This is a genomic window from Desulfosarcina sp. (assembly GCF_055467485.1).
Genome location: NZ_JBUOIV010000020.1, coordinates 1 through 57,259, shown reverse-complemented (window position 1 = coordinate 57,259; position 57,259 = coordinate 1). Strand labels below are relative to the sequence as shown.

51 protein-coding genes and 1 pseudogene (1 of these 52 cut by a window edge) are annotated in these 57,259 nt (G+C 58.4%); 25 read left to right on the top strand and 27 right to left on the bottom strand.

Annotated features, from left to right (window positions below):
• The 3 genes from recD2 to ACZCED_RS11635 form a co-directional block, all read left to right on the top strand.
• Positions 1–2,179: the 3' portion of an SF1B family DNA helicase RecD2 gene (gene recD2 / locus ACZCED_RS11645; protein WP_462969151.1), read on the top strand. Its footprint begins 41 nt before the window's first position; 2,179 of the gene's 2,220 nt are visible here — the last part of the coding sequence; its start codon lies off the left edge, out of view; its stop codon occupies positions 2,177–2,179.
• Between the two features lie 119 nt (positions 2,180–2,298).
• Positions 2,299–3,651: an adenylosuccinate lyase gene (purB, locus tag ACZCED_RS11640; protein ID WP_464860844.1), complete on the top strand. Its 1,353-nt coding sequence runs from the start codon at positions 2,299–2,301 to the stop codon at positions 3,649–3,651.
• Positions 3,652–3,885: 234 nt separating this feature from the next.
• Positions 3,886–4,896, top strand: a complete 1,011-nt coding sequence (locus ACZCED_RS11635; RefSeq protein ID WP_464860843.1) for a GNAT family N-acetyltransferase — start codon at positions 3,886–3,888, stop codon at positions 4,894–4,896.
• 69 nt (positions 4,897–4,965) lie between these two features.
• Here ACZCED_RS11635 and ACZCED_RS11630 read toward each other — a convergent pair whose 3' ends face one another.
• From ACZCED_RS11630 to ACZCED_RS11620, 3 genes are all read right to left on the bottom strand, one after another.
• A complete protein-coding gene (locus tag ACZCED_RS11630) occupies positions 4,966–5,262 on the bottom strand; it encodes a hypothetical protein (RefSeq protein WP_464860842.1) in 297 nt (98 codons plus the stop codon).
• A 421-nt stretch (positions 5,263–5,683) separates the two neighbouring features.
• Positions 5,684–6,394, bottom strand: coding sequence for a GntR family transcriptional regulator (locus ACZCED_RS11625; RefSeq protein ID WP_464860841.1), 711 nt, complete (start codon positions 6,392–6,394; stop codon positions 5,684–5,686).
• Between the two features lie 81 nt (positions 6,395–6,475).
• Positions 6,476–6,850, bottom strand: coding sequence for a hypothetical protein (locus ACZCED_RS11620; protein WP_462969146.1), 375 nt, complete (start codon positions 6,848–6,850; stop codon positions 6,476–6,478).
• 344 nt (positions 6,851–7,194) lie between these two features.
• Between ACZCED_RS11620 and efpL the strand changes: the two genes are divergently transcribed.
• Positions 7,195–7,767, top strand: coding sequence for an elongation factor P-like protein EfpL (gene efpL, locus ACZCED_RS11615; RefSeq protein WP_462969145.1), 573 nt, complete (start codon positions 7,195–7,197; stop codon positions 7,765–7,767).
• 18 nt (positions 7,768–7,785) lie between these two features.
• Positions 7,786–8,691: an HD-GYP domain-containing protein gene (locus ACZCED_RS11610; RefSeq protein WP_462969144.1), complete on the top strand. Its 906-nt coding sequence runs from the start codon at positions 7,786–7,788 to the stop codon at positions 8,689–8,691.
• A 29-nt stretch (positions 8,692–8,720) separates the two neighbouring features.
• Here the strand turns inward: ACZCED_RS11610 and ACZCED_RS11605 are convergent, their stop codons facing one another.
• The 3 genes from ACZCED_RS11605 to ACZCED_RS11595 all read right to left on the bottom strand — a co-directional run bounded on the left by ACZCED_RS11605 (position 8,721) and on the right by ACZCED_RS11595 (position 12,522).
• On the bottom strand, positions 8,721–9,905 hold the full coding sequence (locus ACZCED_RS11605) for a BaiN/RdsA family NAD(P)/FAD-dependent oxidoreductase (RefSeq protein ID WP_464860840.1): 1,185 nt from the start codon (positions 9,903–9,905) through the stop codon (positions 8,721–8,723).
• Between the two features lie 155 nt (positions 9,906–10,060).
• On the bottom strand, positions 10,061–11,281 hold the full coding sequence (locus tag ACZCED_RS11600) for a beta-ketoacyl-[acyl-carrier-protein] synthase family protein (protein WP_464860839.1): 1,221 nt from the start codon (positions 11,279–11,281) through the stop codon (positions 10,061–10,063).
• Positions 11,278–12,522 (bottom strand): beta-ketoacyl-[acyl-carrier-protein] synthase family protein, encoded by a 1,245-nt coding sequence (locus ACZCED_RS11595; RefSeq protein ID WP_464860838.1) that lies wholly within the window; start codon positions 12,520–12,522, stop codon positions 11,278–11,280. Before ACZCED_RS11595 ends, ACZCED_RS11600 begins: the two co-directional genes overlap by 4 nt.
• Before the next feature lie 246 nt (positions 12,523–12,768).
• On the opposite strand from ACZCED_RS11595, the gene ACZCED_RS11590 reads away from it, so the two are divergent.
• Positions 12,769–12,909 carry a hypothetical protein gene (locus tag ACZCED_RS11590; RefSeq protein WP_464860837.1) on the top strand — a complete coding sequence of 47 codons (141 nt, stop codon included), beginning with the start codon at positions 12,769–12,771 and terminating at the stop codon, positions 12,907–12,909.
• 78 nt (positions 12,910–12,987) lie between these two features.
• Here ACZCED_RS11590 and ACZCED_RS11585 read toward each other — a convergent pair whose 3' ends face one another.
• On the bottom strand, positions 12,988–14,010 hold the full coding sequence (locus ACZCED_RS11585; RefSeq protein ID WP_462969140.1) for a tRNA dihydrouridine synthase: 1,023 nt from the start codon (positions 14,008–14,010) through the stop codon (positions 12,988–12,990).
• A 182-nt stretch (positions 14,011–14,192) separates the two neighbouring features.
• The gene (gene fdhD / locus ACZCED_RS11580) at positions 14,193–14,999 is read right to left on the bottom strand and encodes a formate dehydrogenase accessory sulfurtransferase FdhD (protein ID WP_462969139.1); all 807 of its coding nucleotides are present in this window, start codon (positions 14,997–14,999) and stop codon (positions 14,193–14,195) included.
• Between the two features lie 143 nt (positions 15,000–15,142).
• Between fdhD and rplU the strand changes: the two genes are divergently transcribed.
• From rplU to gpmI, 8 genes are all read left to right on the top strand, one after another.
• Positions 15,143–15,556 carry a 50S ribosomal protein L21 gene (gene rplU, locus ACZCED_RS11575; protein WP_464860836.1) on the top strand — a complete coding sequence of 138 codons (414 nt, stop codon included), beginning with the start codon at positions 15,143–15,145 and terminating at the stop codon, positions 15,554–15,556.
• Positions 15,557–15,636: 80 nt separating this feature from the next.
• Positions 15,637–15,891, top strand: a complete 255-nt coding sequence (gene rpmA, locus ACZCED_RS11570; RefSeq protein WP_372678699.1) for a 50S ribosomal protein L27 — start codon at positions 15,637–15,639, stop codon at positions 15,889–15,891.
• Positions 15,888–16,904, top strand: coding sequence for a GTPase ObgE (gene obgE, locus ACZCED_RS11565; RefSeq protein ID WP_464860835.1), 1,017 nt, complete (start codon positions 15,888–15,890; stop codon positions 16,902–16,904). The genes rpmA and obgE overlap by 4 nt, the downstream gene beginning before the upstream one ends.
• Positions 16,882–18,027: a glutamate 5-kinase gene (gene proB / locus ACZCED_RS11560; protein ID WP_462969136.1), complete on the top strand. Its 1,146-nt coding sequence runs from the start codon at positions 16,882–16,884 to the stop codon at positions 18,025–18,027. Before obgE ends, proB begins: the two co-directional genes overlap by 23 nt.
• A gap of 100 nt (positions 18,028–18,127) precedes the next feature.
• Complete coding sequence (locus tag ACZCED_RS11555) at positions 18,128–19,384, top strand: glutamate-5-semialdehyde dehydrogenase (protein ID WP_462969135.1); 1,257 nt, start codon at positions 18,128–18,130, stop codon at positions 19,382–19,384.
• Between the two features lie 56 nt (positions 19,385–19,440).
• A complete protein-coding gene (gene nadD, locus ACZCED_RS11550; RefSeq protein WP_462969134.1) occupies positions 19,441–20,109 on the top strand; it encodes a nicotinate-nucleotide adenylyltransferase in 669 nt (222 codons plus the stop codon).
• Positions 20,106–20,519: a ribosome silencing factor gene (rsfS, locus tag ACZCED_RS11545; RefSeq protein ID WP_462969133.1), complete on the top strand. Its 414-nt coding sequence runs from the start codon at positions 20,106–20,108 to the stop codon at positions 20,517–20,519. Before nadD ends, rsfS begins: the two co-directional genes overlap by 4 nt.
• Before the next feature lie 10 nt (positions 20,520–20,529).
• Entirely contained in the window at positions 20,530–22,071 is a 1,542-nt protein-coding gene (gene gpmI, locus ACZCED_RS11540; RefSeq protein ID WP_462969132.1) for a 2,3-bisphosphoglycerate-independent phosphoglycerate mutase, read from the top strand.
• Between the two features lie 38 nt (positions 22,072–22,109).
• On the opposite strand, the gene ACZCED_RS11535 is transcribed toward gpmI, so the two are convergent.
• Positions 22,110–22,646 (bottom strand): glycine cleavage system transcriptional repressor, encoded by a 537-nt coding sequence (locus ACZCED_RS11535; protein ID WP_462969131.1) that lies wholly within the window; start codon positions 22,644–22,646, stop codon positions 22,110–22,112.
• 258 nt (positions 22,647–22,904) lie between these two features.
• Here ACZCED_RS11535 and ACZCED_RS11530 point away from each other — a divergent pair, with 258 nt between their 5' ends.
• On the top strand, positions 22,905–23,399 hold the full coding sequence (locus tag ACZCED_RS11530) for a regulatory protein RecX (protein ID WP_462969130.1): 495 nt from the start codon (positions 22,905–22,907) through the stop codon (positions 23,397–23,399).
• An 11-nt stretch (positions 23,400–23,410) separates the two neighbouring features.
• Here ACZCED_RS11530 and ACZCED_RS11525 read toward each other — a convergent pair whose 3' ends face one another.
• The 5 genes and pseudogenes from ACZCED_RS11525 to ACZCED_RS11505 form a co-directional block, all read right to left on the bottom strand.
• Entirely contained in the window at positions 23,411–24,265 is an 855-nt protein-coding gene (locus ACZCED_RS11525) for a hypothetical protein (RefSeq protein ID WP_464860834.1), read from the bottom strand.
• A gap of 102 nt (positions 24,266–24,367) precedes the next feature.
• Positions 24,368–24,928 (bottom strand): annotated as a pseudogene (locus ACZCED_RS11520) (DsbA family oxidoreductase); the annotation flags it as partial.
• Positions 24,929–25,156: 228 nt separating this feature from the next.
• Positions 25,157–25,591: a methylglyoxal synthase gene (locus ACZCED_RS11515; protein WP_462969127.1), complete on the bottom strand. Its 435-nt coding sequence runs from the start codon at positions 25,589–25,591 to the stop codon at positions 25,157–25,159.
• A 104-nt stretch (positions 25,592–25,695) separates the two neighbouring features.
• Entirely contained in the window at positions 25,696–26,607 is a 912-nt protein-coding gene (locus tag ACZCED_RS11510; RefSeq protein WP_462969126.1) for a proline dehydrogenase family protein, read from the bottom strand.
• Positions 26,604–27,881, bottom strand: a complete 1,278-nt coding sequence (locus ACZCED_RS11505) for an HD domain-containing phosphohydrolase (RefSeq protein WP_462969125.1) — start codon at positions 27,879–27,881, stop codon at positions 26,604–26,606. Before ACZCED_RS11505 ends, ACZCED_RS11510 begins: the two co-directional genes overlap by 4 nt.
• 291 nt (positions 27,882–28,172) lie before the next feature.
• Here ACZCED_RS11505 and ACZCED_RS11500 point away from each other — a divergent pair, with 291 nt between their 5' ends.
• From ACZCED_RS11500 to ACZCED_RS11480, 5 genes are all read left to right on the top strand, one after another.
• Positions 28,173–29,111: a substrate-binding domain-containing protein gene (locus ACZCED_RS11500; protein WP_464860833.1), complete on the top strand. Its 939-nt coding sequence runs from the start codon at positions 28,173–28,175 to the stop codon at positions 29,109–29,111.
• A gap of 61 nt (positions 29,112–29,172) precedes the next feature.
• A complete protein-coding gene (locus ACZCED_RS11495) occupies positions 29,173–30,009 on the top strand; it encodes an ABC transporter substrate-binding protein (protein ID WP_464860832.1) in 837 nt (278 codons plus the stop codon).
• Between the two features lie 80 nt (positions 30,010–30,089).
• Positions 30,090–30,776, top strand: coding sequence for an ABC transporter permease (locus ACZCED_RS11490; RefSeq protein WP_462967865.1), 687 nt, complete (start codon positions 30,090–30,092; stop codon positions 30,774–30,776).
• Positions 30,773–31,804 carry an energy-coupling factor ABC transporter ATP-binding protein gene (locus ACZCED_RS11485; protein WP_462967864.1) on the top strand — a complete coding sequence of 344 codons (1,032 nt, stop codon included), beginning with the start codon at positions 30,773–30,775 and terminating at the stop codon, positions 31,802–31,804. The genes ACZCED_RS11490 and ACZCED_RS11485 overlap by 4 nt, the downstream gene beginning before the upstream one ends.
• A 1-nt stretch (position 31,805) precedes the next feature.
• The gene (locus ACZCED_RS11480) at positions 31,806–32,723 is read left to right on the top strand and encodes a DMT family transporter (RefSeq protein WP_462967863.1); all 918 of its coding nucleotides are present in this window, start codon (positions 31,806–31,808) and stop codon (positions 32,721–32,723) included.
• An 85-nt stretch (positions 32,724–32,808) separates the two neighbouring features.
• Here ACZCED_RS11480 and ACZCED_RS11475 read toward each other — a convergent pair whose 3' ends face one another.
• Positions 32,809–33,369: an NADPH-dependent FMN reductase gene (locus ACZCED_RS11475; RefSeq protein WP_464860831.1), complete on the bottom strand. Its 561-nt coding sequence runs from the start codon at positions 33,367–33,369 to the stop codon at positions 32,809–32,811.
• A gap of 432 nt (positions 33,370–33,801) precedes the next feature.
• Here ACZCED_RS11475 and ACZCED_RS11470 point away from each other — a divergent pair, with 432 nt between their 5' ends.
• Complete coding sequence (locus ACZCED_RS11470; RefSeq protein WP_462967862.1) at positions 33,802–34,275, top strand: SH3 domain-containing protein; 474 nt, start codon at positions 33,802–33,804, stop codon at positions 34,273–34,275.
• Here ACZCED_RS11470 and ACZCED_RS11465 read toward each other — a convergent pair.
• Entirely contained in the window at positions 34,262–34,777 is a 516-nt protein-coding gene (locus tag ACZCED_RS11465) for a diguanylate cyclase (protein ID WP_462967861.1), read from the bottom strand. The genes ACZCED_RS11470 and ACZCED_RS11465 overlap by 14 nt on opposite strands.
• 344 nt (positions 34,778–35,121) lie before the next feature.
• Between ACZCED_RS11465 and ACZCED_RS11460 the strand changes: the two genes are divergently transcribed.
• Positions 35,122–35,565, top strand: a complete 444-nt coding sequence (locus ACZCED_RS11460; protein ID WP_462967860.1) for a MerR family transcriptional regulator — start codon at positions 35,122–35,124, stop codon at positions 35,563–35,565.
• A 159-nt stretch (positions 35,566–35,724) separates the two neighbouring features.
• On the opposite strand, the gene bamA is transcribed toward ACZCED_RS11460, so the two are convergent.
• The 4 genes from bamA to gdhA all read right to left on the bottom strand — a co-directional run bounded on the left by bamA (position 35,725) and on the right by gdhA (position 45,045).
• Entirely contained in the window at positions 35,725–38,544 is a 2,820-nt protein-coding gene (bamA, locus tag ACZCED_RS11455) for an outer membrane protein assembly factor BamA (RefSeq protein WP_464860830.1), read from the bottom strand.
• An 8-nt stretch (positions 38,545–38,552) separates the two neighbouring features.
• Positions 38,553–42,770, bottom strand: coding sequence for a translocation/assembly module TamB domain-containing protein (locus ACZCED_RS11450; protein WP_464860829.1), 4,218 nt, complete (start codon positions 42,768–42,770; stop codon positions 38,553–38,555).
• Between the two features lie 151 nt (positions 42,771–42,921).
• Positions 42,922–43,470 carry a ferritin gene (locus ACZCED_RS11445; RefSeq protein WP_462967857.1) on the bottom strand — a complete coding sequence of 183 codons (549 nt, stop codon included), beginning with the start codon at positions 43,468–43,470 and terminating at the stop codon, positions 42,922–42,924.
• 225 nt (positions 43,471–43,695) lie between these two features.
• Entirely contained in the window at positions 43,696–45,045 is a 1,350-nt protein-coding gene (gdhA, locus tag ACZCED_RS11440; RefSeq protein WP_464860828.1) for an NADP-specific glutamate dehydrogenase, read from the bottom strand.
• 256 nt (positions 45,046–45,301) lie between these two features.
• Between gdhA and flgM the strand changes: the two genes are divergently transcribed.
• The gene (gene flgM, locus ACZCED_RS11435) at positions 45,302–45,619 is read left to right on the top strand and encodes a flagellar biosynthesis anti-sigma factor FlgM (protein ID WP_462967855.1); all 318 of its coding nucleotides are present in this window, start codon (positions 45,302–45,304) and stop codon (positions 45,617–45,619) included.
• A gap of 127 nt (positions 45,620–45,746) precedes the next feature.
• Here the strand turns inward: flgM and ACZCED_RS11430 are convergent, their stop codons facing one another.
• The 7 genes from ACZCED_RS11430 to ACZCED_RS11400 form a co-directional block, all read right to left on the bottom strand.
• Positions 45,747–46,397, bottom strand: a complete 651-nt coding sequence (locus tag ACZCED_RS11430; protein ID WP_462967854.1) for a DUF4124 domain-containing protein — start codon at positions 46,395–46,397, stop codon at positions 45,747–45,749.
• Positions 46,394–46,864: a DUF1499 domain-containing protein gene (locus ACZCED_RS11425; RefSeq protein ID WP_464860827.1), complete on the bottom strand. Its 471-nt coding sequence runs from the start codon at positions 46,862–46,864 to the stop codon at positions 46,394–46,396. Before ACZCED_RS11425 ends, ACZCED_RS11430 begins: the two co-directional genes overlap by 4 nt.
• Positions 46,854–47,210, bottom strand: coding sequence for a hypothetical protein (locus tag ACZCED_RS11420; RefSeq protein ID WP_462967852.1), 357 nt, complete (start codon positions 47,208–47,210; stop codon positions 46,854–46,856). The genes ACZCED_RS11425 and ACZCED_RS11420 overlap by 11 nt, the downstream gene beginning before the upstream one ends.
• Positions 47,211–47,221: 11 nt before the next feature.
• On the bottom strand, positions 47,222–48,103 hold the full coding sequence (locus ACZCED_RS11415; RefSeq protein ID WP_462967851.1) for a mechanosensitive ion channel family protein: 882 nt from the start codon (positions 48,101–48,103) through the stop codon (positions 47,222–47,224).
• Positions 48,104–48,483: 380 nt separating this feature from the next.
• Positions 48,484–51,426 carry a response regulator gene (locus tag ACZCED_RS11410; protein ID WP_464860826.1) on the bottom strand — a complete coding sequence of 981 codons (2,943 nt, stop codon included), beginning with the start codon at positions 51,424–51,426 and terminating at the stop codon, positions 48,484–48,486.
• A 169-nt stretch (positions 51,427–51,595) separates the two neighbouring features.
• Positions 51,596–54,571, bottom strand: coding sequence for an insulinase family protein (locus tag ACZCED_RS11405; protein ID WP_462967849.1), 2,976 nt, complete (start codon positions 54,569–54,571; stop codon positions 51,596–51,598).
• A 51-nt stretch (positions 54,572–54,622) separates the two neighbouring features.
• Entirely contained in the window at positions 54,623–54,991 is a 369-nt protein-coding gene (locus tag ACZCED_RS11400) for a hypothetical protein (protein ID WP_462967848.1), read from the bottom strand.
• A gap of 407 nt (positions 54,992–55,398) precedes the next feature.
• Here ACZCED_RS11400 and ACZCED_RS11395 point away from each other — a divergent pair, with 407 nt between their 5' ends.
• The gene (locus ACZCED_RS11395) at positions 55,399–56,241 is read left to right on the top strand and encodes a glycyl-radical enzyme activating protein (RefSeq protein WP_462967847.1); all 843 of its coding nucleotides are present in this window, start codon (positions 55,399–55,401) and stop codon (positions 56,239–56,241) included.
• A gap of 2 nt (positions 56,242–56,243) precedes the next feature.
• Positions 56,244–57,259: pyruvate formate lyase family protein (locus tag ACZCED_RS11390; RefSeq protein ID WP_464860825.1), on the top strand; the 1,016-nt coding region annotated here is incomplete at its 3' end.

Genomic DNA, 57,259 nt, shown 5'->3' with positions numbered 1-57,259 from the left:
CAATCTAAATTTTCTTACCGGTCAGATTGAACGGATCACATACAGTGATGACGAGAGCGGCTTTACCATTGCCCAGGTGAAGGTCTCCGACCGGCCCGGCCTAGTCACCGTCGTGGGCAGCCTCATGGCGCCCACCCTCGGGGAGGTGCTGACGATGCAGGGGGTGTGGGCGCAACATCCCCGATACGGTGAGCAGTTCAAGGTCGTGCACTACCAGACCCGTGTGCCGGCCACTGTCAGCGGCATCAAGAAATACCTGGGTTCGGGCATGGTCCGCGGACTCGGGCCCACGATCGCCGAGCGCATTGTCGACCATTTCGGAAAAGAGACCCTGGCGGTAATCGACAGCGATGCACAGCGACTGACCGAAGTCGAAGGCATCGGCAAAAAGCGCGTAGCCATGATCCGTGCCGCCTGGGATGAACAGAAGGACATCCGTGAGGTGATGCTTTTTCTGCAGAGCCATAACGTCAGCACCGCCTATGCGATAAAAATCTTCAAACACTACGGCGACCGTTCGATTGCCATGGTGCGGGAAAATCCCTTTCGGTTGGCCACGGATATTTTCGGTATCGGTTTTGTCACCGCCGACCGCATTGCCGAAAAAATGGGTATCGCCAAGGATGCTCCGGTTAGAATCGAGGCCGGCATCCTCTACGTGCTTCATCAACTGGCGGACGAGGGCCATGTGTACTACCCTGACACCCTGTTGATGAAAAAAGCCGCCGATACCCTCCAGACGGAATCTAAAATGGTGGATGGTGTCCTGGAATCCCTATGCAAACGGGAGCAGGTTGTCATGGAAAAGCTGCCCGACGGCAGCCGAGCGGTCTACCTGGCCAAATTTCACCTGTGTGAAACCCGGATCGCCCAACGGCTGGGGGCCCTGATCCATGCACCCCGCCAGGTCTCACTGATGAACGTGGCGGATGAATTGGCATGGGTGCAGACACGCCTTTCCATCCGTTTGGCCGACCGGCAGGTGGAAGCGGTAAAAAGGGCCCTGGAAAGCAAGGTCATGGTGATTACCGGGGGACCGGGCACCGGGAAGACCACCATCATCAACGCCATCTTGAAGATTTTCTCCAGAAGAGACACATCGATTCTGCTGGCCGCACCTACCGGACGGGCGGCCAAACGCATGAGCGAGGCCACCGGTCACGAGGCCAAAACCATTCACCGGTTGCTGGCGTTTTCCCTGGCCCATGGCGGATTCCAGAAATCCGAGGACAACCCATTAGCCTGCGAACTCCTCATCATCGATGAAGCCTCCATGATCGACACGCTGCTCATGCATCACCTGCTCAAAGCGGTTCCACCGCATGCCACCCTGATTCTGGTGGGTGACGTGAACCAGCTGCCGTCGGTGGGCCCGGGCAGTGTGCTCAAGGACATTATCGCGTCACAGGCCGTGATCACGGTGCCGCTCAACGAAATTTTCCGGCAGGCCCAAAAGAGCCGGATCGTCGTCAACGCTCACCGCATCAACAGCGGTAAGATGCCCGTGGTCGACAATGCGAGCGACGGCGATTTCTTTTTCATCCAGCGCGAATCCCCGGAAGATGCGTTGTCGACGATCATTACCGTCGTCAATGAACGGCTGCCTAAACTGGGCTACGATCCGTCGAGTGACATCCAGGTGCTCACTCCCATGCACCGGGGGTTGCTGGGTGCGGGCAATCTGAACCGGCAGCTTCAGGACGCCCTGAATGCCGGAGAAGACCGCATTGTGCGGGGGGATCGACGGTTTCGACTGAATGACAAGGTGATGCAGATCCGCAACAATTACGACAAGGATGTGTTCAACGGAGACATCGGCACAATTACTGCCATTGCGGGCGATCTGCAGCAACTGATTGTCGACTTCGACGGCCGTGCCGTGGCTTACGAATTTTCGGACCTGGACGAGATGGTTCTCGCCTATGCCGTCTCGGTGCATAAATCCCAGGGTTCTGAATACCCGGCGGTGGTCATGCCGGTGATGACGCAGCATTATGTTCTGCTCCAGCGCAACCTCCTCTATACCGCCGTCACCCGGGGGCGGCGGATGGTGGTGCTGGTGGGTACCCGGCGGGCGCTGGCCATCGCCGTGAACACCAGCAAAACGGAAAAGCGCTTTACCCGGCTGGAAGACCGCCTGCGGGAAGGCGATCGCGCGTTGATACACCCAATCGGGTGAGTTTGACATTGCCGGGTCATTTTTCTATAAGCGTCCTGGATCAGAATACGTTCAACCATCGATGCGTTAAAAGCGATTTTTATGCTGCCTGTATATCCGGACATTATTGAGGAGGTGCTATGACCCTTTCCCCCCTTACTGCCGTTTCCCCTGTGGACGGACGCTATCGGAGGGCCACCGCCCCCCTGTCCGACTATTTCAGCGAAGGCGCCTTGATCCGCTACCGGGTCCGTGTGGAAATCGAATACTTTATCGCCCTGTGCCGGCTGCCCCTGCCCCAGTTGGCGGATATCGAGCCGGCAGTGTTCGACCGACTGCGCGAAACTTGCCAAACGTTCACCATGGACCATGCAGCCGAGATCAAGGAGATCGAAAAGACCACCAACCACGATGTCAAGGCGGTGGAGTATTTCGTCAAGGCCACCTTCGACCGGCTGGGCCTGTCCGCTTACAAGGAGTTCATCCACTTCGGCCTGACTTCCCAGGACATCAACAACACGGCCGTGCCCCTCTCCCTGAAGGAGGCCTGGCAGGCCGTGATGCTGCCGGCGCTGGAAGCGACCGTGGCCGACCTGACAGCCAAGGCCCGGGCATGGAAGCCGGTGCCCATGCTGGCCCGGACCCACGGCCAGCCCGCTTCGCCCACCCGGCTGGGCAAGGAGATATACGTGTTCGTGGATCGGCTGAGCCAGCAGATGAAGCTGCTGGCAGCCGTGCCCTTTGCCGCCAAGTTCGGCGGCGCCACGGGAAATTTCAATGCCCACCACGCGGCCTATCCCGACATCGACTGGATCGCCTTCGGCAACCGGCTGGTCAACGAAGGGCTGGGACTGCACCGCTCACGGGTAACCACCCAGATCGAACACTACGACCACCTGGCCGCCTTTTTCGACGGCGTGAAGCGGATCAACACCATTTTGCTGGACTTGTGCCGGGACCTGTGGACTTACATTTCCATGGACTACTTCAAACAGACCATCAAGAAGGGAGAGATCGGTTCATCGGCCATGCCCCACAAGGTCAACCCGATCGATTTCGAGAATGCCGAAGGCAACCTGGGGATAGCCAACGCCCTGCTGGAACACCTCTCGGCCAAGCTGCCCATCTCCCGCCTTCAGCGGGACCTGACCGACTCCACGGTGACCCGCAACATCGGCGTGCCGTTAGGCCACACCCTCATCGCCCTCAAGTCGCTCAAGCGCGGGCTGGACAAGCTGATCCTCAACGAGGACGCGCTCAAAAAAGACCTCGACAGCAACTGGGCCGTGGTGGCCGAAGGGATCCAGACCGTGCTGAGGCGCGAAGGCTACCCCAATCCCTATGAGACCCTGCTGGCGCTGACCCGCACCCACGCCGCGATCGACCAGGCCGCCATCGTCGCGTTCATCCACACCCTGGATGTGGCCGAACGGATCAAGAAGGAACTGCTGGCGATCACGCCGCAGAGCTATACAGGCATTCACGACTTCTAAGGCGAGTCCATCCGGAAATGGCCTTTTTCGGCCCAGGCCGGCGTTCTCAATCTGGTGACACCCTCGACGTAGCGCTGCTACGCCTGCGGTTTCACCATCGCTGCGGACTTGGCCTGAACCAAAAACGACCATTTCTGAACGGACACGGATCTGACCTGTTCGTCAGCGACGTCGGGAAAGATTCATAAAACCATGCGCATTTAATAAGAACTGAAATCACCGGTTGTATCCGCCATGCCCAGACTTTACCTGAAAGAATACGCGCGCGCCCTTGCCGGCCGGCAGGTCTTTATTGCCTGTCGGGAGGGCATCCTGCGCGATCACTTCCAGGAGATTATCACCGACATCAAATTCCTGGCGCGCCACGGCGCCGGGACCACCTTGCTGCACAACATGCCTAATCGCTTCGCCAACCAGAAGCTGACCACCCGGTTGGAAAACCGACTGCCGGCGACCGCCATTGTCCGGGTTCCTCCGGAAAACGATTTTTACGATGCGGTGCTCAATCATCAAGAATCCATGTTCAAGGTCATTTTTCTGGAACGCCGGTATCTGATTGACCGCCAGGCGAACAAGATCAACGCCATCACCACCGGCCGGGTCCGTGAATCACTGGAGGATTTCGGCGACCTGATCGCCAACGTCAACTTCAAGGGCGCCCTGGCCTGCATCTGCCACAAGATCGAGGCGGGTCAGTGTGACCGCGTGCACATCCTGGCGGCGGGCAAAAACGTCATCAAGCACGAGCTCTTCACCGTGGAAGGGGCGGGCACCCTCATCGCCAACAACTTCCAGGAGGCGTTCCGTCAGGTGCAAACCGACGAGGAGGTGGCGATCGTTCACCGCATCCTTGAGATGTACCGGCGTTCGGGTTTTTTGAAGCCGCGAACCAAAGCCTACCTGAACAAAAACCGGCACCGGTTTTACGTCACTGCCATCGACGGCATCGTGGTGGGTTGTGTCGAGCAGATCGTCATCGACGCCAAGACCGTGGAGCTGGGCGCACTGGCCATATCCACGCGTTTTCGCAACCAGCGGGTGGGCGTGCATACGGTGAAATCCTTCATGTCGTTGATGAAGATGCAGGGGTATACGCGCTTTATTTCCCTGACCAACAACCCCCGCCTGGAAGCGTTGTACAGCCAGTTGGGATTCGTCCAGGAGAGCCGCCCGGAATACCGGTTCAGGCAGGCACAGAGCCCGAATGTGAAGATGTTCTGTCGGATCGATGAACCGGTGGCGTGAACCGGGCGGGCGATCCGGCAGCCTGCGGAATGGATCTCCCGAACGCTGCCGGACCCGAATGCAGCGGGCTTAGGCCAGGCCAACCATCTTCAATGCTTCCTGGGCGCTGTAGTGAATCTCGGCGGTAAAGTTAAAATCCGGAATGCCATAGAAGGATATGTACCGGTTGGACACATATTCCATGCCCAAAGCCAACTTAGATTCATCCACTTCATAAATTTCCAGTCCATGGGTCCCGTCCATTTTTGCTTTTACAAATGGACCGATCAGCTTCATGTACTCTGGCACCGGCGCCAATTCCATAAAGCGCTTGCCGATGTCCTTGGCCGTTTCCGGCTTGAATCGGATAGTTCCTACAATTACCATCCCACACCTCCTTTTCCATTGGAGGGCAAAAGCCATTCTTTTGCCGTCATCCAGACAAGCGGCGGTCATGCAAAGGGCCTTCAGACGGGCCGTTCCGCCTGAAGGCCGGACATCGGTAATTTCATCGGGCTGTTATTCATCACTCTTGATTTTCAACGATACCACCCTCAATTGTCCACCGATGGCGATCTATCGCAGGGGACATTAACAACGGTCTGTTAATCTATTATCGTGGTCAACGGAAACGCATGTCATCAAACGTGCAATCGAAGCGGCGGGTTACGGCCTGCCTTGAGGAGAGGCGCAAACGGATCGAGATAGGATAAGCGGTTTTTCCAAACATCGGGTCAACACCCTTTATAATAAGTCGGGTCCGGACATCCTGTAAACCCTAAAAAACCATTTAACCATCCATGATGGGTTATGCGGGGAGACGACCGGTTTGACATTCATTTGGGGGTGCGGCCAGTGGCGGCTGCGGCGACCCGGTGGTCAGGTGGCGGATGGATCGACGAAAGTGACGCCGCATCATTTTTTCGGCCGTGTTGCCATCGCCGCTGCAGATGGCTTCGATGATGGCGCGGTGTTCGGCCAGGGTTTCATCCGGCCGGCGCACTAACCCTTCCGATGATACCAGTTGGTAGGAAAAGCTGATGATGTTGAAGGATTCCAGAATGCTTTTTAGAAATTCACGCGACCCGATTTCCGAGATGTAAAGATGAAAACGGCGATCCTCCTCGGCATATGCCCGGCTGTCTGCCACCGGCTCGGTGTCAGGAAACTGGCTGAAGAAGCCGCGTAAGGTTTTTTTCTTTTTTTCCGTCAGGGTTGCGGCTGCCCGTCTGGCGGCCAGGCCTTCCAGAACCTCCCGGAGTTCGAAGATGCCGACAGCCTCATCGCGGGTGAAGGCGCGCACGAAGAAGCCTCGCCGCGGCTTGGCCTCGACCAGTTTTTCCTTTTCTAAAAATTTTAATGCGTTGATCAACGGCGTCCGGCTGATGCCAAGCTCTGAGGCCAGTTTTTCCTGGGGAATCTTTTCCCCGGGCACCAGCTTCCGGTCTGTGATCATCTGTTTGACGATCAGGTAAACCTGGTGGTCCAGGTTTTCGTGGGAGGCGCCGATGTTTTTCATGGTGGCGGATACTTTCGAAGGTGGCCATTCAGCATTCAGCAAGATTCATAGCACAGGTCGATTGCAATACTCAACCGGATGTCATTCAACGGTTTGCGTCGGATCCGCAATCTCATTCAATGCGGTCTCGATCCCTTCCAGGATTTCCCAGCGAAGTTCGGGGATATCTGTCAGTTGTCGCACGATGTCGATCATGGGCGCCCAATCGCAGGTAGGGGCATCGGGGTTCGTAAGTTGATGGGGGGCGACCGCTTCGCGAAAACTTTCCTCCAGGTACAGCAGGCGGTAGTAGCCTTTTTCGGCCCTGAGTCCCGCTTTTCCCGGTGGACGATTTTTCGGTGATCGCGATTCGATGGCGGATTGAAACGTGGCGGCGATCATTCCATAAAGGCGGGCGTGTTGCTCGGGGCTCAGCGCAGTCTGCATCAGTTTTTCTAAAATGGGGTGCTTGTTCACTCTTATCCTCTACCAGCCTGGTGATTGGCCTTCGAATACACCCACGATTGCGGGTGAACCCATGTGCGTAAGTGCTAAGATGGTGGCTGGCCATTTAAACGTCAACCGTATTGCCCTGAACCCGGATAAGCGATATATAGGCGTTGTGCCGACGCTTTCGGACAGCGCGGTCGGCCGTCGGGGTTTTTTGCACGCCTCCACCCCGGGGCCAACCCCGTTGGCACCCAATTTTACTGACAACGTCTTGCGTTATGGATCTTGTGCCAGCCGGCTGCCAGCCGATGACCTGGATCCGGCCATTTGACCCAACTACCCGCAGCGGTGAACATCACAGGAGAACATCCGTGCCAAAAGCCAGCAACCTTCAGAAAGGTCACATTATCAATATCGACAACCATCCTTACCAGGCCAAACAGATCGATGTCCACACCCCGTCGGCCCGGGGGGCCAACACCCTTTACAAGGTCCGATACGCCTCGCTGATCACCGGGCAGAAACTGGACCAGACCTACAAGGGAAACGATATGCTGGAAGAGATGGCGGTGGACAAACGCCGGGTGAGCTTTCTATACCGCGACCAGAACCTGTACACCTTCATGGACAGTGAAAATTACGAGCAGTACACCCTGTCCGAGGAGACATTGGAAGGGCAGATCCAATGGCTCATCGACGGCCTGGAAAACATCACGGTGCTGCTCAGGGACGGTCACCCCCTGTGCATCGAGCTGCCCCAGACCGTCGATCTGGAAATCGTGGATACCGCTCCGGTGATGAAGGGGGCCACGGCCACCAACCGAAACAAGCCCGCCACCCTGTCCAACGGGGTGTCCGTGCTGGTGCCCGAATACATGACCGCCGGAGAGGTGGTGCGGGTGAACACCGAGACCGGCCAGTACATGACACGGGTAAAAAGCTGAAAAGGGGGGGAGCACCCCATGCCGGACTATCGACTCACCCATGGGGTAACCGATCGCAGGGGTAACACATTGTTGGCTGCGGGAACCCGCCTGACCCGCCGGGTCATGGAATCGCTGTCCAGCGGACAGACCACCGCCATTAAAACCTGCCGCTTGCTGGAATACCGGCAGATCAGGTCCGACCTGCTGGGCTTTTTCGCCGCTGCACCCTACGACCTGATTTTTCAAGAGACCCGGCGACAGGAAGAACTGCTCACCATTGCCGGGGATGTCGACCTGCCTGAGCCGGTGCTGGAATCCCTCTATCATTTTCGCGAGCTGGATTTTTATACCTATCGCCACACCCTGCTTGTCTTTGCCCTTTCCATCCTTATCGCCCGTGAACTGATCGACGACAGGGCAGCTTTACTCCAGGAGGTCATGGCCGGCCCCACCCACGATATCGGCAAACTTTGCGTTCCCCATGAAATTCTGGCCAAAGGGAAGCCGCTGAACCAGGCAGAGCATGCACACATTCGCCACCACGCGCTGGCCGGCTACGTGTTGTTGAGCTACTACTTTCAGGATCCCGGGATCCTGGCCGCCGAGGTGGCCAGGGACCACCATGAACGCAGGGACGGCAGCGGATACCCGCTGGGCATTTCGATCGACAACCTGATGATCGACATCGTCATGGTCAGCGACGTCTATGACGCCCTGATTTCGCCGCGGCCTTACCGCCCGGTCTCCTACGACAACCGCACCGCTCTGGAAGAGATCACCCGGCAGGCCGACGCCGGCACCATCAGCGAGACCGTGGCCCGGGTTCTGGTGGCCCTGAACCGGCAAACCCAACCCCATTTCAGCCGGTGTGTGGTTTCCACGGAATGTCGGGGCGTCCCGCCGTCGAAGAATGTTTACGGGCTCATCGAGACGAATGATTGAACCCGGCCGGTGAAGTGCAATTGCCGGGGCTACGCCACCTGGCCGGCGCACCATCCCGATGACCAGGCCCACTGCAGGTTGTACCCTCCCAGCCAGCCCGTGACATCCACCACTTCACCGGTAAAGTAGAGCCCCGGTTCCCGGCGTGCCTGCATGGTTTTCGAAGAGAGGGCGTCACAGTCCACCCCACCCACGGTGACCTCAGCGGTGCGGTACCCCTCGGTGCCGCCCGGCTTCAGGGTCCACTGCTGCAAGTGGGCGGCGATTTCTCTGCATTGTGTATGGGAAAGCTGCTGAAGTGGACGATCCGCAATGGCAGGAGGGATCCGTGCCGCCACCAGCCGCTTGGGCAGGAGCGCCGAAAGGGCCGTGCTGACCCGGCGGCGGGGGTGCTGCTGTTGCTGTCTTTTCAGCCATGCCACAACGTCCATGTCCGGCAGCAGGTCAATGGCAATGGTCTCGCCCGGCTGCCAGTAGGAGGAGATCTGCAGGATGGCCGGGCCGCTGAGCCCCCGATGGGTGATCAGCATATTTTCGCGGAAGCACTGCCGCCGGCAGCTGACGACGGCATTCGCGGCGATGCCGGATAGACCGGCCAGAGCCTTCTTGTCCGCCGGCTGGAGGGTAAGCGGAACCAGGCCGGCACGCGGCGGACGGACCGGTATGCCAAACTGCCGGGCAATCTCGTATCCCAGCGGGCTGGCGCCAGCCTCTGGTATGGACAACCCGCCGGTGGAAACCACCAGGGACGGGCAGGTAAAAATTCCCCGGCTGGTTTGGATTTCAAATGATTGGTCCGGGAGCCTTTCAATTTTCACTATTTTCGTGTCCAGGCTGAAGCGGGCGCCGGCCTTGTGGCATTCGGACAACAGCATGTCCAGGATCTGGCGGGCGCTGCCCACGCAGAACAACTGGCCATGGGATCGCTCTTCATAGGCGATGCGGTGGTCGTTGACCCATTCGACAAAATCCCACTGGGTGTAACGTGACAGCGCCGACTTGCAGAAGTGGGGATTGTGGGAGAGGTAGTGGGCGGGGTCGATTTCGCGGTTGGTAAAATTGCAGCGGCCGCCGCCGGACATCAAAATCTTGCGGCCCGGTGTCCGGGCATGGTCGACAACCACCACCCGGCGGCCGCGTTTGCCGGCTTCCATGGCGCACATCAGTCCCGACGCGCCGGCACCGATAACAACGACATCCGTAAGCGGGTTCAACCGGGTTTTCCTTTCGCCGGCAGCCGATGCGTTTTGCGATCCCTTTTCAAAAGGCTGCACCCATCGACCAGCCGGCTGCGGGCGTACATTGTGTGATCGTCAAGAAGGCGATTTCGCGCTGCTGAACCGGCAAACCGGTGGTGACAGGGGGCGCATCAGATGTACCTGCTGAACAACAAGCTGGCAAAGGTGCCTCCGGATGCGCAGGCGTTGACCAGTCCATGGTTGACCGTCATCTTTCGGGCGTCTGCCGTCACCACATCCAATTCCGTGATGGGGGATTCAAGGCCCAGGGTCGGCGGCACGATGCCCGCATGGATGGAGAGCACCATGGCCGCGGCACGAATGCCGCCGGAAGCGAAGTTTTCTCCGATGGCGCCCTTGACGGCCGTTACCGCCGGCGTTTCGGCGTCCTTAAAGACCTGCTCCAGGGCACGCGCCTCCAGCCGGTCGGACTTGACGCCGCCGCTGGCAGCTGCAGAGACCGTGTCGATATCGACTGGCCGCACGCCGGCAAGGGCCATGGCCTTTTGCATGGCGACCACCAGTCCGGCCGGATCATCGGGCCAGTCGTTGGCCGGTGCCGGTGTGCCGCTCATGCCCCAGCCAACGATTTCGCAATAGATCGCCGCCCCGCGCGAGCGGGCCGAATCCAGCGATTCGAGGCACAGCAGCCCGGTTCCCTCCCCGACCACCGGCCCGTTGCGATGGCGGTCGAAGGGCCGTGCCCCTTCGGTATGACGGTCCTGGGGAGACAAGCCCTTGAAGCGTTCCAGCATGGTGAAAAAGAAGGGCGAGAGAATATCCCCACCACCGGCCAGCAGCACATCGGCGCGTCCCTGCCGGATTTGACCCGCCGCGAAGGCGATCGCCGTTTCCGCCGAGGCCTCACGGTGGTTCAAGGTGGTGTTGATCCCCCGAAGCCCCAATTCGATGGCCGCGTGGCCAGCCGGGGCGTTCATCACGGTATTGGGCACCAGAATGGGGTTTACCCGCCGGGGACCCTCGGTAAACAGGGTGCCGGCGAACTGCGTGGCCACGTCCGTGGCGCCAAATGCCGTTCCCATCACAATGCCCAATCGTTTTCGGTCCGCTTCCAACAGATCGATATCCGCATCGTCCATAGCCATGCGTGCCGACGCCGTGACCATCTGGGAGAGGCGGTCCATGCGCCGCAGGGTGCGGGGGGCGATGAAGTCAGCGGGTGAAAAATTACCGACTTCGCCCCCCAGGTGGGATCTGAAGGGTGCGGTGTCGAATCCCTGGATGGGGTGGATGCCGCATCCCCCATCGAAAAGATTGCCGGCAAAGGCCTTCCGCCCGATGCCCAGGGGCGTAACCAGCCCCATGCCGGTTACCACCACCCGCCGGCTCATCGGGCACCGCCGTGTTGGGACCATCTTCCCAGAACCAGGCAGGTGTTGTTGCCGCCGAAGGCAAATGAGTTGGAGAGCACGATGTCGGGCGCGGCCTCCCTTGAGCGGCCGGGCACGACGTCCAGGTCGCAGGCCTCGTCGGGGGTTTCGTGGTGGATGGTCGGCGGGAGGAACTCCCGCTCGATGGCCAGTATGCAGGCCAGGGCTTCGATGGCGCCGGCAGCCCCCAGCGTATGGCCGATCATGGATTTGGTGGAACTGACCGGGATCCGTTGAGACCGGTCGCCGAAAACGGTTTTAATGGCCCGGATTTCCATCAGGTCGTTAGCCGGTGTGGCCGTACCGTGCGCATTGATATAGTCCACCTCGTTAGAGGAGACGCCGGCATCGGCCAGGGCGGCGGTCATGGCACCCACGGCCCCGGTGGCCTGGGGGTCCGGGGCGGTCATGTGGTTGGCATCGCAGCTGATTCCATAGCCGAGCACTTCGCCGTAGATCCGGGCATTCCTTTTCAGGGCGTGATCCAGCGATTCCAGGATCAGTATGCCGGCGCCTTCTCCCAGACTCATTCCCCGGCGGTGGCGATCGAAGGGTTTGCAGTAATCGGGATCCACTGCCTGCAGGGCGTTGAAGGCCGAATAAGTGATGCGGCACAGGGGTTCGGTGCCGCCGCAGACGACCACCTGGGCGGATTTCTGTCGGATCAGATCCGCAGCATAGCCGATGGCCGTAGCGCCGGACGAACAGGCGGTCATGAAGGTGGTCTTGGGACCTGTGAGGCTTAAATGGGTGGCAATGTGGTCGGCTGAGGAGGCGCACGAAAAGGCGGCAAACGGGGAGCCGGGAAGCCGGTCGGCGCCGCTTTCCAGGTAGCGGGCAAACACCGGTTCGCACTCCAGCATGCCACCGGCCCCGCCGCCGATGACCACTCCGGTGTCAGCGGCGAGTGCTTCCGGGAAAGTCGTCAACCCGGCTTCCGCCAGCGCTTCCAGCGTCGCCGCCATGGCCATGCAGTCCGACCGAGACATGCGCTTTAACGCGTATTTTTCCGGGATATGCCGCCGGGGATCAAAATCGTCGACTTGGGCCCCGGTGTGAGTGCGGTAACCGGTGGTGTCGAACAGGGTCACCGGGCCGATGCCGCAGACACCGGTTTTGAGGGCGTCGGCAAATGCCCCGACGTTGGTGGCGATGGCGTTGACGGTTCCCCGCCCGGTAACGACTACACGATCTGGTTTCATATGCCTCGGTTGGGAAGGTGCAGCGCCTTTTTTGAAAAGTGGACCTGGTCTTGATGTGCGCGCAAAACTGTAACCTGATGGATCGGGGAAAGTCAAGGCACTGGAAAGCCGTCTCCGTCATCACCGTCGACGGCGGTGCATATTGCCGACATGAAGGCAATCCTAAGGGGGGCAGTGGAGAATTGATCTGTCCTTTGTTCCATTGAGCCTGCTAAATAGTATCCCAGAAGGAACTTGCGTGCAGCCATGGCATTCCCGCCGCAAGCGGCAGGGAATACGCTCGCTATCGCGGTTCAAAAAGGCACGGGGTTCGTGCGCCTGTTTTTCCTGGTGGTCGTGGCGGTGACCATCGTCCGGCTTGGCTTCACTACCTATGCCGCTCCATAGAGGGTGGCGGTTCCTCGATATAGAACGTATTATGGAACCGTCTGGGATGAGGATTTCGGTGGGATTACCGCAGACGGGTTACAGGAAAAAATTCATGTTCGGCCTTGCCGTCGTCTCCGGGTCGCTGCTGAAAAATGTCTCCAATTCGCCCTTCACGGCCTCAAGATCCCGGGCACTGCCGATGCGTGTGTAAAAGCTATGGGCGAATTTGAAATTGGCGCTGAAATAGTGGGCGAATTTTTTGTACCGCCTTAGCGCCCGCCGGTCGTCGAAATGCTTTTTCATCAGATCCAGCATGGCAAAAGCCGTGCGTCGGTAGATTCCGGTGTCTGGTGAAAGCAAACCGGTCATCCGGGCCATCAGCCAGGGTTGGGCAATGGCCATTCTGCCGATGGCCACACCGTCGCAGCCGGTGGTCTCCAGCATTCGCAGGCAATCCGTTTCATCGAATACATCGCCATTGCCGAACACCGGGATGGTCACCGCGTCCTTGACCGCTTTAATATATTCCCAGCGGGGCGGGCGGGAGCGCCGATCCGGGGCCACCCGGGGGTGAAAGGTCAGGGCGTCGGCGCCGGCCGAGGCGAATCTGCGGGCCAGATCCACCGGAACGTCCGGGTCGTCGGTCCACCCCGTGCGAAACTTGACGAACAGCGGGATGGTAATGGCCCGACGCACCGTCTCAACGATGCGGGCGGCCTGGTCCGGTGTCTTTAACAGGGCCGCGCCACAGCGCTGTTTACAGATCGTGGCCACCGAGCAGCCGAAGTTCAGGTCAACCCCGTACAGGCCGTTTTCCTCGATGATCCGGGCCGCCGTCGCCATGGTCGTGGGGTCGGCGCCGACAATCTGTATGATCAGGTGTTGCCGTTCCGCATCCCGCCAGCTGAAATAGGCGGATCGGGTGCGGACTTCCCCCGGGATCCGTTTGGCGCTGCACATCTCTCCGAAAAGCAGGCCATACCCGCCGAAACCGGCCAACAATTCCCGAAAGGCGATGTGTCCCAGCAGGGTCATGGGGGCCAGGACCAGGCGGCAATCGATCGTGGTACGCCCGATGGTCAGGGGGCGATTGAGTCGTGAGGCTATATCTGATTTCATTTTCGTAGCCGGCGCTTAATCCTGAAATGCGTGTTTTCAGATAGCCAAAGCGATATCGTCAAAGACCGACTGCTAAAAAAAACCAAATGACCCATAAATCCCTCTGGCCAAATTAAATTTTTTTTAATTTGATATACTTGCGATATGTCGTTTGCGGCGCGCACTTTTTCACGGGTACCGGTTTAGCCGGACGGCCACACGAGATGGTGAGGGTTGCAGTAGACCATGAGGCTGTCGCCCTTGCCCAGTGAAGCCAGGGTGATGTTCAATGCCGTAGCCAACTCAACGGCCAGGGCGGTGGGCCTGGAAATGGCCAGGATGACGGGAATCCGTGCCCGAGCTGCTTTCTGGACCAGTTCGTAGCTGATGCGCGACGACAGGGTCAGCAGACGTGCCTGTGGCAGTCGCCCGTCGATAAACAGGGATCCGATGGCCTTGTCCAGTGCATTGTGACGGCCGACGTCTTCGGCAACGGACAACTGGTTGAGCGCATGGTCATAGATGGCGGCACCATGGGCGGCGCGGGTCTTGTCGCGCAGCGGCTGGTAATCGTCCAGATGGCGCAGACGGTCCAAAGCGCTCCTCCCGTTCAGCGGCTCCCCGTCATCTAATGGTGTAAGGGCCTGCACCAGATCGGCGACGATGGACTTCCCGCAGATGCCGCAGGATGTCTGGCTGATGTAGGTCCGCCGATCCAGGTGATCGGCAATTTGTGTGCGCCGATCAGCGGTAAGGGTGACCGTGACCACATTGGTGTCCCCACCATCGCAAAAGGCAATGTTGGTAATGTCCCCGGGGTCGTCCACGATGCCCTCTCCAAGGCAGAAACCGGCAACATGGGCCTTCTCCTCGCCCGGCGTGCGCATGACAACGGCATAGGCCGACCCCTGGACGCGGATGGAGAGGGGCTCCTCTCCGATGAAAACCATGGATTCGGACCTCTGCTGTCCGTCTTTGACAATGGTGATGTCTCGATACTGACTGGTCACGAGGAGCTTCCTTTTCGTCTGAGACCATGCGAACCGCTGCAACGGCATGGATGTGAGCACCTTTGTTCTCCTGGAAACGCCGGCACGCCTGTCCTGTAACTACAGGGATTTGTCCGTTCTTGTCCATGACTTTTCCCATTCCCATGGCCGATCAGTTTTTTCTTGACAACAGTACCGGAAAGTTTAATATTTCTTATTTTTTGAATTCAGGACAAAGCGATTTGTTTTCACAGGAGGGCAGAAACATGTATGCAGTGGTTGCTACAGGCGGTAAACAATATAAGGTTGCGGAAGGTGATGTCCTCAGGTTTGAGAAGATCGCCGGCGACGTCGGGTCGCCGATCGCTTTCGACAACGTCCTTATATTTTCCGATGGCGAGAATGTCAAGATCGGTCAGCCCGGTGTAGACGGGGTAACGGTCCATGGTCAGATCGTGGCCCAGGGCAAGAGCAAGAAAATCCTTGTCTTCAAGTACAAGCGCCGAAAACGGTATCGCCGCAAACAGGGCCACCGCCAGCCGTTCACGGCCGTTCGTATCGATCGTATCGAGGCGTAAACCTTTTTCCGAAACACCTGCAAGGGTTGCCGAACCTCTGGATGTCCGTTCGGTGCCCTTTTGTTATTGAGGAGGAATCCATGGCACACAAAAAAGCAGCCGGTAGTTCAAAAAACGGTCGAGACAGCAATGCCCAGCGCCGGGGAATCAAACGCTATGGCGGGCAGGAGGTGCTTGCCGGCAACATCCTGGTTCGCCAGGTCGGCACCCGTATCCATCCCGGCGTTAATGTCGGCATCGGCAAGGACTATACCCTTTTTGCCCTGATCGACGGTGTCGTCACCTATGAAAGAAAAGGCCGAGACCGTAAACAGGTCAGCGTCTATGCAGCGTGAAATTCATAGACGAAGCACGCATTACCGTCCAGTCGGGCAAGGGCGGTGCCGGATGCGTAAGCTTGCGGCGGGAAAAGTACATTCCCAAAGGCGGGCCTGACGGGGGTGACGGGGGACGCGGCGGAGATGTCATTTTCCAGGCGACCAACAAAAAGCGCACCCTCTACCACCTTCAGTTTCAAAGGCTTTACAAGGCCAAAAACGGGTCCGGCGGCCAGGGCAACAATCGGGCCGGAAAAGGCGGGGAGGACCTGATCATCGAGTTGCCTCCCGGCACCCTGGTGATCGACGCTGATACCGGAGACCTCATTAAAGACCTCGTCGAACCCGACGAGGTCTTTGTCGTTGCAAAAGGTGGCCGGGGCGGGTTGGGAAACGCGCGGTTCAAATCATCGACCAACCGGACGCCCCGGTTTGCGCAGCCGGGTGAACCCGGCCAGACCCTGAACCTGCGGCTGGAGTTGAAACTGCTGGCCGATGTGGGTGTCGTGGGTCTGCCCAATGCCGGCAAGTCGACACTGGTTTCCGCCTTGTCCTCCGCCAGACCCAAGATCGCCGACTATCCCTTTACCACCCTGACACCGAACCTGGGGGTGGTTCGAACCAGCCGCCGGGAGCCTTTCATTATCGCCGATATTCCCGGCTTGATCGAGGGTGCCCACACCGGTACCGGCCTGGGTATCCAGTTCCTGAGGCATGTGGAGCGCACACGGGTGCTGCTGCACCTGGTGGATGCCGCCGCCATCGATGCCGACCATCCGCTCAGGGACCTCGATGCGGTCAACCGGGAGTTGCATCAGTACAGCCCTAAGCTATCTGAAAAACCCCAGCTTGTGGTTTTGAACAAGATGGACGTGACCTGGGCCGAAGATGCGGCCTCGCTGTTCAAGGAGGCCTTCGGCAAGGGCAACCTGCTGACGATTTCCGCCGCCACCGGCGAGGGACTCGACCGGTTGACCGAAACCCTTTGCAACCTGCTGGATCAGATGGATGAAGCCCAATCGGAAGAATAAGAGTGACGCCATCAGGCGGGCCGTCGTCAAGGTGGGCAGCAATGTGCTGACCGCCCGGGACGGCCTGAACATCGATGCCATTTCCTCCATCAGCAGCCAGATCTGCCGGCTTCTGGACCAGGGCATTCAGATCATTCTCGTCTCCTCGGGGGCCATGGCCTCCGGCATGAAAAAAATGGGTTTTCCCAAGCGGCCCGAAGCCATTCCCAAACGGCAGGCCATTTCCGCCATCGGCCAGGCCGGCCTGATTCGTGAGTGGGAAAAGGCATTCGCCCGGTATGAGCGCAAGGTGGCCCAGATCCTGCTCACCAGCGACGATCTAGTCAGCCGCAAACGCTACCTGAATGCCAGGAATACCCTGAACACCCTGCTCGAATGGCTGGTGGTACCAATCATCAATGAAAACGACACCATCATGGTGGAAGAGATCAAGCTGGGGGACAACGACAACCTGGCCGCCATGATCTCCCTGCTCCTGGATGCTGACATTTTCATCAACCTCACCGATATCGACGGCCTGTATGATAAGGATCCCCGGGTCTTCCCGGATGCCCGCCTGATTCCCCGGGTGGCCACCTACAGCCGCAGCATCGAAAAGTTTGCCGGCGATATTCCCGGAGCACTGGGCACCGGCGGGATGTTGAGCAAGATCAAAGCCGCCCGCAAGGTCACCGCATCGGGAATACCCATGGTTATCGCCAAGGGGTACCGGCCGGACATCCTGATCCGGCTGGCGGCCGGTGAGTCCCATGGCACGTTTTTCGTACCCCGGGAGCAAAAACTGAACCGCAAGAAGTGCTGGATCGGCTACACGGTCAACCCCCAGGGCACGCTCACGGTCGATGCCGGGGCAGCCAAGGCGCTGATGAACAACGGGAAAAGCCTGCTGCCCAGCGGCATTGTCGAGGTGCAGGGTCAGTTCCCCGTGGGCGCGGCGGTGGCCGTGATTACCGAAAACCGCCAATTGATCGCTAACGGGCTGGTCAACTACAATGCCGAAGAGATCCGCACCATCATGGGCCTCAAGAGCAACCAGATCAAATCCCGTCTCGGCCAGAAAACATACGATGAAGTGATTCACCGGGACAACCTGGTGATTACCGGAGAGCCCGAAGCCGCCTGACATGTTGACGGCTGCCGTCGCCCATGTCTTAATGGCCCTGCCGGCGTTTTCGACTTTTTCCAGTGCCCCATCAGGGGCGACCTTTTGTAGAGGACATGCCATGGATATCGATCGAACCCTCCGACAAATGGCCCGCGACGCCCGGCAGGCCGCCGGGGTGATCGGCTGCTGCGCGACAGACCAAAAGAACCAGGCCCTGACGAACATGGCCGACCTGCTGGAGCAGCAGGCGGAAGCGGTCGTTCTGGAAAACCGCAAAGACCTGAAGCGGGCCGCGGAGGCCGGCCTTTCCCGTGCCATGGTGGACCGGCTCACCGTCACGGGGCAAACCATTGCGGCCATGGCCGGCGGTCTCCGGGAAGTGGCCGCCTATCCCGACCCGGTGGGCACCATGGGCGAAACGCGGGTGCGGCCCAACGGACTGCGGGTGTCGAGGATGCGCATCCCGTTGGGCGTCATCGGCATCATCTACGAGTCGCGGCCCAATGTCACCATTGATGCCGCCGGGTTGTGCCTGAAATCCGGCAATGCCGTCATATTGAGGGGCGGTTCCGAGGCACTGCACTCCAACCGGGCCCTTGCCGGCATTATCGGCCGGGCCCTGGAATCGGTCGGCTTGCCGGCGCAGGCCGCCCAGGTGGTCCCCACGGAAGACCGCGCGGCGATCACCGCCCTGCTGGCCCAGGACGCCTTCGTCGACCTGATCATTCCCCGGGGCGGTGAAGGGCTGATCCGGTTCGTGGCGGAGAATTCCAGGATTCCCGTGCTCAAACACTACAAAGGGGTCTGCCATGTATTCGTGGACCAGACGGCCGACCTTCAAATGGCCGAAGATATCTGTTACAATGCCAAGGTGCAGCGGCCCGGCGTATGCAACGCCATGGAAACCCTGCTGGTCCACGAACAGGTGGCCCACGCGTTCCTGCCGGCCATGTCCCGGCGATACGATGCAGCCGGTGTTCAGCTTCGGGGGTGCCCGGCAGCCTGCGCCATCCTTCCCGGCATCCCCCCCGCCACCGAGGCGGATTGGCCCGCAGAATACCTGGACTTGATTCTGGCGGTGAAGGTGGTAGCCGACATGGAGGATGCCATGGCCCACATCGCCCGATACGGATCGAACCACACGGAAGCGATTGTCACGGGCGATTACCACCGGGCCCACCGGTTTGTCCGCGACGTGGACGCCTCGGTGGTGCTGGTCAACGCCTCCACCCGGTTCAATGACGGTGGACAATTGGGCCTGGGCGCTGAAATGGGCATCAGCACGTCCAAGCTGCACGCCTTCGGCCCCATGGGACTCCACGAGCTGACCACCCAAAAGTTCGTGGTCCTGGGTGACGGCCAGGTTCGGGAGTAGCCTTCGGGCCGTGACCCCCGCATTCCACCGGAAAATGCCAGGCACTGGAAGAACCCATGCGAGCAGGAGTATTCGGCGGAACATTCAATCCGATCCACAAGGGCCACCTGATGGTTGCCGAACGGGTTCTCCACCGATTTTCCCTGGACCGGATTTACATTGTCCCCTGCCGGGTGCCTCCCCACAAATTCCCCGCATTCCTGGCACCGGCGGCCGAGCGGGTCCGAATGATCCAACTGGCCCTGCCCGCCGATGTCCGCTACTGCCTGTCCGACATCGAAATCCAACGCGAAGGACGGTCTTACACCATCGACACGGTGGACCACTTCAACACCCGGATCCTTCCCGGTGCCACGCTCTTTCTGATCATGGGAATGGATGCCTTCCTGGAGATTCATACCTGGAAGCGTCATCGGCGGCTGCTGGAAACCGTCCAACCGGTGGTGGTGTCGCGAAAGGTGGACGGCGGCGGGATGCAAGCTGGCGACGATGTCGCCCGTATGGACGGCTATATCCGAGCCCGGTTGTCGGCAGCGTATCGCTACGAAGAAGAAACGTCCTGTTGGCAGCGGGCCACCGGAAACAAGATCCACCTGCTGCCGATCCGGCCGATCGACATCTCTTCCAGCCAGATCAGGCGGCGAATCAAGGCGGGAAAAGAGATCCATGACCTTGTTCCGCCGACGGTCAACGCTTATATTGAAACAAAGGAACTTTATCGATGACGAAGACAAGTGATGCTGAACTGGACGTTTACGTCAAATCAGCACTTGGAAAGAAAGCTAGAAATCCGGTCCTTTTGGACGTAGGCCACCTCACCAGCCTGGCGGACGCCTTCCTCATCTGCCACGGGACCTCCAACCGTCAGGTCAGTGCCATCGCCGAACATATCCAGCGCGATCTGAAAAAACAGGGCATCAAGGCCCTGAGTGTCGACGGCCTCAAGGAGGGCCACTGGGTGCTCATGGACTACGGGCACGTGGTTATCCACGTCTTTTACGAAAGCACGCGCAGTTTTTACAATCTGGAGGGGCTGTGGTCGGATGCCCGGCGCATCCAGACGGAAAGCCTCAAACAGGTGCTCGATTGTCCGGATGACGATTGCGAGGTAGACGAATCGGTATTCATCGAATAGAGGAGATACAATGCCCAAAAATACCCACATGCTGATTATCCTCGACGGATGGGGAATCGGCAAAGATGAACCCACCAATGCCGTCATGGTGGCCCATACCCCGTTCCTTGACCGGCTTCAATCCAGCTGCCCATCGACACAACTGCGTTGCTCGGGCAAGGACGTCGGCCTGCCCGAGGGTATCATGGGCAACAGCGAAGTGGGGCATATGAACATCGGGGCCGGCCGTGTCGTCTATCAGGACCTGATGCGCATCGACAAAGCGATCGAAGAGGGGGCCTTCTTCGAGAACGCCCCCCTTTGTGCCATCATGGATGCGGTCGCTGCCCGTGGTGCGGCGCTGCATTTGATGGGCCTAGTATCGGATGGCGGCGTCCACAGCCAGTTCACCCACCTCCTGGCCCTTCTGGACATGGCTCAACGCAAGGGACTGTCCACGGTCTTCGTTCATGCCATCCTCGACGGTCGGGACACCCCGCCGGACGGCGGCGTTAGCTATCTGAAGCAGTTGCAGGAGCATATCCGGGCCATCGGCAACGGGGCCGTTGCATCCGTCTGCGGCCGCTACTATGCCATGGACCGGGACAAACGATGGGATCGGGTGGAAAAGGCCTACCGGCTCTATACCGAGGGTCGTGGCCGGGCGGAAACCGATCCGGTGGCCGCCGTTCAATCAGCCTACGCGCGTAATGAGACCGACGAGTTCGTCCAGCCGGTGGTCGTGGTCGACGACAGCGGCAAACCGGTGGGAACGGTCACCGACGGCGACGGCATCGTATTTTTTAACTTCCGGGCGGACCGTGCCCGGGAGATCACCCGCGCATTCACCGAAAAGAACTTCGATGGATTCGCTCGCCAGGTGGTTCCGGAACTCTCCGGCTACACCACCATGACCCTTTACGATGAAGCATTTGACCTGCCCGTGGCCTTTGGTCCCGTACACCTGGAGATGATTCTCGGAGAGGTGCTGAGCCGCCAGGGGCTTTACCAGCTGCGAATCGCCGAAACCGAGAAGTACGCCCATGTAACCTATTTTTTCAACGGCGGTGAAGAAACGCCGTTTGAAAACGAAGAGCGTTGCCTGATTCCCTCCCCCAGGGATGTGGCCACCTACGACCAGAAACCGGAAATGAGCGCACCCCAGGTGGCCGATGAAGTGGTCGCCCGGCTGGACTCGGATAAATACGATTTCATCGTGCTCAATTTTGCCAACATGGACATGGTGGGGCACAGCGGCGTCTTGGCCGCCGCCGTCAAGGCCTGCGAGACGGTGGACCGCTGCCTGGAAAAAGTAGTCACCAAGCTGTGGGAGAAGGGCGGCGTCGCCCTGGTAACCGCCGATCACGGAAATTCGGAAAAGATGGCCGGACCTGATGGCAAACCGTTCACGGCCCACACCACCAATCCGGTTCGCCTGCTGCTGTTGGACGACAGCCGAAAGGGGGTTCGTCTGCGGGAAGGCCGTCTGGGCGATATCGCGCCGACACTCCTGGAACTGATGGGGCTGGAGCAACCGGCGCAAATGACCGGGCAGAGTCTGCTGCAATCTTAACGGTCGTCCAACAGGGTGTTGAAAACGACAACCCGGAGTCAACGGCCCGACAAGGTGATGTCCACGTTAAGATCGTCGGCAACGTCACGCAATCCTTTTTCCACCGGTTCTATGGCGGCATCGGCCGGTATCTGCAGCCGAATATCCATGACGTACAGGGCGGTGCCGCTTTCCGGGGAGGCCTTTACCGTGGATTTAAGATCGACGATATTGATGCGGTTGTCTGCCAGGAAACGGCTGACCTTGTAGACGATGCCTGCCTGGTCCAGACCTTCCACATGCAGGGTACGGGTCTTGACCCTGCTGCCGGGTTTGGTCTTTTCCTCTGGCGCCAGCGGGCGGAGGAAGGCGGAAATCCCTTTTTCCTGTTCCAGCCTGCGGCAATCCCTGGACAGCGGACCGGCCACTTCTGCCGATGCGGCGGTGAACAGCAGGATCAGGGTGAATTCCCCGGCCATCAGGGTCATGGAGGTGTCCTCCAGATTGCAACCGTTTTCATACAGAATTTCAGTTACATCGGCAACGATGCCGGGGCGGTCCTTGCCAAAAGCGGTCATGATGAATCGTTGTCCCATGAAAACTCCTCTCTGCAGGTGTGATAATTACATTGGCTATGCCAATCCGTTAAATCCGTCAACTATTTTGGGCCCCGGAAAAAAGAATCGCCACGCTCGATTTGCCTTTGCGTCTGGCCTCGATGGTGCGTCAATGGCTCCGACACACCCTTATGGAAACAACGGTGCGACTTGCATCCGAACCCGTATCAGATGGGTAACCATGTCGATTGGTTTATTCCGGGGCCTGCGTCTGCGTTTGTGCCGGCCATTGATTCCATGAAGAAAGATGATTGCCCGCAAGCCGGCAGCGTGCCGCATAAGGAGAATTCCAGGGCCCTGGACAGCGCCTTTCGGATTCTGACCCGGCGGGATCACACCCAAAAGGAATTGCGGGTCAAACTTCGCCAAAAGGGGTTTGGCCGTGCTGCCATCGAGGGTGCCCTGGCACGATGCCGGGAACTGGGTTATCTGGACGATGCCAAAACCGCCACCGTCATTGCCGGGCATCTGTCCGACAGCGGATACGGCCCCTTGCGGATCCGCCATACCCTTGGTCAAAAAGGGCTTGACGATGCGACAATCGAACAGGCGTTATCCCGCTGCGGTGATGAAGAGGCCCAGGTGCTCAGCGCCCGTCGCATGCTGGAAAAAAAAGCCTCTCGACTGAACCGCGAGGACGATCCATGGAAACGCCGCCAGAAGGCCTACCGCTTTCTATGCGGTCGGGGCTTCTCATCGACCGTCATCAACCGGGCCATCGCCGACGACTGAGACCCCTTCGTTCAGCGGCGCAGGTAGGTAAAGTCGGCGTCTGGCCGTCCCACGAAACAGGATTGGCTGAAGCCGTAGCGCCGGATAACCGCCAGGGCCTGTCGCGCTTCGGTTTGGTTCTGGCCGAAATCGAACAGCCATCGCCGGCCGGATACGATCTTCCAGCGTCCCTGAATGTTGCTCACCCTGGCTGTCTTCGGGTCAAAAGCCACGCAATCCTCACCGGCCATGACACCCGACGGGCTTCCGCCTCTTGCCAGCAAATAGGTAAACAGCGGATTCGGCCGGCCGACAAAGCAGGCGCGATCCATGCGGTAGTGACGGATCACGTTGAGCGATTGGCGGGCGGCGGCCTGATTGGGTCCGAAATCGAATAGCCAGTGGCCGCCGTCGACGATCTTCCACCTTCCTTTCACCTGTCGAACGCTAAGGGCCGCCGGGTCGAAGCGAATGCAATCCCCGTTTCCGGACGGTTCCAGCTGCTTCAGCGGCTGGGCGGCGGAGGTGTCCGTCTTTATGCGGGTCCATCGGGAAGCGGCAAATCCGCCGGTTTTATTCACGACCCGCAGTTCGTTCCCGCCTTTTTCTATGACCAGTTCCAAGCGACCTGACCCGGTTGTCAGCCCCTTGGGAACATCGGCCCACATGCCCTTGATACGGGGCCCGTAAATGCGGCCGGAAAACACATTTGACCATTCCGGCTGTGCATCGGCGGCTTCACCGTACCAATAGACGGTGCCACCGGTCTGGCGCAAATAATAGGTGCCCCCGTCGTTGCCGGACCATCGTCCGCTCAGGTCGCCCCAGGCGGCAGAGACCAGCACGAATAAAACCAGCATGCCTGCAGAAAAAATACTTTTCTCCATGAATCCCCGACTCATAACAGGTACATGCGGGATATGGAAACGGGGTTGCGGCACGGACATAAGAGGAGCTCCCTGCCATAGGGATTAACGCAGGCGGGCGGGCTATCGTTTTTCCACACCCGCGGATAAAACCATCCCTTCCAATGCCGCGTAGGATTGCGCACCCACCAGTCGCTGGCCCGCGAGGTCAAAGGTGGGCACGGCGGTAACTTCCTTCTGGCGTGACCGCTGCCAGTCCCGGTCCACGGCTTGACGATAGGATCGTTGATCCAGCACTGCCCGTGCCGCTTCCGGATCCAGCCCAATTTCCGAACAGATCTGGAGCAACACCGGCTGGTCGGCTATGTTCTCGCCGCGCTGGAAATAGGCCAGGAACACAGCGTGGTGAAAGGCGTCGCCACGACCCATATCCTCGGCCCATTTGCCCAGTTCCTGGGCCAGCCGGCTGTTGAAGGTCATTTTGCGCTCCCCGAAGGGCAGGTCCAGTTCCCGCGCCACCTGGCGCAGGCGGGCCAGCATGCCCGGAATATCCACCGGACGGCCCGCAAACAGCGCTTCCAGGGTCTGTCCGGCCTGCGGTGTCTCCGGATGCAGGGGAAATGCCGTCCATTTGACCTGGATAGGAAATGCCGCCTTAAGCCGTTCAATACGCCCGGTACTGAAGTAGCACCACGGTCAGACGTAGTCGGAAAAGATTTCCAGGGTGGTTGTTCCGGTGTCCGCTTTCATCTTTTTCCTCCGTTTTTTTGAACCGCGATCGTGAGCGCCGGCCCCGCGTTTGCGGCGGGGTTGGCGAGCTAAATGAAAATCGATTTTCCGCTTTACGGTGAACCTTCGCCGCGGCCTGCCGCGGAGGGGCTCACTTCGCATCATCCCCCGGCGGCACGTGAGCTACATCGGGCGGCGGATATGAGCGCCGTAATCCTTGAATTCCTGTTCATAAACGGTGTTGAAGCCGGGGCTGGAGATCAGAAAGTCAGCCGTGGCCCGGTTGCAGGCGGTCAGGATATTGTAGAGAACGGACATGCGCAGCAGCGCTTTTACATCCACGTCGTGGGGCTGGGCCGACATAGGGTCCCAGAAAAAGATGAGCACGTCCAGTTCTCCCTGGGCGATCATGGCGCCGAGCATCTGGTCTCCGCCCAGCGGACCGCTTTTCATACGGGTGATGGAGAGGCCGCATTGATCGGCCAACAGCTTGCCGGTCGTGCCGGTGGCATACAGCTGATGCCTGGCGAGGGTGGCGGTGTTGCGGCGGGTCCACGCCAGAAGGTCGGCTTTGCGTTCATCGTGGGCCACCAGGGCGATCCGTTTGGTTGCCTTCATGTCATCTTTCCACGTAGCGGACTGGCGGGTTTGGTTTTCCCGTCGGGGTTGCCGTCAGCCATCGATCGTCGCCGTCGAAAGACGATCGCGCGAATCGGGTCGGTTTATCGGCTCAGCAGGAGCGATTTAATGATGCTGTTGACAATCTTCGGGTTTTCCTTGAGGCGCCGGGTGGAGTAACCGAACCAGTGGCGGCCGTAAGGGACATAGACCCGCATGGTGTGTCCGGCATCGACCAGGGTGCGCCGCAGTTCCGGGGCGACACCGTACAGCATCTGAAATTCGTATCTCTTGCGGGGCACATCGTACCGGTCGATAAGTGCCAGCGCACCGTCCACCAGGGCCCGGTCGTGGGTGGCGATGCCGGGGTAGATGCCGTTTTGAAGCATGAAGTCGAGATCTTCCAAAAAATGGGCGTTGATTTCTGCGTGATGCTGGAAGGCGATCCGCCGCGGTTCTGCATAGATGCCTTTGCATAGCCGAAAATTCAACGGGACCGACGGCGTGTGAAGATCCATGAGACCCTTCAGGTCGTCCAAGGTGCGACGCAGGTAGGCCTGCACGACCAGCCCCACACTCTCTGGAAATTCGGCCTTCAGCCGGCGAAACAGGTGTATCTCCAGATCCACACAATTCGAATCCTCCATGTCGATGCGGATGAAATTGCCGAAGCCGGCTGCCTTGGCGACGATTTCGCGGATATGGCGATAGCAGACGTCGGCATCGATGAGCAGGCCGAACATGGTGGGCTTCACCGAATAGTTGCCGTCGATACCGCTGTGCTGGGCGACGTCGATCAGGGACAGGTATTCGTCGCGGTTCTTTTCGGCTTCGTCCAGGTTCCGGATAAACTCACCCAGGATGTCGATGGTGGTTTTAATGCCTCCGTCGTTCAGGGTCCGACATGCGCGCATGGCCTTATCCACCGTCTCCCCGGCGATGTATGAACGGGAAAAGAGCCAGACGACACGTTCGGGAAGCAGGGGCAGGGCGTTGGCGATCAGTCGGTTAATCATTTCGGAACCACAGGCGTGGGGAGTGTTTGCGGCTCGGCGTGCGATTCCGAATACCGTGCCTGAATGATTCGGATCAGCGCGATCCGATCCAGGAAAATTTCAACCAGTTCGGGATCGAAATGGGTGCCGGCACCGTGGCTGATGATTTCGATGCTCCGCGATTCATCCCACGGCTCCTTGTAGCTTCGTTTACTGGAGAGCGCATCATAGACATCGGCAATGGCGACGATCCTGCCGAGAATGGGGATCTCCTCATGCTTTTTGCCGGGCAGCGGTCGACCCACACGGCCTTCGTGGCCGGGCATCGGCTTGCCGGAGATAGGATCCACGTGGCCGGGGTAACCCGTACCGTCCCACTTTTCGTGGTGGTTCATTGCGATGATGGCAGCCGCCTCATCGTAATCCGACTGCGGGTTTGAAAAAAGCCGGGCCCCATGGATGGTGTGCTGCTTCATAATCTCAAATTCTTCGAAGCTGAGCTGGGCCGGTTTCTTTAAAATCAGATCGGATGTGGCCACTTTGCCCACGTCGTGGAGCATGGCACCCATGCGAAGCACGTCCCGGGTCTTGTCGATCTCCTTCTGGTCGATACGGCGCCGCTTGGCCCAGTGCTCGTAGAGTTCCAATGAAAAGCCGGCCACCCGGTTGACATGGGCGCCGGTCTCCTTGGGGTCCCGCATTTCGGCCATACGAATCATCCGCAGGATCATGGAGCGGGTCATCTGGGCCCGCTCCAGCGCCACGGCGGCGATGCCGGCGAAATGCAACATCACCTTTTCGTCGGTCTGGCTGAAAGTCCGGATGCGTTTGTCCTGGTCCTGGGCGTTGATGATCTGGAGAATGCCCAGCACATCCTTTTTCGAGCTCATCAGCGGGATGGTGAGCATGGATCGGGTGACGTATCCCGATGCCTCGTCGAATTTTTTGCTGAAATGATAGCTCTTGGTGGGCGACAGTTTGTAGACATCCGGTATGCTGAGCATTTTACCCGTAGCGGCGGCATACCCGGCGATGCTCGTCTGGTCGATGGGTACGGAAAAAGTGCTGTAGATCAGCTTTTCTCCCGCGGGGAGCCGTTTTTGCAGGGTGTCGTTCTGGGAGTAGGTGAAGTCCAGGCGGCTGCCTTCGCGGATATAGATGGATCCGGCATCGGCGTTTACAAACTGGCGCGCCCGTGTAAGCACCCGCTCCAGGAGGATGTCCAGGTCATGGATCCGGTTGAGCTCGATCCCCAGCGTCATCAGCGTGTCCAGTTTCTGCTTTTCGTTGAGCATCGTGTCGCCGCTCCCGGGGTTTAGGTTCACCGCTAATCTATACGGCCGGCACCGCGCCCGTCAACTTAAAAAGGCGCACCGGGTGCATCGATGGGGTGGATCATCCGCAGACCAGAAAAACCAGCAGATGATTGTTATTTTTAGTCGGTATAGGTCCGTCTATATCCTTGCTTTTGTCACATCGATGGAAAGCATTGACATTTCGTCCTACGATTTCTACTAATCACCAACTTTGTTGGCGAACCCCCTGCAGTGCCCAAGTGCCCAATTGCCGGAGAGGAAGCGTACACCATGACACAGATGTTATCCACCAAAGAGGTGGCCAAATTTTTAGGGATCAACGAGAAAATGGTCTATACGCTGATTTCGGAAAAGGGCTTGCCCGCTTCCAAGGTCACCGGGAAATGGATTTTCCCCCGACATCTGGTGGAACAATGGGTCGAATCCAGCACGGTCAACTACCCCCAGAACCACAACGTTCTGCCTCCTTATGAAGGGCTGCTGGTCATCGCCGGGAGCAATGACATTCTTCTGGAAAAGGCCCTTTCCCTGTTCAACAGCCGTCATTCAGGGCATCTGGCCGTATTCGGCAACCTGGGATCCATGGGCGGCATCAGCGCCCTGCGCCGAAGCCTCTGCCATATGGCCACCAGCCACCTGCTGCAGGAGAACGGCAACGAGTATAATTTCGATTTCCTGCAGCGCCAGTTCGAGCGCATGCCCGTGGTGGTCAATTTTTGCATGCGGGACCAGGGCATCCTTCTGCAAAAAGGCAATCCCCGGCACATCAACGCCGTAAAGGATCTGGGCAAACCGGGCGTCCGGATCGTCAATCGATCTCTGGCTACGGGCACCCGCCTGCTTTTCGACCGGGAACTCAAGCGGGCGGGCATTGCCGGCGAGCGAATTGCCGGGTACGACCGCGAGATGAATCGACACATGGATGTGGGGCTCGAGATTCTGGCGGGCCGCGCCGATGCCGGGCCGGGAATCCGACCGGTGGCCTCCCTGCTGGGCCTGGCGTTTATGCCCTTGCGCCAGGAGCGCTACGACCTGCTGGTGACCCGCGATCGGTTTTTCGACCAGGGGATCCAGTATTTTCTAAGCCTGCTCCACGAAAAGGCATTCGTCCAGGCGGCTGAACAACTGGACGGATATGATGTGTCCAAAAGCGGTAAAATGATATTCCCCCATGAACTGGAACCAGCGGGAGCCGAATCGACGGCCTGATATCTTCGTTCAGCATCCGAAGAATCTGAATACCCCGAAACCAAAAGAGCGAGGCAAGTCCATGCAGTGGAAAAAACAGATGGCGGTAAAGGCATGTTTGATCGTGATATTGACCCTGGCGATGGCCCTTCCGGCCATGGCCGCCGACAAGGTGCTGCTCATGGCCACCACCACCAGTACCGACAACACCGGTCTGCTGGACTACCTGGCTCCCCATTTCATCCAATCCACGGGAATCGAACTCAGATGGACCTCGGTGGGGACCGGCAAGGCCCTTAAAATGGGTGAAAACTGTGATGTGGACGTGCTGCTGGTCCATGCACCGGCGGCGGAAAAGACATACGTGGAAAAGGGCTTCGGCGTCAACCGCCGGGAGATCATGTACAACGACTTTGTGATCATCGGCCCGGAGAGCGATCCGGCCGGCATCAGAGGTAAAGCGGTTGTCGATGCGCTGGAGGCCGTGCGTGCCAAGGGGGCCATATTTGTCAGTCGCGGAGACAATTCGGGCACCCATAAAAAAGAGCTTTCCCTCTGGAAAGCCACTGGCGCGGCAGTCCCGGAAAAGGAGTCCTGGTATGTCCAGACCGGTCAGGGAATGCTGGCGTCCATTAATATTGCCGCCGAACGCAACGGCTACACCATGACTGATCGCGGCACCTACATCAAATACGCCGATACCATGAACGGCAACCCGCCACTGAAAATACTGGTTGAGCAGGATGAGATCCTGCTCAACCAGTACAGTGTCCTGGCCATCAATCCACAGCGCTGCACGAAGGCCAAATTCGATCTGGCCACCGCCTTTTCGGATTGGCTGGCCGGCGCCGAAGCCCAGGGACTGATCCGGGATTTCAAACTGCTGGGGAAACCGCTTTTCGTGCCCAATGCAAAATGATAAAAAAATTCTTACGTGTGACGTTTTAAGTGTTAAGTGAAAGGGGGCAGCGGCCCCCTTTTGCAATGAAGGTAAACCCCATGGATTTTATCTTTGCCGGATTCATAGAGGCAATCCGCCTGCTTTTCGGCGGTGATGCTCAGACCTGGTCCGCGGTGGCCGCCACGCTGAAGGCTTCCTCAGGCTCCATGGCGGCCAGTCTGGTCCTGGGCATCCCCTTAGGGTTCACACTGGGATATTTTGATTTCCCGGCCAAGCGTCAGGTCCGGCTGGTGGTGGATACGGCGCTGGCTCTGCCCACGGTGTTCATCGGTTTGGTGGTATACGCCTTTATCTCCAATCGGGGTCCACTGGGTGAGATGGGCCTTTTGTTCACCCTGACCGGCATTGCCATCGGCCAGACCATCCTTGCCCTGCCCGTCGTCATCGCCCTGAGCGCCACGGCCGTTGAAAGCATGGACCGGCACCTGCGAACCCTTCTGATCTCCCTGGGTGCCAGTCGGCGGCAGCTGCTGTTCAGCAGCCTGTGGGAGGTGCGTTATGGTTTGCTGGCCGCCGGTCTCACCGCCTACGGCCGGGTGATGACCGAGGTGGGCATCTCCATGATGGTGGGCGGCAACATCAAGTGGCACACCCGTACGATCACCACCGCGATCGCCCTGGAGACGGGCAAGGGGATGTTTTCCACGGGCATCGCTCTTGGGCTGGTGCTCATTGCCATCGCCTTTGGCGTGAATGTGTGCCTTTCTTTTTTGAGGAAACGATGACGGTGCCGCAGCCCATCTACCGGATTGAAAACCTTGTCCACCGCTACAACAGCGCCCCGGTATTGGCTGTCGACCGTCTGGACATCGAACCGGCATCCATCATGGGATTGGTCGGGCCCAACGGCAGCGGCAAGAGCACCCTGCTCAAGCTCATGGCGTTTATCTTCCGGCCCACCCAGGGGAGAATTCTGTTCGACGGGAAACCGGCGCTGCCATTCGACGAATCCGTTCGCTTCCACGTTACGCTGCTGACCCAGGACCCTTACCTGATGAAGCGCACGGTGTTCAAGAATGTGGCCTACGGCCTGAAGGTGCGCGGTGGCCGTGAAAATTGGGTCCGCCCGGTGCAGGATGCACTGGCCATGGTCGGCCTGGATGCCGATATTTTCGCGCGGCGTCAGTGGGACGAACTGTCCGGCGGTGAGACCCAGCGGGTGGCCCTGGCGGCCCGGCTGGCGCTGAGACCCCGCGTGCTGCTCCTGGACGAACCCACCGCCAGCGTGGATGCCGCTTCCAGCGAACTGATCCGTGCCGCCTCCCTGCGTGCCCGCAGCGAATGGGGCACCACCCTGGTGATTGCCAGCCACGATCGCGAATGGCTCTACGATGTTTGTGACGAGGTGATCCACCTGTTCAAAGGGACACCCACCGGCACCGGCAGGAGCAACATGATTTTCGGCCCCTGGGTCCCCGGAGAAAACGGCCTTTACACGAAATCGCTCGGCGGCGGTCTATGCCTTACGGTTTCAAAGCCACCCAACGCCGATGCCACCGCCTTCATCGACCCTGCCGCCATCCGTATTCTCGATCGCGAAGGCGCATCTGCCGCTGCAACCATCGCCGTTGTCGACGGTACGGTCACCCGCATCGCCTCGGAAAAACAGAGCGGCAATCTGTTCGCCGATGTTCGTGTCGGTTCGCTCACGCTGGTCGTGCGCATCGACGATTCCCATCTGGCCGCCATGACCCTTCACCGGGGCTGGCCGGTGGCCCTCGCCTACCGGCCTGACAGCATCCGCTGGTTATAAGATGATCAACCGCGACAACCTGTTCACCTGGCCACCGGCGGTTTTTTTCTGGGCACTGGTATGCGCCCTGCTGTGGGGCAGTGCCTTTCCCATGGTAAAGACCGGCTTTGTGATGCTGGATATTCAGCACAGTACCGGCGGCAAGCTCTACTTTGCCGCCTACCGGTTCTTCCTGGCCGGGCTGATGATTTTTGCCGGGGTCATGGCCTGCGGCAAGTCCATCGCGCTATCCCAAAGCCGTGACTACGGCGCCATGGCCCTGACGGGGATGCTGCAAACCACCTTGCAGTACACCTTTTTTTACATCGGGCTGTCCAACACCACCGGGGTGAAGGCTTCCATCATCATCGGTTCAGGTTCTTTTTTCCTGGCCCTGTTTTCACACCTGTGGTTCAAGGACGACCCCCTCACCCTGCGAAAAGGCACCGGACTGATTCTCGGCTTCGTGGGCATTGTCCTGGTCAACCTAAAGGGCGACGGCCTGAACTTCCATATGACCCTGACGGGTGAGGGCTTCATCCTGCTCACCGCGCTTACTTCGACCCTGGCTCTGGTCGTGGTCAAAAAAACCGCCGTCCGCGTATATCCGCCGCTCATGTGTGCCTACCAACTGGTCACCGGAGCCGTGGGCCTTTTCGTGCTGGCCCTGTTTTTCGAACCCCCGACGGCACTGGCCTTTTCGCCGTCATCGCTGGTTTTGCTGGTGTATCTGAGCTTTCTTTCCGCGTCCGCTTTTTCCCTGTGGTACCTGTTGATTCAAGCCAACCGGCTGTCCAGCATGGCCGTCTATCGGTTTCTGATTCCCGTGTGTGCCGTCCTGCTGTCTGTCGCCCTTATCGATTCCGAACACCTACACTGGAATGCCCTGGCGGCGCTGATCCTGGTCTGCCTGGGCATGCTGCTTACGGCCCGGGAATAAACCGGGGGTGCATGCGGACGGCGCAGACCGGACCCGCAGCGGGTCATCCGGATGAATGGGTCCCTGCGGGGCCGGCAGGCCGGCACTACCCCTTCAATCGACCAACAAATTCCGTAAATCCGGTCATGTATTTCTTCAACTGGGCCTTCACCCCGTCGTCGGTGAGGTTTCCCCGGTCGTCGAACTTGCCCATGGCGCCGCTGACCCACAACAGCCGTCCTGACCATACCTGGGTGCCCAGTGCCCGCAGCACGGGCAGCCAGGCATACTGGGAAAAGGCGGTGCCGAAATTGCCCGGTGTGGCGCCGATCAGGCCCACCGGTTTGCCGGCAAATACGAGCATGCGTTCCTCGGGGGGGCGGGTGAGCCAGTCGATGGCATTCTTAAACACCCCGGGGATGCCGTTGTTGTATTCGGGCGTGACCAGCAAGAGACCGTCGGCGGCTTTGATCATTCGTTTCAATTCGGTGACGGCGGGCGGGATGCCCTGCGATACTTCCACGTCTCCATCATACAAGGGGATGCCTCGGATCGAACCGACGGAGACCGAGCATCCGTCGGGAACCGATTTCGCGGCAGCCCGCAATAACCCTGCATTGTATGAATGATCCCGCAGGCTTCCTGAAATTCCGGTGATCGTCATCATGTTTAGTCCTTTCTGTTCCATTGCGGTTGGTTTCGTCGATTCCTGACAACAGGATAATCATCGCTCCATCAATATTCACCGTCTCGGCCCGGTGGATGCGAAAGGCTTGACCCGGCAACCCAATTTTATTATTTTCCGGTATCTTCAACATGGGTGTGATGAAGGGCGAATTCATATGCCAGAAACAAAAAAAGACCTGGATCGCTGGCCTGTATTGCGATTGCCGGCATATTGCTGATCGGTTTGATCGGCGCATGCGCGCAGCGGCAGGTCCAGCTACCGCCGGCTCCCCTGACGCCTGACTGCCCACCTTGCCCATCGGAGAAAATCACCGGACTGGTTACGCAGAACCAGGGCCTTCGAGACCGCCTGGCATCCAGGGAGACCAGGATCGAGGAACTTGAGGCAATGGCAGCCCGACAGGAAATACGGATGCTGCAGAAAGAGGCGCTGGCCAATGAACTGCAGCGGCGCGTACTATCTCAGCAGAAACCGTTGGACGATGCCATCACCGAGGTGGTGCGGACCAAGGCGAAATTGAGGAGCATCGAAAGCAGGGCCGAGGCCGCCTCGACCATCGCCGAAACCGAAATCGCCGTAAAGACCATGAAGATCCGGCTTGCGGACACCGACGTGGAAGGGGCGGCCGCCGGGGGAACGATACTGCGGAGTATCGATAACCAGGCGCCGTTGTCCGGCGAGGTGTTCCTTGACCAGCCGTTGCCGTTGACGCTCACGAAAAGCACCAACCTGCGGGAGGGGCCGGAAATCACCTTTCGCATTCTCGCCACCTTGGAAAAGGATTCCGCTGTCGTCGGTTATTCGCACATGGGGAACTGGATACGGATCGACACGGAAGAAGGGCTGACGGGTTGGGTATACCTCTCTCTGGTCATGGTCCGATAACCTGATTGCGACCGATTGCCTTGGCCCGGTAAAGTGCATCATCGGCGCGGCGCAGAACGGCTTCGACGCTGTCATCCGCTTCTTTGCACTGGGCCACTCCCACACTGATGGTCAGCATCCATTCCTGATAATCGGTGAATTTTTCGCGTACCGACGCCAGGTACGCCTTGACCCGGTTGATGGCCACGGCCTTTTCTACATGGTTTTCCGTATTGTCCAATATCTGTTGGAGGTTTTCAGAGATAGTATAGGAGCTCGAAAAAACTTTCAGATCGTAAAAGCGTGCTTTTAGCCACAGTTGCATTTCACCTGCAGTCTGCAGCGAGGCATTGCGCAGATCGGTGGCAATCTTCTCCTGCAAGAATTTTCGGTTCTGGATATAGGAAAGGGCCCCCAGCATTACGCATGGGACAATGGTGGCCAGCATGGCAAGAACGATAATTTTGGTTTTAATGCTGCGAAGCCGGGAGACGTGCAGAAAGCGGGTTTCGGCTTTTTTCAAGGGACAGCTTGCCGAAAACGTTAAACTATCAAATTCGGTCAGCGCGCACACCGGCGGCACCTGTCGATGCCACTCTTGACCGGGCATTGCCCGGGCAGCCGCCGCATGACCGTAAAACCATTTCCTGTCATACTTCTCGTGTTTTGTAAACCCTGTATAACCGGATGGTTATGGTAGGCTGCCATATCCGCTGAATTTCGCTGTAACCCGCTAACCAAAAGAATCGCGGCGGCTTCCCCGTGAGATAGACAAGCAGATCCCAAAGAATGAAAAATTCTCGACACTGACCGTAGGCAGTGCTATAAGACATAATACTGTTAACTGTTTTTTAAGGAGGAAGGCAGATGGATAGGGTGTTTTCCCCGAAAGCGGTTCAAGCGATAACCGGTATCCCGGCACGGCGGATCAAATTTTATTCCGACGCCAAACTGTTGAGTCTGAAAGACAACCATCCCGGACGGGGGCGGGGGCGGGAATATTCGCGGCAGAATGTCTTTGAACTCTTTTTGATAAAGGCACTGGATGCCATCGGCGTGATGTTGTCAAGGATAGAGGAGGTCTTTTCCAGTGCCGGTCCCAATTTTTCGATCTTGCTGGACTTGGCCACGTATGAAAAGGACGACCCGCCGGGAATGTTCGTCCAGATTTCCGAAAGCGGCGTTCAGTTCGCCGGGTTAAGGGAGAGCGGGGCGCTGAAAGGCCCTGAAACCCTTACCCTCGATATGTCAGGCAGGTCGAGTGCGATCATCATCAACATGACCGAATTAGCCAGGAAAGTGCCGGATTAGCATCGCGAGGAAAATTAGAGACAGTAAACTGTCAACTGACATAAAAAGCTGGCCGCAGGTGACCATCCAACCCATCGGGCTGTTCGTGAGGCGGCGAGCGTCCCTTACCGACAATGGCTGTTCCCCCGTATGAAAGCTTTTTAAGCCAGCGACATCGGCTTAAAAACTATACCCGATTGAAAGATGGAACCGACCGGCCGATTCGCCTTCCTCACGGTTCAGTTTGTGCCCGTAGAGCAGGCCCATGGGGCCGATGGGGGTGATGTAGCGCAGGCCGAGCCCGACGGAGGCGCGGAACCGGTCCGAGCCACCTTCAACCAGGGTTTGCTGGACGCTGCCGATGTCGAAAAAGGTGGTCAGCTCCCAATTCAATCCCAGGTCGATTCGCGCCTCCAGACTGCCTACCATGGCCCTCTTTCCACCCACGGGATTTCCCTCGCTGTCAAAACGCAGCAGGTTCTCATTAAAGCCCCGGACGCTTTGAATGCCGCCCAGGAAAAAAAGCTGGTCGTCCGGGACCAGCCCACTGTCGGCGTAGGAAATCACCTGTCCGATCCTGGCCAGGCCGGCAAAGGTGACTTTTTCAAATGGCGTCCAGTAATAGCGGGTATCGAACTGGTAGCGAAAGAAGTCGTCCAACTGGTTCTGGACCCCCTTGGAGATGTCCACACCCAGGGATGAGAGAAGCCCCCGTGTCGGCCGCACGAAAGAGTCGCGGCTGTCGTAGCGCAAATAGGGCGTGGTTACGAAAATGGTGCGGGTCTCTTCCTCCGTGTCGTCTGAGACGCGATCCTCGATGCTGAACTGATCCCGACTTTCCAGCCTGAAACTCAGGGCCGTGGTCACATGCCTGCCCCAGTCGCGGCCAAACCCCAGTGATCCGCCGGTAGTTCGGGTGCCGAACGGCTGGTTGAATTCGGTCAGCTCTTCATTGAATATCCCGATACTCGCCGTGGTGCGGGTGCCCAGAAACCGCGGTTCGGTCAGTCGGGTCTCCACCCGGTAGCCGGTCTGGCTGATTTCAGCGCCGGCCCACAGATCCTTGTTCAGGCCGAACAGGTTGCGATCGCCGACTTTGGTGCGACCGAAAAACCCGCTGTCCGATTCGTAGCCGCCGCTGACCTGGACGTAGTAGGGTTTGTTCTCTTCGACTTCCACGAACAGGTTTACGGTCTCCGCCTTTTCCTTCAAACCGAATGTTCGGTAGCTCACCCCATGAAAGATGTCCAGGTCTCTCAGCCGGCGCTGGCCATCGTTAAGCAACCGTAATGACAGAGGTGTCTGGGGCTCTACTTCCAGTTCGCGGCGGATTACCTTTTCAGCAGTTCGCAGGTTACCGGATACGAAAATGTCCCCCAGTGTCACCAGCGGCCCGGTATCGACCTCGTAAACGATGTCCGCCCGGGTGCGGTCCTCGCTGTAGGTGACGCTGGCGTGCACCGTGGCATGGGGGTACCCTTTCTCGGAAACCAGGCTGACGATGGCTTCCTTATCCGCATCCAATGCGGTGTTTCGAAACGGTTCGCCGACTTTGTGGACCAGCACCTTCCTGGCATTTGCTTCCGGCAACACCGTCAATCCGTTAATGAAAATGGAACCGACTGTTGTCCGGGGGCCTTCCTGGATATTCAGCGAGACATCAGCGCCGGTTTTGTCTTCATTGAAAGTCGCCTCGGAATCCACCGTGCGTTCCTGGAAACCCTGTTTCATGTAGAGGGTGGTCACGGCATAGGTGTCCGTTTCCAAGGTCTCGGGGACATAGGCGCCATCGTGAAAAACCGTAGGTGGGCGGGTGAGAATCTGTTGCCTGATCTCCTTTTCAGAGAGGACATGGTTGCCGGCGATGGTGACCCTGTCCACGACCGTTTGCGGCCCTTCTTTAATGACGAAGCGCAACTGACGGATGTTAGCCGGATTGCCGGGAACATCCGTTGTCTCTGCTTTGATCCGGGCATCGAGATACCCGTCCTCGTAGTACCGCCGCTTCATGTTTTGAATGCTTTTTCTTACGCCGATATTGCTCCGGTTTCCATCGCTGAAAATGACCACATCCTTTTTCAAGGTCAGGTTCCAGAACCGTTGGTTGCCATCGAAAACAACTGTGTAGCGTGGCCCTTCCCGGACCTGGACGGTCACATTTACCTGGTGGGCGTCTTTAGGATCATCGATACGGTAGGATAGTTGGGCATCCGCAAATCCTTTCCTGCGGTAGTATTTCAACAGCGAATCCATGTCCTTTTTAAGCCGGTATTCGCTGAATCGGCCGATTCCGGGCAACAGTGCCGCCCGCCAGACGGTCATGCGCCTTTTTAACGCATTGGAAGAGACACCCTGGTTGCCTTCGATGGTCAATCTGCCTAAAACGTAGTGAGGTCCCTTGTCGATATCCACGAGGATAACGGCGTTAGCGTCTTCGGTGTCCCGCTGGGCTTTTATGGACACCTTCGGGTCCACGTAACCTTCCCGCTGATAGCGTTCGATGATGGCTCCGGTCTGGGCGGATAGATCCGTTCGTGTGTATGGGTCTCCCGGATAGATGGTCATCTGGTTTAAAATGTCCCGTTCGAACAGAGGATATCGGCCCCGAATTTGGATATCTTTGATAAATCGATAGGGGGTTAAGGTGAAGGTTAGCGTTTCGCCGTCTGGTTCAGAGATCGAATCCACATGGATGGCGGAAAAGCGATGGCTCAGCTTGAGCGCGTCGATGGCTGCCCGGACAGCGCCTTCATCTAATGGGTCCCCGGGTTTAAGGCGGATGAGGCGTGTGGCCATTGCGGCGTAGGGCTTCTGCTGGTGCGGTGCGTCATTGATGACCACCCGGATGTTGCTGACTACCGTCTTCGACCCATTGGCAATAAATGTATCATTGCCTACGGTGACGGTGTCTGCGGCCAGACCTCGAGCGAACGGAACCAAGATAAAACCGAGGACCAACGCCCACAGGTGCAGCTGTTTTTTTTCGTGTTGTTGCGTCACCCGCTTATTCACCTGAATTCGATCCTAAACACCAGTTCTGACCCGTATATGCCCTGGTTGTCCTGAAACCCGCTGACCAGAATATGCTCCAGAAGTTTATACTCGGTAATGGCCCGCTGGACGACTTCGCCATCCTTGGACTCTACCGCATATTTGACAGTCATGCGATCGGATAGATGCTTGCCCACGGTCACCTTGACGCCGGCGGCGTCCTGGCCATCGCCGCTGCCGTTGGTTTCCAACTGCAGAATATCGACGCCGGTGGTTCTTTTAATGTCGTCACCAAGCGTGTCGGCAATCATTTCGGCCATGATCTGGCCGGTGGTGCGTTGTGCGCCGCCCTCGCCGGCAGAGAGTTCCTGGGCGGTCCGGCCGAACAGGATCAGCGACAGGATGTCCGCATCGGTTTCCGCGGGTTGCGAGGTAAGCGTGAGATCCAGGTTGTCCGGTGTTCCCTTGATCCCCAGGTTGATCCGCCACGTGCGGATCTGGATTTGGCTTTCGATGTCGATTTCGGCCTCGGTCTTATAAGGGTTGACGAAATCGATGATCCCCTTTTTCACTTCGAAGGTCTTCTTTTGAAAGGTGACGGTGCCCTCCCTGACCTGGGCCCGGCCGCTGACAATGGGACGCGCCAGGTTTCCACCGATTCTCAGATCCGGACTGATCTCAAGCTGGGCCAGGTTATTCTGGACCAGAAAGGGTTGCCGATGGTTGACTTTGATATCCAGATTGACCGTGCTGAAATAGGGGATTGTCAGGGGTTTGGCCTCAGGCGCTACGGCCCGCTGGCGGGCAGTGGACATCTGCAGCAGGTTGATTTTGACATCTTTGTAATAGACCCCTTCCAACAAAACAATGGTTCCCCGGGCAGCGGCGGTTTCGTCGCTGCCCGTGATGTTGATATCACCATTGAGCATCACAGCCAGCGTGTCGGGTACTTCCAGCGGAAGGGCTTTCATCTCAATGGCAAGATTCATTCGCGTCGGCGTAAACGTTTTGTGCGCGATACTGCCATTAACGCCAAAGGATCCCGTATCCAGCATCCCACTCAAGGCATCGATGCGGATGCTGTCGGGGGTCAGGTGAATGCTGCCGTTAAGATCGTGAAGTTTTTGAACCAGGCCGGGAACCATCATGCCGATGTTTTCCAGATCGATGCGGGCGTCGATCTGCGGATCTGCGGTATCCCCGGCAATTTTGCCCTTCAAGACAAGGATGCCGCTGGCATCGCCCAGTTCATCATTGAAAATTTTTGCTGCAGTTAGGGGGATCCGGCCGTTGATATCCATATTGATCCGGTCGCCGATCCGGGCATCTCCCTTCAGGCGAAGGCGGCCCGAATCGAGCACGGCCGCCTCGAATTCGGGGATGATCAGTTCCTGGCCGGCCAGCCCGGCAACCATCCGGTCGGACTGGATCAACGAAATGTCCTTATACAGCAGGTGAAATGCGTTCAAGTCTAAGTTTGCCGAGGCGTTGGCGGCATCACGGATATTTCCGGAGGCTTGCAGTCGGCCGCTCAGCGTACCATGAAAATCAGGTTTTCCAGCAGCCTTGAAATAGCTTGCGGTCTCGGTGCGGTCAAATGTCAGGCGGGCATCGAAATCCCCCTTTTTCAAATCGCAGGCGGCGTCCATTTCGAAATTCAGGTTGCCCGTGATCCTGGCCAGCATGTCGTGCAGGCTGAAGGTGAGGTTGGCGTCTTCGATGGCGCCGTCATTGATGATGATGTCGGAGACTGTCAGAATACCGTCAATGTCCGGGTTCTGCAGGCTTCCCTGTCCGGAGACGTCAAACCGCAACATAGCGTCGCCAGGGAAAAAATCATGCAGCCGCTCGATGCGGGTGACGGAGATGCCGTTCGATTTGACGTGAAGGTCCATGGTCTTATCCAGGCCCATCCATCCGGCTCCCTCGATTTGTTCGCCGGGGGCGACCGCTGCGGTGAACCGGTCCAGCCATAGGCGCCGGTCCGCCAAACGGGTGTCGAGAGTCAAGGTCTCTACGGCCTGGCCGGCCAGACTGGCCTGCCTGCCGATCAGGGTGAACCGGCCGGCGGGATTTTCAAGACTGCCCTTGAGCGCAGCGGAGAATGTGAAATCACCGCTTGCCGCATCGACGAAATCCCCCGGATCAAGGTGATCTGAATCGGCGGTAAAGTCAATGGGCGGGTCATCGACCGGGCGCAGGGTGCCGGGAGCAAGCAATTGGATGCTGCCGGCCGCGTTGACCGTGGAATTCCGGTTGCGCAGCTCCAGTCGATCCACAAAGACGGTGCCGGAACCCAACCGCAAGCGGGTATCGACCTCGCCGATACGGAGAGCGTCCATGCCCAGCGCTTTGCCGTTGAGGGTCAGCGCACCGGTCAGTGATCCAAGCGTACCGTCCATTTGCAGCCGGCCGTCTACAATGCCGTTGATCGGCGGAGATTCCATGAAATCGGCAGCGGACAGGGTTGCCAGCGTGAGATCGAGGACGTTGACGAATTCGGGGTCGATGCCGCCACTGCCCGGCAGCAGACGCAGGCGGGCATGGCCTTGGATCCGGGAGTCCCGGTTCTGCAGGCTCAGGGCGGTCAGGTTCAAGCGACCCTCATGGTCCATGCTGGCTTCGACGATCAGATTTCCGAGGGTATAGGGGGCGACCTTCAGGTCCTTCGATTTCAGGTCCACCGTGAACCGAGGCCTGTTCAAATGGCCGTCCACGGTCAGTGCTGCCGTGCAGGCGCCGTAAACGGAAGGAACACCGACTACGGCCAGGGCCCGGGAGAGATCTTCCGCCGCCAAGGCTAGTTTGCCGGCTAGTTTCCCGTCGTCCATCTGAAAACGACCATCCCCGGACAGTTTAAAGCCGTCGGCTGCGACGTTGAGGCGGGATATGGCGATCGTGCCGCGGTCCATCCGGGCCGACAGATTCAGGTCGGCATCGATGGACTGCGCCATGCCGGGGGCAAGCAGAGCCTGTGCCGATCCTTTAATTGCCAGCCGGGCGGAGATTTCCGACGGCCGGATGCCGCTTCCGCTTACCGAGACGCTGCCGGTCATTTTGCCGTCCATGTCGACAAACGGTTTCAGCCACGGGTGAAGGTCGGGGATCGCCTGCGCCAGGTTGAGGTCGTAAGCGATGGCGCCGGGATCCGTTGGAGGATCGAGAAAGCCTGTTGGAAAGGCCTCATGAAGATTGACGGTTCCATTCAGCTTGACGGTGCCGCCGGCCAGGCGGATGGCGGCCGAATCGATCCTCGCCAGCCGGTCCTCGAGGCTGACGGACAGTTCGCCGCGATCCAGCGACTGGCCGGCAATCCGTCCGCCGTCGACTGTCAGGACGAGTTCGGCATCCGGATTGGCCAGCGGCCCCTTGAGGGCGAGCCTGGCGTGGACGGGACCGCTGTGGTTTCCGGAAAGATTAAAAATGGATTTCAATTCATGCAGTTGACTGTCGACAGAGAGAACGCTGTCGACCAAAGGCGCCGTGAACAGGCTCCCGGATGAGCCGGATAGCCTCATCGTGGTCTGGCCGGCGGCGACATCCAGTGCGGGTACGTTCAGTTGGTCGCCGTTCAGATGGGCCTTGAGGACGATGCGGGCCGGTTCAGGGTTAATGCCGGCACTGCTGAACCGCAAACTGTCCACTGCCAGTTCCAGGTCTGCCGATCGAGCCACCAGATCGCCTTTGGCGGAAAGGGCCAGCCCGGTGGCTTCGAGGCGGGTAGTCTCGTCTGACGGGGTAAAGGTGAACCGGCCGCCGGTCAGCTGAATCGATTCACATACGATATTGAAGGGCAGTCCAGGGCCCTCGGACATCGGCGCGTCGGTCTCCTTTTCCCGCGCAGGCGCTACCAGGGCCGCCATCAGGTTGACGCCCGCGGCCTCATCGAGGGCCAGGTCTGTCCATGGCCCCTGCAGCAGGAGACGTTTTATGCGGATTTCACGCCGCCACAGGGCCCGCCAGTCAAGTTCCACGGAAAGATGGGCTAAACCGGCCAGGGCCAGCCCCTGGGGATCTTGAAGCGCGACCCCGTCAAGGTCAAGGCCCGGTTCCAGAAAGGACAGCCGGTGGGATTCGATGGTGATCGTTCCCGGGATCGTGGTGTTGATCCGGGACTGCACCCATTGAAGACCATGGTTGGATTTGATCCAGAAGAGGGCGGTGATGAAAACGATGCACACCACGGCCGCCAGGGTGGCGGCGATCAGCAGCATGGGTTTGAGCATTGTTTTCATGGGGACAAAAAATACCGCCTTCCGAGGAAAAGGACAATCTCAAAAGGCGGTATTTCCCATGTTTTTAAATTAAACGAACGTGTCGAACCGGCGGCAGCGTTCAACCACGCGTCCACATCGGCATGGCCAGCGCGGTTCTTCAGCAACCGGATTACGCGCCGGATGCGGCCATGGCCGATTCGATTCCCTTGCTGAAATCCGTAGGCACGTTGGCGGTCCTGCCGGCCAGCTCCCGGTCCAGCATCATCAATCCCTGGGGGTTGTCTTTAATGAATTTAAGCTGGGCAATCATGTCGTTGTCGTTTTCCTCTTCCTCCACCTGCTCGGTTACATACCATTCCAGAAAAATCTGGGACGCATGATCCTTTTCGGCAATGGCCAGCTCCATGAGATCGTTGATGGACTGGGTAATGTACTGTTCGTGGGCCAGGGTTTTGGTGAACATGTCCAGTGGTGACTCGAAGGTAGCGGGCGGCTCCTTGATGGCGGCGAGCTTTACCCGGGCGCCCTGCCGCTGGATATATTCGTAGAACTTCATGGCATGGAGCATCTCTTCGTGGTACTGCACCATAAACCAGTTGGCGAAGCCCTTGAGTCCCTCCTGGTTGCAGTGGGCCGACATGGCCATGTAAAGGTAGGCCGAGTACATTTCCCGGTTGACCTGTTCATTCAATGCCTGGGTCATTTTATCACTGATCATGGATCTCTCCTTCCCCTTTATCAAACGGTTGTTCGTCAATCATACCCGGCCGGCACTCGCCGCCATAATCGGCTAAGGGCCGGATGCATCTGGTTTCAAGGCAGCCTGGCAATCCAAATCATAACAGCCGACGAGCAGCCAATGTAATCATCGGCAGCCCTGCCTTCAAGGGCTTTCAATATAGCGGATACCGCGGATGATGAATGAAAAGATGGGGTGTGTCGGCTATATGATCCCCTGGTCCAGCATGGTGTCGGCCACCTTGATGAAACCGGCGATGTTGGCGCCCATGAAATAGTTGCCGGGACTGCCGTGTACGTCGGCGGCGGCCAGACAGGTGTCGTGGATGCCCTTCATGATGATCTTCAGCCGGTTGTCCACCTCTTCTCCCAGCCAGGTCAAGCGGATGCTGTTCTGGGTCAATTCCAGGCCGGACACGGCCACGCCACCGGCATTGGCCGCTTTGCTGGGCGCATAGAGGATCCCCTTGTCCATGAAAATATTCCGGGCGTCGGCGGTGCAGGGCATGCTGGCGCCCTCGCAGATCAGTTTGACGTTGTTGTTGATCAGGTGATAGGCGTCCTGTTTGCTGACTTCATTCTGGGTGGCGCAGGGAAAGACGCACTGGGCGCGGTGTCGCCACAGGGGATTCGCCCCATGGCCAGGGGCCGCCGGTGTGTAGGCGGCGTGGGAATATTGATCGACGTATTCGCTCAGTCTGCCCCGCCGGATGTTTTTCAGGCGGCAGACGAAGGCCAGTTTGTCCGCATCGATACCCTCCTCATCGTAGATATGTCCCGATGAATCGGACAGCGTGACCACCTTGGCCCCCATCTCGATCAGCTTGCGGGTGGTGGCCTGAGCCACGTTGCCGGAACCGGAAACCAGGCAGGTTTTTCCGGCGAGTGCGTCGTTGCGGGTGGCCAGCATCCGGGCGGCGAAATAGACGCAACCGAAACCGGCCGCCTCGGGCCGGATCAGACTGCCTCCCCAGCCCAGCCCCTTGCCGGTCAAGACGCCGGTGAATCGGTTTTTCAATTTTCGATACATGCCGAACAGATAGCCGATTTCGCGCGAACCCACACCGATATCCCCTTCGGGAACATCCGTGTCCGCACCGATATGCCGGAACAGCTCGGCCATAAAGCTCTGGCAGAAGCGCATCACTTCACCGTCCGATTTACCCTTGGGCTCGAAGTCCGCTCCCCCCGCACCGCCGCCCAATGGCAGGGTGGTCAGGGCATTTTTGAAGACATGCTCGAAGGCCAGAAATTTCAAGATGCTCTGGTTTACCGACGGGTGAAACCGAAGCCCGCCTTTGTAGGGGCCGATAGCGCTGTTCATTTCCACCCGAAACCCCCGGTTGACCTTGACCTGGCCCATGTCATCCATCCACGGCACACGAAAGGTGATGATGCGTTCGGGCTCAACGATCCGTTCAAGGATGCTGTGGTGGCGGTATTCGGGGTTTTTGTCCAGCACCGGCCTGACGCTTGTCATTACGTCGCCGACGGCCTGGATGAATTCGTTTTCGTGGGGGTCCCGGGCAAGCGTGGGTTGGGGAATATCGGTCATGTCAGTCACCTTCGGGGTTGCATCGGTTGTCGTTTTCTTCAGCCTTGAACCGGCCTTTGTTTTAGGTCATCGGTGCTGATTCCGCAAATTCTTTTTTGGGTTTGACCGCTCTTGCAGCCTGATCCCGGAAACGGACGATCAGGGCTTCAATGGATGAAAAATCAGTGTGTTGTGCCATGTTATGCAAAAAAACTATTGTTTTTTTGGTAAAGTGGCCGATAATGGGTTTACAACCGTGCAACAAGGAGTCGCGAACATGGAAATCAAAGGCAGTCCTATTCAATCCAAACTCACTGTTTACCAGAGTGCACAAGCGATGGGCAAGAACAAGGATGTGGTCAGTCCCGAAAAACCCGAGGCATCCACCCCTCAGCAGGACCGGGTGGCGCTGAGCGGCCGGGGGCGGTCCATCGCCGATGCCCAGCGGGCCATGGCCGCCGTCCCAGATGTGCGTGAAGCGATGGTTTCCCAGATCCGGAACGACTTGCAGAATGGAACCTATGTCGTTGACAATCAAAAAGCGGCGGAAGGCATCCTCAGAGAATCCATGGTTAATCAGGCTGCCCTGTTGTGACCCGTCGGCAGCCCAAATAATGGTCAAATCGAGGGAGATGGTCTCAAGGCCGTCTCCCTTTTTGTTGACCACTCCCCCAATGTCAGTTGATCGCCCCTGACGATGGTGGTCCGTTGAGGCGCCGCGGTCAGTTTCCCGATGTGAATGCACCCGGTTCGCCACCCGGCCGTTTCAACCGCTGCTCGATGTCTTCGAGACGCTTTTGCGTCTCCACCATGTCCTCTTCCACGTAGCGCAGATCGCTCAGATAGGCGGTCAGGTTATTGTTCAGCACCACCAGCTGCCGTTCGATGGACTTTTCATTTCTGCGCGCATAGGATCCGCTTCGCTTCCGGTAATACGCGGCATCCTTTTCCGCTGCGGCAATGCCCACCTGATTGTCAGCAATGCTTTTTTCAAGCTGCGCTTTGCGTTCATCGAGCCGCTTCAGCTGCCTTTTCAGCTGTTCAGCCGCTTGCATCGCCATGCTATCGGGCTGCGGCGTCGGGTCGGGTGTCGCCTCCGGTTCTGCCGGGTTGGAATAGCGGATCACGCTGTCGATCGTTGAGCTGTCCTCAGGCGGCCGGTCGGTGATGTGGATGTTGCCGTCCGCGTCCGTCCATGTGTAGACTTCACCGGCGGCAGCCGGGCTTGCGAGCACCAGCACGACCCACAGCAGTTGAGCTGCGATAGCGAGTGTTAAGCCCGCCGCAAACGGCGGGTTTGACCAGCGGACTGGAGATCGATTCTCATCCTTTTGCCGCGGGGAATCTTCACTCGTCGCACAAACCACATTCATGCCTTGTCATCCTTTGGGAGCCGCTCCTGGAACCGTTGCCTGATCTGTTCCAGGCGTTTGCGATTGACGCCAAAATCAAAATAACCCACCCGGGAGGCGGATCGCATATGGATAATGGCGGTGTCCGGGAAAAAGAACTCCACATCGTCGATGAACCCCATTATTTTCGACCGGAATTCCACGTGAAGGTAGCGGTCGGTCTGGGTGACGATGCGGGTGCCGGCCATCTCCTGAACCACCTGTTTGACGGTTTCCATGGCGCCGATCTTATCTCCTTCATAGGCAATGGGATCGATGTGGTGTTGGCTGTCGCCACCCTGACTGATCACGCAGTTGGGTTTGCCGGAACAGGGGGCAAGCCGTCCGTTATCCAGGCCAATCGTCCCGGGCGGTTGTCCTGCGCATCCGAACAGGATGGCGCCTGCCAGCAGAATGGATGCATTCATCGATCTTGCGTCAGTTTTCATTTTCTTCGCCGGTTGCATGGCCGCCGTCACCGTCGATGCGTTTGGGGTTGTAGGTCTCGCATTCGCCGGTGCCGTAGAATCGGAACGGCAGATCCTGATCGTCCACCACGGTAATGTTGTAAAGGGCACCCGGGTCCTCTGTTTCCGCTGCGGCCCGGGTTGCCTGCCACAGCTTCCAGGCATAGCGCCAGGCCGTGACATCCGAGTTCAGCGGGGCCGCTTCCGGGGGCGGTGAAAGACCCGCTTCGAACCCCGCTTCGGTCCGCCGGTGGAACCTGACCCTGAATCCCTTGGGTTTTCGGATCCACCCGTTTTCGATCAGCTTCAATCCGTCGGCAATTTTCATTGGTCCCCCAATCAGATATTTTCTTCGTCTCCGGTTTCGTGAGTGCCGAGCCCCATCGGGTGGCCCTGCATCGGACGACGTGGTCGGCCGCCGTGAGTCCCGTCATCATTGATGTGAAGATCCAGCTGCGGGAAGGCGAATTGGATGCCTTCGTGGTCAAAGCGCAGCTTGGTTTTTTCCAGCAGGTCGCAGCGGGCGACCCAGTAGTCCTTGTTGTCCACCCAGCAGCGTCCCCCCAGTTCCACGCAGTTGCTGGCCAGGTTGAGCACATACACCATGGGGCCCGGCTTGGTCTTCACCCGGGCGTCCTCGGTCATGATCGCTTCCAGAACCCGCTTGGCTTTGAGCAGATCCTGGTCGTAGCGGATGCCCACATCGACTTTTACCCTTCTGGTTCCGCTGTACTGATAGTTGATGACGATATCGTTGAGGATTTGCCGGTTGGGGACGAAAAACGTTTTGCCGTCAAAGGTTCGCATGCGGGTATTGAGAAACGTCATGGCTTCGACTTTTCCCAGCAGATTGCCGGCTTTGACGGTATCTTTCACCTTGAACGGCATGGTCGGCATAAAGGGGCGGAAAAAGATGATCAGGCCGACGCTCACCAGGGAGATGATGGTCAGCAGGCGCAGCATGTTGATCGGTTTGGCCCCGAATTCTATCGCGGCGGCGGTGACCACGAGGGCGACCAGAATGATATACACCGTATTGCATAGAACCGGTATGAAGGTGGCTGTCGGCATCAGCCGGCGCAAACCGTTGCGCAGACCCTTATCTATCCATCTGGCCAGCAACAGGCCGACGATCAAAACCAATAGGGCCAGGACCATTTGGGTGCCGTGCAGGGTCATCGTTTCGCCGAGCTTCTGGAGACGGGACAGTTCATTTTCCATTGACGCTGTTCTCCTCAATGTTGATGAAATTGAAAACGGGCGGCAACGCTGCGACGGCGCCGGAACCAGGGCAATAATAGGGGTAAGCGGTTTTTAAGGAGTTGGCGTAACAGGCTGTTGAAGAACGTTCGTGCTGGGCCATACAGCGTTAAAATTTGGTTCAACGTGTTCATTTATCACGCATAAACTGCGCTGTTTCGCCAAATTTTTCCTTGTCTTGCCTGCGCTCATGACGGTTTTCAACACCCTGTTACAGCAAGCGGCCGTCGTGCCGAATGGGCGCTTTTTTGAATAGGACGTTTTGGCCCGTGCGTCAAGGTTCCACTTGAAAAATCGGGATCGGATGCCCTGGATGAGAATGAGCCATCGACGCCTACGGTCTACGCGGGTGTTGAGATGATCCGGTCGAGCTTTTCCTGAAGGGTTTTCATTTCGAAGGGTTTCTGGATAAAATCATCCGGCGGACCAATCTGGGCGAAACGGTCTTCGATTTGCTGCCGGGTATACCCGCTGGTGATGATGATTCGGGAATCAGGCCAAAGCTTCCTGACCTGTTGCATGGTTTCCAGTCCATCCATGCCGGGCATGGTAAAATCCAGCAGCAAACAGTCGATGCGATCCGACGACTGTTTGATTATATCCAGTGCCTCCTGGCCACTCGATGCCGTCCGCACGGTGTATCCCATGCGTTCGAGGAACTGGTTCCCGATGTCCATTACCATCTCATCGTCATCCACCAGCAGTATGGTTCCCCGCTTTGGCATGCTTTGATTCTCCTCCTTGTCGACCATCGCCGGCCGCAGGGAAATCCCCTGTATGGGAAACAGCGCGGTGAACACCGAGCCCTTATCCCTTGCGCTGCTGACCTTTATGGCACCGTTGTGGGACCGGATGATGCCCATGACTGCCGCCATGCCGAGTCCGCGGCCGGTGAACTTGGTAGAGAAAAAGGGATCGAAGACTTTGCCCAAGGTTTCCGCGTCCATACCGCATCCCGTGTCGGCCACCTCCACATAGGCGTACATGCCTTCGGGCATATCTTCTTTCAAATAGGTGGTGGACAAATACTCCCGGTTGCACTGCATGGATCCGGTGGAAATCCGAACCCGGCCTTCTTGTTCGCCCAGCGCTTCGATGGCGTTGGTGATGAATCCGGATATCATTTGGCGCATCTGGTCGGCGTCCGCGGCCACCAGCGGCATGGGTTCGGCCAAATCCAGGTCCAGGTTCACATTGGCCATCTTGGATTCATCGAGGTTTTTCAATACCGCTGTTACCGTTTGCGACAGGTCTACCGGAATGCTCTCCTTTTTCAACTGGCCCACATAGGTCAGCATCATATTGCTCAGGTCCGCCGCGCGCTGGGATGCATTGGCCGCCCGCTGGATATTGCGGGCGGCGCTGGATCCCTCGGGCAGATCCGCTTTGGCAATCTCCAGGTTGCCCAGTACGACCATCAGCAGGTTGTTGAAATTATGGGCGATGGAACCGGCCATGGTCCCGAGGCTTTCCATTTTTTTTGACCGCTGAAGCTTGTTTTCGATGGCGGTTCGTTCGTTGTCGGCCTTTTTGCGTTCGGACAGGTCCCGTGATATGCCCAGAACGGCGCTGGGCGTGTCGTTGCTGTCCAGGATGAAGCCAGCGGTTATCTCCACGGGAACGATGGTTCCGTTTTTGTGGTACTCATCCAGTTCCAAGGTCATGGAATAGCTTTTGGGGTCGATCTCTCCCGTCGACGCCCGCTGCATTGCTTCACCCAGCGCGGCAACGGCCCGTTGCAAGGATTCCGGTGTCAGATATTGGTCAATGGACAGGCCGGTCATTTCATCGGGTGTATAGCCCTGGGCCTTTTCGACAGACGGGCTGACATACTTCATTCTCAATGTCTCGACATCGAGGATCCAAATGACATCCGTCACGTTCTCCGCCAGCAGGCGATAGCGCTGTTCGCTTTCCTGCAGCTGTGTGTAGGATCGGGCATTGATGATTCCGGTGGCCACTTGTGAGGCGATGCCCATGAGCAGGTGGACATCGCTGGTGGTGTGGTCCCTTTTGGCGGCCGTGGTGTCTACTAAAAGCAATCCCAGGGGTGCTTTTTTGTGGATCAGGGGGACGCTGATCAGCGCCTCGACGTTGAGGTTTTCGATCAGGCTGATGCTGTCGACGGACAATCCGTTGCTTTGCCCTTGAATGTCGCTCAAATACACCGGTCGTCCGCTTTTCAGCGATTGAATGAACCTGTCGGACGAATTTTTCAGATCGATATCCACATCCATCCGGGACAGGAACTGCCGTTCTGCATGTGAAAAACCGTAATCGGCAGCGTGGTACAGCCGGTTGCACCCATCGTCGCACAGGGCGATCATTCCCCGTGGAAAATCAAGGTTTCGCGACATGGATTCCAAAACGGCGTCGAGAAAAGTATTCTCCTCCAGGATGTCCGCCCCGGCCAGGCCGATTTCCTGAACCAGCTTCGCGTTCTGGTAGCGGTTTTCAATCTCTTCCAGGAGGTGGCCGGCGCTATCGCCCTGCTCTTTGAGGGTTGCGGTCATTTCCTTTCTTTCCAGCCGGCTGCCAACGAGCAAAACAGACAGGACAATGACCCCCATGGCCAACGCCAAGATCGTCCAGGCGGCCGCGGTCAGGAATAAAAACGTTGCGGCGGAAACAGCGATGGCCAGCGCGCCGGCATAGGCACTTGTCCGTTTCCAGGCGGCGGACGGTTTTTCCTGCCAGGCAATCCGGTACTCGCAGGCATGATCCCCGCGATGCATACATTTCGGATGGACCACCTGGGAGGCCTGGCCGGTCAAAATCGTACCGACGGCCTCTAAAATACCCCGACGGTTTTCACACTGAAACGGTTCTTCCCGAACATCCGGTCTGACCGAAACGGTCACTTCAGCGCAATTTTTTCCGGTGATGGTGGTTTTGCTTACATGCCCCCTGGACCATTTGGGGTAGAGCCGGTCGACGGCCTTGTACATGGCCGCGGGCGTGATGAACTGGAGGCCATACTGCCTGATGGTTCCCGTCGATTTCATATTCAGCGCGTGCAGGCCGACCTTGTAGGAAATCCCGGGGTCGGTCAGCACTTCGTCCAGACAACGGTGAAATCGGTTGATTTGCGATTGGCTTAAAAAATGCCCCTCGTCGCTGATGTCGAATCGGGTGAGCCCGCTGCAGCGCAGCAGTCCGTCGGTATCGACATCCGCATGCTTGGATTCCAGATAATGGATGTAGTTGCCGATGATACCGCTGTTGTAGAGTGGTGTCCGGTCGCTGAAGACGGACTGATCGGCTGCACGGGTGGTTCGGTTCAAAAAGAGATGCCCCCGAAATCAAGGTTGAGCAGCGATCCGGCATCCGGACCGCGCGATTCGATATACCTTATCGGCAATTTACCCATGTTGTTAAGTGAAATCGAGTCGACGGTCCGGTACGATCAAAAAAAACACCCCACCCCCGGCAGGTGCCGGCGGCCCAGCGTCGCTAAACGGTATGAATGGCAAGCGACTTTTCCCCCATTTTTGCGTTGGCGGTGTCGAGCAAGTCGCGGCTGGAAATGACGGCAACGGCTTTTTTGGCGTGGTCATTGTCAAAATAACGCTCGGCCGCGTTCAGCACCGCCTTGCGGGTCAGTTTTAACAGGTTCTCCTTGTTGCGCATGCGCGTTTCGTCGGATAGTCCGATGATCCGGCGGTAGAAGGCTTTACGGGCAGCCGGACCCGGCGGGTCGGGCTTGTCGATTTCCGAACAGACCTGCAAAATGGCCTCTTTCACATCCTCTTCGGAAAATTTCCCGGAGCGGATGAAATCGGCCGCTCCATCGTAGACCGTTAACGTGCCCACGATATGCGGGTCCCGGTAGGAGCCGAAGCTGAACAGCCCGTCTTCGGCGTTGTACAAGGCGAACCCGCCATAGGCGCCGCCCTTTTCCCGGATCTCCCGATGCAGGTACATGGATCGCAGCATTTTGGCGATCACCGACAGGGCCGGGCTGTCCGCATGGTCCAGTCGAACGGTCGGAAATGTCTGGGCCACGAAGGAAACCGCCGTGGAGGTGCTCCATCCTTCCATGGGAAGGCCTGTCGCCACGTCCATGAGGGGCGGCGCAAAGCCATCGGCCCCGCCGGCTGCCAGTGCGCCGGTCAGGGTGTTCACGGGTGCTTTCGCCCTGTCCAGCATCGCCTTTTCCCCGATTGCGGCCAGCTTCACATTGTTCCGGTTGAACAGTGTGTTGGCGATGGCCTGCAAGCTGGCGGTCAGATGCTGCAGGCTCCCGTCGGTGGTTTCCGTTTCCACCTGTTTGATGGTGTGCAACTGGTGGATGCCTCCCCAGATTTCCTGGAGGTGATTGGCGGGGGTAAAGTTGCGTGAGGCCAGGGAGATGGCCAGCCGATGACCGTTGTGGACCACTGCCGCCTCGAGACCCGCCCGGTATTCCAGGACCAGTTGGCGCAGCCGCGTGTGGTTGGTAAAATCGACCCGGGAGATCAATTCGCAAAGGATTTCGAACATCCGGTCCTGGTTGCGGTTCAGGCATTTGCCGGAAAACGAGACAAAGGACAGGCAGTCGCCGCTGTCGTCAAACCGGGTGCGGGCGTTGGCCGAAAAACCGATGCCGCCGGTATACAGGTCCATGCGGCGGGCCATTTGGGTGTAGTCGCAGTCGGTGGTTCCCATTTTTGATGCGGCATAGCAGAAAAAGGGAACCAGCGGCAGCAGTCGGCGGTCGATGCCACCGGCCCCCACCCCCCCCGAAAAATAGAAAATGCCCGATGTGGGCTGGTCATAGGCCCACACCGGCTCCTGAAGGACTCCCGGCGTGGGGTCTACGCGCACCACGGAAGGCGGAATGTCCTCGCGTTGCAGGGTGGGCAGGCACGCCAGGTTTTCCTGGCTTTCCTGAAGCTTTTCAAGGGCTTGGGCATCGGCCCGGATATTTGCCAGATCGGCATCTTCCATACCGGCCAGGATGGCGGCCAGTTCCTTTTCTACGCGCCGGTTTTCCCGTTCGGCCATCTGCTGGTCGGGTACCAGGCTGAAACGGACCCGGTGGGGGTTGTCCAGAAAATAGTGCCGGATTTTATCCTCCAGGAAACGGCCGCTGGCCAGCGACTGCCGGAGTCGGTTGAAATCCGCGTCCAATTGGAGCATACGTTCCGGATCGCCGCCGTGCAGCCAGCTGGCCGATACCCCGATCAGCAGTTTGATGCCATAGGGGTAAGGGGTGTTGGTGATCTCTTTGCGGTGAAATTCGATCTGGTGGATGGCCGATTCCACCAGCTCCGGATCGATGCCGTCGTCGGCAAGGCTTTTCAGAACGTCCAAAACGATAGATTCGATCTTTTCTGGGTCGGATTCGGATACATCCTTTAGTCCCACCGCGAACATGGTGTCCCGGTTTTCCGCATCGAATCCGGTGCCATCGGAAAGGGCCGTGCCCAACTGGCTGTCCATCAGTGCCTTGCGCAGCGGCGATGCCGCATTGCCGATGAGCACCTGTTCAATCACCGCGGCGACCAGCACCTCGAAGGTGTCCTTGATGTCGGTCAGCAGCCATGCCAAGCAGGCCTGGTATTTTTTGGCAGGGTCCTCGCTGCGATCCAGCGGGTAGTGATAAGCCACGGTCTTCGGCGCCGTCCACCGGGACTGGGCGGGCACGTCCGTTTTCGGATCGATGCGTGAAAACCGACCAAGCACCCGCTCTTCGATGAAGGCCAGGTGGTCCTTGAGGGACAGATTGCCGTAGGTGTAGAAATAGGCGTTGCTCGGGTGGTAGTGGCGGGCATGAAACGCCTTGAGCTGCCCATGGGTCAGCGAGGGGATGACGGCAGGGTCGCCGCCGGAGTTGTTGCTGTATGTCGTGTCCGGATAAAGGGCGTTGAGCAGGGACCTCACCATGACCTGGTCCGGGGACGACATGGCGCCTTTCATCTCGTTGTAGACCACGCCTTTGTACTCCAGCCGCGCATCGTTCCCTGTGCCGGTTACGTCCAGCCGGTGCCCTTCCTGTTTGAAACTCAGTTCGTCGATAACCGGGAAAAAAGCCGCGTCCAGGTAGACGCTCATCAGGTTGTAGTAGTCTTTGCGGTTCTGGGTGGCGAAGGGATACATGGTCCAGTCCGAGGCGGTAAAGGCATTCATGAAGGTGGACAGGCTGCGCTTGAGCATCGAAAAGAAAGGATCGCGCACCGGAAACCGCTCGGAACCGCACAGGACCGTGTGCTCCAATATATGGGCGACACCGGTGGAATCCGTCGGAACGGTCTTGAAGGCCACGCCGAAGGTGTTCTCACGGTCCATATTGCTGATGTGGATATGGCGGGCACCGGTGCCTTCATGTTCCAACTGGTAAAGCCAGGACTGGATGTCCGTCAGATAGGACACCTTGTTTACCGCGTATCCGCCCAGCCGGTCTCCGGGCGCGATGCCGGGGTTGTTTGCGTCTTTTTGCATAGTCATGAAGATCTCCAGTGCCGCTTGCTTGTATTCGGGTTGCCGGTGCAGTGATGACTACTCCACCGCTTTGTAGCTGCCGCGGCTGACCCGCATGATTTTTTCAATTTTGTTCAGTCGGAAAATAATATTGCGAAGCTTCTTGTCGTCGTAGCCGGTCTGCTCACGGATTTCGGCGATGCCGATGCCGTTTTTGCTTCGCCTGATCAGTTGCAGGACGGTTTCCGTGGCATTCGCGGGGGAGGCGCCATTGCTCGTAGACGTTGACCGCCGGGACCGTGGAGCCATTGTCTTGATCAGCTTTTCCAGGCGGTCGAGTCGGTCGTTGAGGCCGTCGATGTCTCGCTTTGTGGGGATGTTGTAGTTGTGCATGAAAAATTTGACCATTGCATCAAAGCTCACCGGTTTCCCTTTTCGTTTGGCCATTTACCCCTCCGTGGGCACTCGTCTTGCGTTTAAAGCATCGCGGCCATGGCCGCCGGGTCCAATCCAAACATTCGTCTATTCAAGCCTTGCGCCTACTATACAGTATCAATCAGACGGCGGTGTAAATGACTGCATGGTCAAATCAGGCATGCTGTCAAGCTAAGCGACAACGTATCCAAAGTCAATGGGCAGGGCATCGAGGGGACGCTGAAAAAGTAATAGTCTCGATAACTAAAGCGTTTTTTCGCAATGAAGAGAGGTTTCATGACTCGTTCACGAGGCAGGTGCAAGCGGTCCGAAAAACTTGCTCCCCACCTGACCCGGCCCCTGATGCGGGCCGGTGGCGGCTAAGCGATCAAGTGGTCTGAAGACCTGAATTTCTGTTGCCTTTGGAGCGCTCGTGTTGTATGGGGGACGTATCAGCACTGAAGGGGATCGTCGATCCCGACCGATCAAGGGGCGGCATGACTGAAGGCACCATATTCAAAATTAAGAAATACGCGCTGCACGACGGGCCCGGTATCCGAACCACGGTTTTTTTCAAAGGGTGCCCGCTGTCCTGCCGATGGTGCCACAATCCCGAGGGCCTCGACCCGCGGCCCCAGCCGATGTCGCATCGTACGTCGTCCGGCGAGATCGAAGAGACGGTGGGAACCGTCATCGGGGTCGATGATTTAATCGAAGAGATCCAAAAGGATGTGCTGTTTTACGATGAATCCGGGGGCGGGGTCACCTTCTCCGGCGGCGAACCGCTGGCTCAGCCGCCATTTTTACTGGCATTGCTGACGGCCTGCAACCGTCTGGAAATCCACACCGCGCTGGATACCAGCGGGTTTGCGCCGGCGGCTGTCCTCGATCGGATCCTCCCGCGGCTGCAGCTGGTGCTCTTCGACCTCAAGATCATGGATGAGAAGCGGCATCGGCGATATACCGGGGTGTCCAACCGGACCGTTCTGGAAAACCTGAAGCGGATCGCTGAGAGCCGGACACCGGTACGCCTCCGCGTCCCCCTGGTTCCCGGTATTACCGACGGTGACGCCAATATCGATTCGATGGTCCGGTTCGCGGGCACCCTCGAGGCGGTGCAGGGGGTGGACCTGCTGCCGTTCCACCGCATCGGAGGCGAGAAGTACCGGCGCTTGGGGATGACCGACAGCACGGCCGGGATTGACCTTCCTGCAGCGGACCGGGTGGCGGCAATCAAACACCGGTTCGAATCCGCAGGATTGACCGTATCCATTGGAGGATGATCATGAACGAACGCATCACCCGCTTGAGAACCCGGAGCCTTGCGGCCTCGCCCAGCCTGTCGGCCGAGCGGGCCCGCCTGCTGACCGGCTTTTACAAAAGCGGCGTTGCCCGGACCGCGTCCATCCCGGTGCAGCGGGCCATGGCGTTTGCCCATATCATGGAGAACAAGACGATCCATATCGGGCCCGACGAGCTGATCGTGGGTGAGCGCGGTCCGGAGCCCAAAGCCACGCCCACCTACCCGGAGGTGTGCGTCCACTCGCAGGCGGATCTGGATATCATCAGCGGCCGCGAGAAGGTGGCCTTTTCCGTGGATGACGCGGTTCGGCAGGTTTACCGTGAGGAGATCATCCCCTTTTGGCAGGGACACTCCATCCGGGAAAAACTATTCTCACACCTGCCTGAAGACTGGAAAGCGGCCTATGCCGCCGGTGTCTTCACCGAATTCCAGGAGCAGCGCTCGCCGGGACACACCGCCTGCGGGAACAAGATTTACCAAAAAGGCTTTCTGGATCTAAAGGCCGAGATCCGTGCCGCCCTGGACCGGCTCGATTTTTTCGGTGATCGTGACGCGATGGACAAAAGGAACCAGCTGGCGGGCCTGGCCATGGCCGCCGACGGGCTGATCGCCTTTGCCGGCCGCCATGCCGATGCGCTGTCGCTGATGGCCGAATCGACGCCGGACCCGGAGCGCAGGCGCGAATTGATGCAGATGGCCGCCATCTGCCGGCGGGTGCCGGCCCACGCCCCGCAGACCTTCTGGGAGGCCCTCCAGACCTACTGGTTCGTCCATGTGGGGGTCATCACCGAACTCAACCCCTGGGATGCCTTCAATCCCGGGCGGCTGGACCAGCATCTCTATCCGTTTTACGAAAAAGACCTCGCCGAGGGACGCCTGACCCGGGAGCGGGCCAAGGAACTGTTGTGCGCCTTCTGGATCAAATTCAACAACCACCCGGCGCCGCCCAAGACCGGCGTCACCGCCAAGGAGAGCAACACCTACGTGGATTTTGCCCT

What these genes read in the sequence shown, in the direction of transcription:
- purB (WP_464860844.1), top strand. Translation starts at nt 2,299, where the DNA reads ATGACCCTTTCCCCCCTTACTGCCGTTTCCCCTGTGGACGGACGCTAT.
- ACZCED_RS11635 (WP_464860843.1), top strand. Translation starts at nt 3,886, where the DNA reads ATGCCCAGACTTTACCTGAAAGAATACGCGCGCGCCCTTGCCGGCCGG.
- ACZCED_RS11630 (WP_464860842.1), bottom strand. Translation starts at nt 5,262, where the DNA reads ATGGTAATTGTAGGAACTATCCGATTCAAGCCGGAAACGGCCAAGGAC.
- ACZCED_RS11625 (WP_464860841.1), bottom strand. Translation starts at nt 6,394, where the DNA reads ATGAAAAACATCGGCGCCTCCCACGAAAACCTGGACCACCAGGTTTAC.
- ACZCED_RS11610 (WP_462969144.1), top strand. Translation starts at nt 7,786, where the DNA reads ATGCCGGACTATCGACTCACCCATGGGGTAACCGATCGCAGGGGTAAC.
- ACZCED_RS11600 (WP_464860839.1), bottom strand. Translation starts at nt 11,281, where the DNA reads ATGAGCCGGCGGGTGGTGGTAACCGGCATGGGGCTGGTTACGCCCCTG.
- ACZCED_RS11595 (WP_464860838.1), bottom strand. Translation starts at nt 12,522, where the DNA reads ATGAAACCAGATCGTGTAGTCGTTACCGGGCGGGGAACCGTCAACGCC.
- ACZCED_RS11590 (WP_464860837.1), top strand. Translation starts at nt 12,769, where the DNA reads ATGGCATTCCCGCCGCAAGCGGCAGGGAATACGCTCGCTATCGCGGTT.
- ACZCED_RS11585 (WP_462969140.1), bottom strand. Translation starts at nt 14,010, where the DNA reads ATGAAATCAGATATAGCCTCACGACTCAATCGCCCCCTGACCATCGGG.
- rplU (WP_464860836.1), top strand. Translation starts at nt 15,143, where the DNA reads ATGGCCGATCAGTTTTTTCTTGACAACAGTACCGGAAAGTTTAATATT.
- rpmA (WP_372678699.1), top strand. Translation starts at nt 15,637, where the DNA reads ATGGCACACAAAAAAGCAGCCGGTAGTTCAAAAAACGGTCGAGACAGC.
- proB (WP_462969136.1), top strand. Translation starts at nt 16,882, where the DNA reads ATGAAGCCCAATCGGAAGAATAAGAGTGACGCCATCAGGCGGGCCGTC.
- ACZCED_RS11555 (WP_462969135.1), top strand. Translation starts at nt 18,128, where the DNA reads ATGGATATCGATCGAACCCTCCGACAAATGGCCCGCGACGCCCGGCAG.
- nadD (WP_462969134.1), top strand. Translation starts at nt 19,441, where the DNA reads ATGCGAGCAGGAGTATTCGGCGGAACATTCAATCCGATCCACAAGGGC.
- rsfS (WP_462969133.1), top strand. Translation starts at nt 20,106, where the DNA reads ATGACGAAGACAAGTGATGCTGAACTGGACGTTTACGTCAAATCAGCA.
- gpmI (WP_462969132.1), top strand. Translation starts at nt 20,530, where the DNA reads ATGCCCAAAAATACCCACATGCTGATTATCCTCGACGGATGGGGAATC.
- ACZCED_RS11535 (WP_462969131.1), bottom strand. Translation starts at nt 22,646, where the DNA reads ATGGGACAACGATTCATCATGACCGCTTTTGGCAAGGACCGCCCCGGC.
- ACZCED_RS11530 (WP_462969130.1), top strand. Translation starts at nt 22,905, where the DNA reads ATGAAGAAAGATGATTGCCCGCAAGCCGGCAGCGTGCCGCATAAGGAG.
- ACZCED_RS11525 (WP_464860834.1), bottom strand. Translation starts at nt 24,265, where the DNA reads ATGGAGAAAAGTATTTTTTCTGCAGGCATGCTGGTTTTATTCGTGCTG.
- ACZCED_RS11515 (WP_462969127.1), bottom strand. Translation starts at nt 25,591, where the DNA reads ATGAAGGCAACCAAACGGATCGCCCTGGTGGCCCACGATGAACGCAAA.
- ACZCED_RS11510 (WP_462969126.1), bottom strand. Translation starts at nt 26,607, where the DNA reads ATGATTAACCGACTGATCGCCAACGCCCTGCCCCTGCTTCCCGAACGT.
- ACZCED_RS11505 (WP_462969125.1), bottom strand. Translation starts at nt 27,881, where the DNA reads ATGCTCAACGAAAAGCAGAAACTGGACACGCTGATGACGCTGGGGATC.
- ACZCED_RS11500 (WP_464860833.1), top strand. Translation starts at nt 28,173, where the DNA reads ATGACACAGATGTTATCCACCAAAGAGGTGGCCAAATTTTTAGGGATC.
- ACZCED_RS11495 (WP_464860832.1), top strand. Translation starts at nt 29,173, where the DNA reads ATGCAGTGGAAAAAACAGATGGCGGTAAAGGCATGTTTGATCGTGATA.
- ACZCED_RS11490 (WP_462967865.1), top strand. Translation starts at nt 30,090, where the DNA reads ATGGATTTTATCTTTGCCGGATTCATAGAGGCAATCCGCCTGCTTTTC.
- ACZCED_RS11485 (WP_462967864.1), top strand. Translation starts at nt 30,773, where the DNA reads ATGACGGTGCCGCAGCCCATCTACCGGATTGAAAACCTTGTCCACCGC.
- ACZCED_RS11480 (WP_462967863.1), top strand. Translation starts at nt 31,806, where the DNA reads ATGATCAACCGCGACAACCTGTTCACCTGGCCACCGGCGGTTTTTTTC.
- ACZCED_RS11475 (WP_464860831.1), bottom strand. Translation starts at nt 33,369, where the DNA reads ATGATGACGATCACCGGAATTTCAGGAAGCCTGCGGGATCATTCATAC.
- ACZCED_RS11470 (WP_462967862.1), top strand. Translation starts at nt 33,802, where the DNA reads ATGCTGCAGAAAGAGGCGCTGGCCAATGAACTGCAGCGGCGCGTACTA.
- ACZCED_RS11460 (WP_462967860.1), top strand. Translation starts at nt 35,122, where the DNA reads ATGGATAGGGTGTTTTCCCCGAAAGCGGTTCAAGCGATAACCGGTATC.
- ACZCED_RS11450 (WP_464860829.1), bottom strand. Translation starts at nt 42,770, where the DNA reads ATGAAAACAATGCTCAAACCCATGCTGCTGATCGCCGCCACCCTGGCG.
- ACZCED_RS11445 (WP_462967857.1), bottom strand. Translation starts at nt 43,470, where the DNA reads ATGATCAGTGATAAAATGACCCAGGCATTGAATGAACAGGTCAACCGG.
- gdhA (WP_464860828.1), bottom strand. Translation starts at nt 45,045, where the DNA reads ATGACCGATATTCCCCAACCCACGCTTGCCCGGGACCCCCACGAAAAC.
- flgM (WP_462967855.1), top strand. Translation starts at nt 45,302, where the DNA reads ATGGAAATCAAAGGCAGTCCTATTCAATCCAAACTCACTGTTTACCAG.
- ACZCED_RS11430 (WP_462967854.1), bottom strand. Translation starts at nt 46,397, where the DNA reads ATGAATGTGGTTTGTGCGACGAGTGAAGATTCCCCGCGGCAAAAGGAT.
- ACZCED_RS11425 (WP_464860827.1), bottom strand. Translation starts at nt 46,864, where the DNA reads ATGAAAACTGACGCAAGATCGATGAATGCATCCATTCTGCTGGCAGGC.
- ACZCED_RS11420 (WP_462967852.1), bottom strand. Translation starts at nt 47,210, where the DNA reads ATGAAAATTGCCGACGGATTGAAGCTGATCGAAAACGGGTGGATCCGA.
- ACZCED_RS11415 (WP_462967851.1), bottom strand. Translation starts at nt 48,103, where the DNA reads ATGGAAAATGAACTGTCCCGTCTCCAGAAGCTCGGCGAAACGATGACC.
- ACZCED_RS11405 (WP_462967849.1), bottom strand. Translation starts at nt 54,571, where the DNA reads ATGACTATGCAAAAAGACGCAAACAACCCCGGCATCGCGCCCGGAGAC.
- ACZCED_RS11400 (WP_462967848.1), bottom strand. Translation starts at nt 54,991, where the DNA reads ATGGCCAAACGAAAAGGGAAACCGGTGAGCTTTGATGCAATGGTCAAA.
- ACZCED_RS11395 (WP_462967847.1), top strand. Translation starts at nt 55,399, where the DNA reads ATGGGGGACGTATCAGCACTGAAGGGGATCGTCGATCCCGACCGATCA.